The 55,202-nt window shown below is 71.5% G+C and carries 60 protein-coding genes (1 of these 60 running past the window's edge); 27 read left to right on the forward strand and 33 right to left on the reverse strand.

The genetic code is table 11. From position 1 onward, the window contains the following. Positions 1–249 precede the first annotated feature (249 nt). Positions 250–900: an aerial mycelium formation protein gene (locus UW392_RS65640; RefSeq protein WP_320785012.1), complete on the reverse strand. Its 651-nt coding sequence runs from the start codon at positions 898–900 to the stop codon at positions 250–252. A 168-nt stretch (positions 901–1,068) separates the two neighbouring features. On the opposite strand from UW392_RS65640, the gene dtd reads away from it, so the two are divergent. Beyond that, positions 1,069–1,494, forward strand: a complete 426-nt coding sequence (gene dtd, locus UW392_RS65645; RefSeq protein ID WP_320785013.1) for a D-aminoacyl-tRNA deacylase — start codon at positions 1,069–1,071, stop codon at positions 1,492–1,494. A gap of 6 nt (positions 1,495–1,500) precedes the next feature. Here dtd and UW392_RS65650 read toward each other — a convergent pair whose 3' ends face one another. The 7 genes from UW392_RS65650 to UW392_RS65680 all read right to left on the reverse strand — a co-directional run bounded on the left by UW392_RS65650 (position 1,501) and on the right by UW392_RS65680 (position 6,142). Next, positions 1,501–2,466, reverse strand: a complete 966-nt coding sequence (locus UW392_RS65650) for a folate-binding protein (RefSeq protein WP_320785014.1) — start codon at positions 2,464–2,466, stop codon at positions 1,501–1,503. Positions 2,467–2,476: 10 nt separating this feature from the next. After that, complete coding sequence (locus tag UW392_RS65655; protein ID WP_320785015.1) at positions 2,477–2,974, reverse strand: Fur family transcriptional regulator; 498 nt, start codon at positions 2,972–2,974, stop codon at positions 2,477–2,479. A gap of 16 nt (positions 2,975–2,990) precedes the next feature. Beyond that, positions 2,991–3,566 (reverse strand): FABP family protein, encoded by a 576-nt coding sequence (locus UW392_RS65660; RefSeq protein WP_320785016.1) that lies wholly within the window; start codon positions 3,564–3,566, stop codon positions 2,991–2,993. Between the two features lie 29 nt (positions 3,567–3,595). Continuing rightward, the gene (locus tag UW392_RS65665; protein WP_285442785.1) at positions 3,596–3,730 is read right to left on the reverse strand and encodes a hypothetical protein; all 135 of its coding nucleotides are present in this window, start codon (positions 3,728–3,730) and stop codon (positions 3,596–3,598) included. A 62-nt stretch (positions 3,731–3,792) separates the two neighbouring features. Continuing rightward, positions 3,793–4,665, reverse strand: a complete 873-nt coding sequence (locus UW392_RS65670) for a hypothetical protein (protein ID WP_320785017.1) — start codon at positions 4,663–4,665, stop codon at positions 3,793–3,795. Continuing rightward, positions 4,662–5,486, reverse strand: coding sequence for a hypothetical protein (locus UW392_RS65675; RefSeq protein ID WP_320785018.1), 825 nt, complete (start codon positions 5,484–5,486; stop codon positions 4,662–4,664). The genes UW392_RS65670 and UW392_RS65675 overlap by 4 nt, the downstream gene beginning before the upstream one ends. After that, positions 5,483–6,142 carry a hypothetical protein gene (locus tag UW392_RS65680; RefSeq protein ID WP_320785019.1) on the reverse strand — a complete coding sequence of 220 codons (660 nt, stop codon included), beginning with the start codon at positions 6,140–6,142 and terminating at the stop codon, positions 5,483–5,485. The genes UW392_RS65675 and UW392_RS65680 overlap by 4 nt, the downstream gene beginning before the upstream one ends. Before the next feature lie 194 nt (positions 6,143–6,336). Between UW392_RS65680 and UW392_RS65685 the strand changes: the two genes are divergently transcribed. After that, the gene (locus UW392_RS65685; protein WP_320785020.1) at positions 6,337–6,699 is read left to right on the forward strand and encodes a DsrE family protein; all 363 of its coding nucleotides are present in this window, start codon (positions 6,337–6,339) and stop codon (positions 6,697–6,699) included. On the opposite strand, the gene UW392_RS65690 is transcribed toward UW392_RS65685, so the two are convergent. From UW392_RS65690 to UW392_RS65725, 8 genes are all read right to left on the reverse strand, one after another. After that, positions 6,693–7,076 carry a VOC family protein gene (locus UW392_RS65690; protein WP_320785021.1) on the reverse strand — a complete coding sequence of 128 codons (384 nt, stop codon included), beginning with the start codon at positions 7,074–7,076 and terminating at the stop codon, positions 6,693–6,695. The two genes, UW392_RS65685 and UW392_RS65690, sit on opposite strands and share 7 nt — an antisense overlap. Before the next feature lie 108 nt (positions 7,077–7,184). Then, positions 7,185–7,445 carry a DUF3099 domain-containing protein gene (locus UW392_RS65695; RefSeq protein ID WP_320785022.1) on the reverse strand — a complete coding sequence of 87 codons (261 nt, stop codon included), beginning with the start codon at positions 7,443–7,445 and terminating at the stop codon, positions 7,185–7,187. Between the two features lie 110 nt (positions 7,446–7,555). Next, entirely contained in the window at positions 7,556–7,843 is a 288-nt protein-coding gene (locus tag UW392_RS65700; RefSeq protein ID WP_031064143.1) for a DUF1416 domain-containing protein, read from the reverse strand. Between the two features lie 32 nt (positions 7,844–7,875). After that, positions 7,876–8,715, reverse strand: coding sequence for a sulfurtransferase (locus UW392_RS65705; RefSeq protein ID WP_320785023.1), 840 nt, complete (start codon positions 8,713–8,715; stop codon positions 7,876–7,878). A gap of 442 nt (positions 8,716–9,157) precedes the next feature. Next, entirely contained in the window at positions 9,158–9,895 is a 738-nt protein-coding gene (locus tag UW392_RS65710; RefSeq protein ID WP_320785024.1) for a DUF2993 domain-containing protein, read from the reverse strand. Positions 9,896–10,037: 142 nt separating this feature from the next. Next, on the reverse strand, positions 10,038–11,309 hold the full coding sequence (locus tag UW392_RS65715; protein ID WP_320785025.1) for a hypothetical protein: 1,272 nt from the start codon (positions 11,307–11,309) through the stop codon (positions 10,038–10,040). 6 nt (positions 11,310–11,315) lie between these two features. Beyond that, the gene (locus UW392_RS65720; RefSeq protein WP_320785026.1) at positions 11,316–11,570 is read right to left on the reverse strand and encodes a MoaD/ThiS family protein; all 255 of its coding nucleotides are present in this window, start codon (positions 11,568–11,570) and stop codon (positions 11,316–11,318) included. 42 nt (positions 11,571–11,612) lie between these two features. Then, positions 11,613–12,449 (reverse strand): alpha/beta hydrolase, encoded by an 837-nt coding sequence (locus UW392_RS65725; protein WP_320785027.1) that lies wholly within the window; start codon positions 12,447–12,449, stop codon positions 11,613–11,615. A gap of 219 nt (positions 12,450–12,668) precedes the next feature. Between UW392_RS65725 and UW392_RS65730 the strand changes: the two genes are divergently transcribed. The 6 genes from UW392_RS65730 to UW392_RS65755 all read left to right on the forward strand — a co-directional run bounded on the left by UW392_RS65730 (position 12,669) and on the right by UW392_RS65755 (position 18,398). Continuing rightward, on the forward strand, positions 12,669–13,466 hold the full coding sequence (locus UW392_RS65730) for a response regulator transcription factor (protein ID WP_320785028.1): 798 nt from the start codon (positions 12,669–12,671) through the stop codon (positions 13,464–13,466). Positions 13,467–13,648: 182 nt separating this feature from the next. Then, on the forward strand, positions 13,649–14,683 hold the full coding sequence (locus UW392_RS65735; RefSeq protein ID WP_320785029.1) for a LacI family DNA-binding transcriptional regulator: 1,035 nt from the start codon (positions 13,649–13,651) through the stop codon (positions 14,681–14,683). Positions 14,684–14,816: 133 nt separating this feature from the next. Then, positions 14,817–15,914: a S1C family serine protease gene (locus UW392_RS65740; RefSeq protein ID WP_320785030.1), complete on the forward strand. Its 1,098-nt coding sequence runs from the start codon at positions 14,817–14,819 to the stop codon at positions 15,912–15,914. A gap of 28 nt (positions 15,915–15,942) precedes the next feature. Then, a complete protein-coding gene (locus UW392_RS65745; RefSeq protein ID WP_414497864.1) occupies positions 15,943–16,128 on the forward strand; it encodes a hypothetical protein in 186 nt (61 codons plus the stop codon). Positions 16,129–16,209: 81 nt separating this feature from the next. After that, positions 16,210–16,944 (forward strand): response regulator transcription factor, encoded by a 735-nt coding sequence (locus tag UW392_RS65750; protein WP_320785031.1) that lies wholly within the window; start codon positions 16,210–16,212, stop codon positions 16,942–16,944. Next, on the forward strand, positions 16,941–18,398 hold the full coding sequence (locus tag UW392_RS65755; RefSeq protein ID WP_320785032.1) for a HAMP domain-containing sensor histidine kinase: 1,458 nt from the start codon (positions 16,941–16,943) through the stop codon (positions 18,396–18,398). The genes UW392_RS65750 and UW392_RS65755 overlap by 4 nt, the downstream gene beginning before the upstream one ends. Here the strand turns inward: UW392_RS65755 and UW392_RS65760 are convergent. Continuing rightward, the gene (locus UW392_RS65760) at positions 18,389–18,787 is read right to left on the reverse strand and encodes a hypothetical protein (protein WP_320785033.1); all 399 of its coding nucleotides are present in this window, start codon (positions 18,785–18,787) and stop codon (positions 18,389–18,391) included. The two genes, UW392_RS65755 and UW392_RS65760, sit on opposite strands and share 10 nt — an antisense overlap. Next, positions 18,784–19,071: a hypothetical protein gene (locus UW392_RS65765; RefSeq protein ID WP_320785034.1), complete on the reverse strand. Its 288-nt coding sequence runs from the start codon at positions 19,069–19,071 to the stop codon at positions 18,784–18,786. Before UW392_RS65765 ends, UW392_RS65760 begins: the two co-directional genes overlap by 4 nt. Positions 19,072–19,194: 123 nt before the next feature. Here UW392_RS65765 and UW392_RS65770 point away from each other — a divergent pair, with 123 nt between their 5' ends. Beyond that, entirely contained in the window at positions 19,195–19,344 is a 150-nt protein-coding gene (locus tag UW392_RS65770) for a hypothetical protein (protein WP_320785035.1), read from the forward strand. Next, positions 19,337–21,391: a pectinesterase family protein gene (locus tag UW392_RS65775; protein ID WP_320785036.1), complete on the forward strand. Its 2,055-nt coding sequence runs from the start codon at positions 19,337–19,339 to the stop codon at positions 21,389–21,391. Before UW392_RS65770 ends, UW392_RS65775 begins: the two co-directional genes overlap by 8 nt. Here UW392_RS65775 and UW392_RS65780 read toward each other — a convergent pair. The 3 genes from UW392_RS65780 to UW392_RS65790 form a co-directional block, all read right to left on the reverse strand. After that, the gene (locus UW392_RS65780; RefSeq protein ID WP_320785037.1) at positions 21,331–23,058 is read right to left on the reverse strand and encodes an ABC transporter ATP-binding protein; all 1,728 of its coding nucleotides are present in this window, start codon (positions 23,056–23,058) and stop codon (positions 21,331–21,333) included. The two genes, UW392_RS65775 and UW392_RS65780, sit on opposite strands and share 61 nt — an antisense overlap. Before the next feature lie 85 nt (positions 23,059–23,143). Next, a complete protein-coding gene (locus UW392_RS65785) occupies positions 23,144–23,281 on the reverse strand; it encodes a hypothetical protein (RefSeq protein ID WP_320785038.1) in 138 nt (45 codons plus the stop codon). Between the two features lie 181 nt (positions 23,282–23,462). Further along, on the reverse strand, positions 23,463–25,286 hold the full coding sequence (locus tag UW392_RS65790; RefSeq protein WP_320785039.1) for a bifunctional metallophosphatase/5'-nucleotidase: 1,824 nt from the start codon (positions 25,284–25,286) through the stop codon (positions 23,463–23,465). Positions 25,287–25,422: 136 nt separating this feature from the next. On the opposite strand from UW392_RS65790, the gene mshD reads away from it, so the two are divergent. Then, on the forward strand, positions 25,423–26,349 hold the full coding sequence (gene mshD / locus UW392_RS65795) for a mycothiol synthase (protein ID WP_320785040.1): 927 nt from the start codon (positions 25,423–25,425) through the stop codon (positions 26,347–26,349). Positions 26,350–26,428: 79 nt separating this feature from the next. Here mshD and UW392_RS65800 read toward each other — a convergent pair whose 3' ends face one another. From UW392_RS65800 to UW392_RS65820, 5 genes are read right to left on the reverse strand one after another with little or no spacing between them, the layout of a single operon-like run. Then, complete coding sequence (locus UW392_RS65800; protein ID WP_320785041.1) at positions 26,429–27,067, reverse strand: ABC transporter; 639 nt, start codon at positions 27,065–27,067, stop codon at positions 26,429–26,431. Beyond that, positions 27,055–28,575 (reverse strand): ABC transporter permease, encoded by a 1,521-nt coding sequence (locus tag UW392_RS65805; protein ID WP_320785042.1) that lies wholly within the window; start codon positions 28,573–28,575, stop codon positions 27,055–27,057. The genes UW392_RS65800 and UW392_RS65805 overlap by 13 nt, the downstream gene beginning before the upstream one ends. Then, positions 28,572–29,435: an ABC transporter ATP-binding protein gene (locus UW392_RS65810; RefSeq protein WP_320785043.1), complete on the reverse strand. Its 864-nt coding sequence runs from the start codon at positions 29,433–29,435 to the stop codon at positions 28,572–28,574. Before UW392_RS65810 ends, UW392_RS65805 begins: the two co-directional genes overlap by 4 nt. Before the next feature lie 52 nt (positions 29,436–29,487). Then, positions 29,488–30,339 carry a zf-HC2 domain-containing protein gene (locus UW392_RS65815; protein ID WP_320785044.1) on the reverse strand — a complete coding sequence of 284 codons (852 nt, stop codon included), beginning with the start codon at positions 30,337–30,339 and terminating at the stop codon, positions 29,488–29,490. After that, positions 30,336–30,878, reverse strand: a complete 543-nt coding sequence (locus UW392_RS65820; protein WP_320785045.1) for an RNA polymerase sigma factor — start codon at positions 30,876–30,878, stop codon at positions 30,336–30,338. Before UW392_RS65820 ends, UW392_RS65815 begins: the two co-directional genes overlap by 4 nt. Before the next feature lie 245 nt (positions 30,879–31,123). Between UW392_RS65820 and UW392_RS65825 the strand changes: the two genes are divergently transcribed. The 7 genes from UW392_RS65825 (at position 31,124) to pstB (ending at position 39,568) form a co-directional block, all read left to right on the forward strand. Then, positions 31,124–33,493, forward strand: coding sequence for an RNA degradosome polyphosphate kinase (locus tag UW392_RS65825; protein WP_414497867.1), 2,370 nt, complete (start codon positions 31,124–31,126; stop codon positions 33,491–33,493). A 106-nt stretch (positions 33,494–33,599) separates the two neighbouring features. Next, positions 33,600–34,685, forward strand: a complete 1,086-nt coding sequence (locus tag UW392_RS65830; protein ID WP_320785047.1) for a CHAD domain-containing protein — start codon at positions 33,600–33,602, stop codon at positions 34,683–34,685. Positions 34,686–34,720: 35 nt separating this feature from the next. After that, positions 34,721–35,164: an NUDIX hydrolase gene (locus UW392_RS65835; RefSeq protein WP_320785048.1), complete on the forward strand. Its 444-nt coding sequence runs from the start codon at positions 34,721–34,723 to the stop codon at positions 35,162–35,164. Between the two features lie 257 nt (positions 35,165–35,421). Next, on the forward strand, positions 35,422–36,549 hold the full coding sequence (pstS, locus tag UW392_RS65840) for a phosphate ABC transporter substrate-binding protein PstS (protein ID WP_320785049.1): 1,128 nt from the start codon (positions 35,422–35,424) through the stop codon (positions 36,547–36,549). A gap of 109 nt (positions 36,550–36,658) precedes the next feature. Then, on the forward strand, positions 36,659–37,669 hold the full coding sequence (pstC, locus tag UW392_RS65845) for a phosphate ABC transporter permease subunit PstC (RefSeq protein ID WP_320785050.1): 1,011 nt from the start codon (positions 36,659–36,661) through the stop codon (positions 37,667–37,669). Further along, the gene (pstA, locus tag UW392_RS65850; RefSeq protein WP_320785051.1) at positions 37,666–38,718 is read left to right on the forward strand and encodes a phosphate ABC transporter permease PstA; all 1,053 of its coding nucleotides are present in this window, start codon (positions 37,666–37,668) and stop codon (positions 38,716–38,718) included. The genes pstC and pstA overlap by 4 nt, the downstream gene beginning before the upstream one ends. A gap of 73 nt (positions 38,719–38,791) precedes the next feature. Beyond that, positions 38,792–39,568, forward strand: coding sequence for a phosphate ABC transporter ATP-binding protein PstB (gene pstB / locus UW392_RS65855; protein WP_320785052.1), 777 nt, complete (start codon positions 38,792–38,794; stop codon positions 39,566–39,568). 109 nt (positions 39,569–39,677) lie between these two features. Here the strand turns inward: pstB and UW392_RS65860 are convergent, their stop codons facing one another. Both UW392_RS65860 and UW392_RS65865 read right to left on the reverse strand, forming a co-directional pair. Then, positions 39,678–40,676, reverse strand: a complete 999-nt coding sequence (locus tag UW392_RS65860) for an inorganic phosphate transporter (protein WP_320785053.1) — start codon at positions 40,674–40,676, stop codon at positions 39,678–39,680. A gap of 9 nt (positions 40,677–40,685) precedes the next feature. Next, positions 40,686–41,306, reverse strand: a complete 621-nt coding sequence (locus tag UW392_RS65865) for a DUF47 domain-containing protein (RefSeq protein ID WP_189421789.1) — start codon at positions 41,304–41,306, stop codon at positions 40,686–40,688. 264 nt (positions 41,307–41,570) lie between these two features. Here UW392_RS65865 and UW392_RS65870 point away from each other — a divergent pair, with 264 nt between their 5' ends. Beyond that, positions 41,571–41,930, forward strand: a complete 360-nt coding sequence (locus tag UW392_RS65870) for a metal-sensitive transcriptional regulator (protein ID WP_320785054.1) — start codon at positions 41,571–41,573, stop codon at positions 41,928–41,930. Here the strand turns inward: UW392_RS65870 and UW392_RS65875 are convergent. Beyond that, positions 41,857–42,093 carry a hypothetical protein gene (locus UW392_RS65875; protein WP_320785055.1) on the reverse strand — a complete coding sequence of 79 codons (237 nt, stop codon included), beginning with the start codon at positions 42,091–42,093 and terminating at the stop codon, positions 41,857–41,859. The genes UW392_RS65870 and UW392_RS65875 overlap by 74 nt on opposite strands. Before the next feature lie 71 nt (positions 42,094–42,164). After that, the gene (locus UW392_RS65880; RefSeq protein ID WP_320785056.1) at positions 42,165–43,070 is read right to left on the reverse strand and encodes a hypothetical protein; all 906 of its coding nucleotides are present in this window, start codon (positions 43,068–43,070) and stop codon (positions 42,165–42,167) included. A gap of 104 nt (positions 43,071–43,174) precedes the next feature. Here UW392_RS65880 and UW392_RS65885 point away from each other — a divergent pair, with 104 nt between their 5' ends. Then, positions 43,175–43,345, forward strand: coding sequence for a hypothetical protein (locus UW392_RS65885; RefSeq protein WP_320785057.1), 171 nt, complete (start codon positions 43,175–43,177; stop codon positions 43,343–43,345). Between the two features lie 130 nt (positions 43,346–43,475). Beyond that, positions 43,476–45,071: an FAD-binding oxidoreductase gene (locus UW392_RS65890; RefSeq protein WP_320785058.1), complete on the forward strand. Its 1,596-nt coding sequence runs from the start codon at positions 43,476–43,478 to the stop codon at positions 45,069–45,071. A 24-nt stretch (positions 45,072–45,095) separates the two neighbouring features. Here UW392_RS65890 and UW392_RS65895 read toward each other — a convergent pair whose 3' ends face one another. Together UW392_RS65895 and UW392_RS65900 are read right to left on the reverse strand one after the other, a co-directional pair. Next, positions 45,096–45,812 carry a phosphatase PAP2 family protein gene (locus UW392_RS65895; protein ID WP_320785059.1) on the reverse strand — a complete coding sequence of 239 codons (717 nt, stop codon included), beginning with the start codon at positions 45,810–45,812 and terminating at the stop codon, positions 45,096–45,098. Between the two features lie 218 nt (positions 45,813–46,030). Beyond that, entirely contained in the window at positions 46,031–46,987 is a 957-nt protein-coding gene (locus tag UW392_RS65900; RefSeq protein ID WP_320785069.1) for a bifunctional lytic transglycosylase/C40 family peptidase, read from the reverse strand. A gap of 534 nt (positions 46,988–47,521) precedes the next feature. Here UW392_RS65900 and UW392_RS65905 point away from each other — a divergent pair. The 6 genes from UW392_RS65905 to UW392_RS65930 all read left to right on the forward strand — a co-directional run bounded on the left by UW392_RS65905 (position 47,522) and on the right by UW392_RS65930 (position 54,675). Further along, positions 47,522–47,830: a hypothetical protein gene (locus UW392_RS65905; protein WP_020122912.1), complete on the forward strand. Its 309-nt coding sequence runs from the start codon at positions 47,522–47,524 to the stop codon at positions 47,828–47,830. A 229-nt stretch (positions 47,831–48,059) separates the two neighbouring features. Beyond that, entirely contained in the window at positions 48,060–48,869 is an 810-nt protein-coding gene (locus tag UW392_RS65910) for a hypothetical protein (RefSeq protein WP_320785060.1), read from the forward strand. Continuing rightward, positions 48,859–50,199, forward strand: a complete 1,341-nt coding sequence (locus UW392_RS65915) for a hypothetical protein (protein ID WP_320785061.1) — start codon at positions 48,859–48,861, stop codon at positions 50,197–50,199. The genes UW392_RS65910 and UW392_RS65915 overlap by 11 nt, the downstream gene beginning before the upstream one ends. Further along, entirely contained in the window at positions 50,196–51,755 is a 1,560-nt protein-coding gene (locus UW392_RS65920; RefSeq protein WP_320785062.1) for an SCO6880 family protein, read from the forward strand. Before UW392_RS65915 ends, UW392_RS65920 begins: the two co-directional genes overlap by 4 nt. Positions 51,756–51,767: 12 nt before the next feature. Continuing rightward, complete coding sequence (locus UW392_RS65925) at positions 51,768–53,180, forward strand: ATP-binding protein (protein ID WP_320785063.1); 1,413 nt, start codon at positions 51,768–51,770, stop codon at positions 53,178–53,180. Positions 53,181–53,193: 13 nt separating this feature from the next. After that, positions 53,194–54,675 carry a TraM recognition domain-containing protein gene (locus tag UW392_RS65930; protein WP_320785064.1) on the forward strand — a complete coding sequence of 494 codons (1,482 nt, stop codon included), beginning with the start codon at positions 53,194–53,196 and terminating at the stop codon, positions 54,673–54,675. Between the two features lie 14 nt (positions 54,676–54,689). On the opposite strand, the gene UW392_RS65935 is transcribed toward UW392_RS65930, so the two are convergent. Next, a protein-coding gene (locus UW392_RS65935) for a GNAT family N-acetyltransferase (protein ID WP_320785065.1) crosses the window boundary here: on the reverse strand, positions 54,690–55,202 show its 3' portion. Its footprint extends 51 nt past the window's final position; the window shows 513 of its 564 coding nt (coding positions 52–564); its start codon lies beyond the right edge, outside the window; it ends in the stop codon at positions 54,690–54,692.

Raw genomic sequence — 55,202 nt, forward strand, 5'->3', positions numbered from 1 at the left:
AGACGCCCCAGACGCCCCAGACGCCCCAGACGCCCCAGACGCCCCAGACGCCCCAGACGCCCCAGACGCCCCAGACGCCCCAGACGCCCCAGACGCCCCAGACGCCCCAGACGCCCCAGACGCCCCAGACGCCCCAAAGCGTGACTCGTGTGGCTCGAACGACTTGTGTGACTGCGGCGCGGGCATCGGCGGTGGCCTTCCGACGGGGGACCCGCCGGACGGACGGCCCGGGATCACCGGGCCCGCACGTCACGCCAGCAGGTCGTCTACTTGTGCTTCCCCTTCACGGTACCGGCGTGCGATCTCGGCGCTGCAGCCGTCCGCCGTGCGCTGGAGCCGCTGCCGCCTCCGGGACACCTGCTGCTCGTAGCGGATCAGCCGCCCCATCGCCGTGTGCAGCTCCGGATCGGTACGGGCCTGGAGGTCCGACAGCTCGACCTCGCCCAGCATCTCGGCGGCCAGCTGCCGGCACTCCTCGCTCTGCGGCGTGCCCAGCGTCACGTGCCGGGCCGACGAGCGGTGCCGCGCCGGGGCGTCGGCCAGGATCTCGGAGAGCCGCTCGACCACGGAGGTCTCGCCGGTCGCCTTCACGGTGGCGGACCCGCGCCGGGTCAGCTCCGCCCGCAGGATGTCGATCCGCCCCTGCAGCAGCCGCCGTACGTAACTCAGGTCGGCCTCCTCGCGCTGGGCGTCCCTGCGCAGGGTGCGCAGTTCGGGCAGGCTCAGTGCGGTCAGTTCGGGGCCCCGCGCGTGCGCGTTCCCCCCGCGCGGCGGACCCGTGGGGTCCGTGGACAGCTCCGGGCTGTCCGTGCGCTGCACGGGCGTCCGGAGGCGGTCCGCGCCGACCACGTACGTCAACGAGACAGACCTCGACGGCTGCCCGGTACTCGATGTGCTCATGTGTCTCAACCGTCCCCTCGACCGGCTAATGGGAGCATCGTGCCACCCCGGGTGGCCGCTATGTGACCGAGTGCCCCCGATCGGCCCCAGATGGGGGGTTCGGGGACGAAAAGAAACCCGTACGGGGCCGCCCGGCGTCCCCCTCGGGGCGCACGGCATCATGGCCGTATGCGAGCGGTGGTACAGAGGGCGGACGGCGCGAGCGTCGTCGTGGACGGCGAGACGGTCGGCGCGTTCGAGGGCGAGGGGCTGTGCGTCCTGGTCGGCGTCACCCACGACGACACCGAGGAGAAGGCCGACCGGCTGGCCCGCAAGCTCTGGTCGCTGCGGATGCTGGCCGACGAGCGCTCGTGCAGCGACGTCGACGCGCCGCTGCTGGTCATCAGCCAGTTCACCCTCTACGGCGACGCCCGCAAGGGCCGCCGCCCCACCTGGAACGCGGCGGCCCCCGGGGAGGTCGCGGAGCCGCTGGTCGAAGAGGTGGTGGCGCGGCTGCGGGCGCTGGGCGCGACCGTGACGACGGGCCGGTTCGGCGCGCGGATGCGGGTGTCGCTGACGAACGACGGCCCGTTCACGGTGCTCCTGGAGATCTGACACACGTCAGGGCTCTACAACGGTCTCCTGTGCCGCCGCCGTGTCGCCGGCCATCAGCCGGGCGTCCACCGGCACGTTCCGCTTGACCAGGGCGAGGGCGACCGGGCCCAGCTCGTGGTGGCGGGCGGAGGTGGTGACGAAGCCGATCTTCCGGCCGTCGGGGCCGTCGTCCGCGAGCCTGATCTCGGTGCCGGCCGTCGGCAGGTGCACCTCGCTGCCGTCCAGGTGCAGGAAGACCAGCCGGCGCGGGGGCTTGCCCAGGTTCTGCACGCGGGCGACCGTCTCCTGGCCGCGGTAGCAGCCCTTCTGGAGGTGGACGGCGGTGCCGATCCAGCCCAGCTCGTGCGGGATGGTGCGGTGGTCGGTCTCGTGGCCGAGCCGGGGCCGGTGCTGCTCGACCCGGAGCGCCTCGTGGGCGAGGAGACCGGCGGGCGGCCCGGCCTGCCCGGCGAACGCCTCCAGCCCGTCGCGCGGCAGGAAGAGGTCACGGCCGTACGGGGTCTCCCGGACGACGGCGCCCTCGGGGACCTCGGCGATCGAACCGGCGGGCAGGTGGACGACCGCGGTGTCGGCGGTGCGGTCGGCGACCTCGACCCGGTAGAAGAACTTCATCGACTCCAGGTAGGCGATCAGCGCCTCCTGGGTGCCGGGCTCGACGTGGGCCCAGACGGTCGTCCCGTCGTCGACGAGGTACAGGGCGTGCTCGATGTGGCCGTTGGCGGAGAGGACCAGCGCCTCGGTGGCCTGTCCGGCGGGGAGGTCGCTCACGTGCTGGGTGAGCAACAGGTGCAGCCAGCTCAGCCGGTCCTCGCCGGAGACCGCGACGACGCCGCGGTGGGAGAGGTCGACGAAGCCGGTGCCCTCGGCGAGGGCGCGCTGCTCGCGGAACAGATCGCCGTAGTGGGCGGCGACGCCTTCGTCCGCGCCCTCGGCGGGCACGGCGCCGGGCAGGGACAGCAGGGGGCTCTTCATGACGTCCAGCCTACGACTCGGTAGTTGAATCCTTCAGCGACTCGATCGGCGACTCGTTCGGAGAACCGTCCGGAGAACCGTTCGGAGTCTGCTCCCGCGAACACTCCCGGCAGCGGCCGAAGATCGCGAAGTGCTTCATGTCGGTGTCGAACCCGAACTGCTCGCGCAGCTTGGCGGTGAACTCGGCGGCCACCGACAGATCGGCCTCGATGACGTTGGTGCAGTCACGGCAGACGAGGTGGATGTGGTGGTGCCGGTCGGCGAGGTGGTACGTCGGCGCCCCGTGCCCGAGATGGGCGTGGCTGACCAGGCCCAGCTCCTCCAGCAGCTCAAGGGTGCGGTAGACGGTGGAGATGTTGACCCCCGAAGCCGTCTTCCGCACTTCGCCGAGGATGTCGTCGGGGGTCGCGTGCTCCAGGGTGTCCACGGCTTCCAGCACCAGCTGCCGCTGCGGGGTCAGCCGGTAGCCGCGCTGCCTGAGGTCGCTTTTCCAGTCGGTGCTCACCACACCCTTGAGTCTAGGACTACTTGAAGAAAGCGATCCCGTCGTCCGGCATGTCGTCGGGCAGGGCCTTGGCCCAGCGCTCGACGTCCTCCGGGGTGACGACCTTCTTCAGGTGCGCCGACATGTAGGGGCGCAGCTCGACCTCGGGGGTCTGCTTCTCGCCGACCCACATCAGGTCGCTCTTGACGTAGCCGTACAGACGCTTGCCGCCGGTGTAGGCCGGGGAGGCGGCCGTGCGGGCCACCGCGTCCGTCACCAGGTCGATCTGCGGCTTCTGGGCGGCCATCTCGCCGTACCAGATCTCGATGACGCCGTCGTCGCGGGTCATCGTCACCTCGACCTTGCGGTGCGCGTCGATGCGCCAGAAGCCGTGCTCGGACTCCAGGGGCCGGACCTTGTTGCCCTCCTGGTCGAGCACCCAGGTGTGGGAGGTGTACTCCAGGAAGTCCCGGCCGTCGTGGGAGAAGGTGACCTCCTGACCGAAGTTGCACTTCTCCGCGCCGGGGAAGTCGTGCACGCCCGCGCCGGCCCAGTTGCCGAGCAGGAAGGCGAGCGGGACGAGGTCCTTGTGCAGGTCGGACGGGATCTCGATCATGAGCGGAACTTACTTCCTGGCGTGAGGGGTCAGCGCTGGCCCTGGAACAGCTTCTTCACGGTCAGTCCGGCGAAGGCGAGGACGCCGACGCAGACCAGGACCAGCAGGGCTTCGAAGAAGATCTCCACGGGGTGCTCCTTGAGCGGGGGTGCGGTTGTGTGCACGGGGCCGGGGCCCAGCTTACGCGGCCGGGGCCCGGCCCCGTCGGGTGAGGTACGCCCCGGGGTCAGGTGAGCAGCTCGCTCTGGAGCGACACTGTCTGCCGGAACGGGACGGCCGGTGTCCCGCCCGCGCGGGACTGGACGACGAGTGCGAGGACATCGCCGGCGGCCAGGTAGCCGTGCCGGACCTGTTCGGCACCGTACGGCTCGGCCTCGGTGTAGACGGCTCCTGCCAGCTCCGTCTCGATGATCTGCTCGTAGAAATCCTCGTCCGGGACCGATTCCCCGGACCCGCGCAGGGGGTAGCCGGGGCTGTCCAGGACGGCGAAGTCCTCCGCGGTCAGGTCGTCGACGACCGCCGCCGTGTCGAAGTGCAGCAGGTAGATCCGCGTACGTGTGCCGTCGTCGGTGGTCCAGCCGCGGGCGGCGATGTGCCGCAGCCCGTGGTCGATGAGGTTCTGCCCCACCTCGTCGCGGTACTCAGTCGTGTATTCCGCGAGGAGGGTCTCCGTCGGCAACCACCCGTCGGTGCCGCGCAGCGTCTTGTCCTCGCGCGCCCCACGTGGCGCGGGTAGCACGAGTTCACGCAGGTCTACGGCGTGCGTGCCGGCCGGGTTCGATGACTCGAACGGCCCCGGCCGGCCCTCGGGCAGGGCCGGCCTGGTCAGGTCGGGGTAATCCCAGCGCCCGTCCGACTCGGTGGCCAGACCCGGTACGTCCGTCCGCTCCATACGGGTGATGCCGTACGCCGACGCCGTCCCGGCCGCCACGAAGGCCACGGTGACGGCCGTCCAGCGCAGGACGGCGCGCAGGACGCGCCGGTCCTTCGGCGGCGGGGCCGGCGACGGGACGTCCGGCGGCGCGTCCGGCAGGGGCGGGCCACCGGGCGACACGACGGCGGCCGACGCCTCCCGTGCCTCGGGCGTCTCCTCGGTCATACCGCCTCCCCCGGGTCGGTGATGCGGTCGAGTTGTTCGGTGAGCAGCACCGCGACCCGCTCGGTCTCCAACGGAGCGACGCCCTCGGCCGTCGCGGTGACCAGGATCTCGCCGACATGGGCCGAGCAGTACATCAGGTCGAGGCCGAGGTGCCGGTAGAAACCGGTGTCGGAACCCTCGTCGCCGTAATCGGTGCCGTCGGGGAGCAGGAAGCAGCGGGCGTTGTCGTGGCCCTCGATCTCGGGCCCCTCTTCAAGGATGCCGAACGCGTCGAGCGTGCCGGTGCGGGCGTCGGCCATCTCCCGGACGGCGGACCGAGCCGCCCGGGTGAGCACGATCTCGACGGCGATGGCTTCCTGGTAGACGCCGGCCTCACCGGGAACGTAGCTGCGCAGCGCCATGCCCTTGACGCCGCGCAGGCCGATCTCCCGCTCCAGCGCCTTGCGTTCGGAGCGCGGCAGGCCGCGCAGTGACTCCCGTTGCAGGGCGGCGGCGCGCGCGCTGCTCAGGACGGCATCGGACCCGAACTCGCCGATGTCCGGCCCCCGCGTCCAGCCGTACGTGCCGAAGGGCACCAGCGCCTCCGCGAGCCCCTGCCCGGCGCTGGGCTCCGTATCGCTGTCACCCGTCTCGTCGGCTGCCGCGGGCAGCTTCCAGCCTGGCGTCCCGGCGTCGCGATCGGCGTTCCGCACGGTCACGACGGTGTAGCCCGTGCCGACGATCACGGCACCGGCCAGCAGCACGGACGCGGTGACTCCGGCGACACGGCCCCGGCTCCAACGCCGCCCCTTCGCGACCGCTCTGTTCTCCTTCTCGGTCACAGCCGCTCCATCTGCCGTTCCGCCAGCTCCAGCACTGTCTTCCCACTGATCGGTTCGTCGCTGCAGACCCAGATCTCCATGGCGATGTCTCCCCGCCAGGCGTGCGCCTCCGCGCTGTAGGGCCAGTCGCCCGGCACGGGGGACGGGCGGGTGTCCCAGTAGACCCGCCCGTCCCCGGTACCGGGAATCGGCAGACTCTTCACGCCGTCCCCGAAGTGGAGCTGGGAACCACTGCCGAAGTCGGCGGCTGCCACCGACTCCTCCTGCCGGAACTGGACGAGCTGTACCTCCACCGTGCCGTCGTCGGTCTCCCAGCCGGTGACGGCCGCCCGACGGAACTCCTGGTCCGTCAGGTCACCGAAGACCCACCCGGGGTTGTCGGCATTACCGGCGTAAGCGCCCAGGTCCAGCCAGCCGTCCGTGCCGGTCAGCCACTCGGCCTCCGTCGCACCGCTCGGTCTGCGCAGCAGCAGCTTGCGCAGGTCTCCGTCAGTGCCCACCCGGCGGTCCTGGGCGGCCGACAGCGGCTCGGCACCGTCGGCCCCGCTGCGCGTCGGAACGGACCCCGCCAGCGGCGGCGGCTCCGTCGGGGCACGGCCGGCCTGCACGAGGTAGCCGGCGCAGACACCCGCCACCAGTCCCAGCGCGGTCGCCACGCCGACCAGCCGGGCGGTACGACCGCGACGCCGCGCACGTACCGTCTCCCGAACCGGGTCCCGCTCCGGTCTCTCTGTCTCCTCCAAAGGTCCCCCCACGAGAAAGAAAGTGAAGTACGCATTCCGTTATGCGTGCGCACAGGAGACTCACGGCCGACGCCCGGGGTTGCGGACGCGTTGATTACGATTCGGCCATGGCGAAGAAGCTCGTGATCAAGGTGACCGCGGGGGCCGATGCCCCCGAGCGCTGCTCGCAGGCGTTCACGGTGGCGGCGGTGGCCGTGGCCAGCGGCGTGGACGTGTCCCTGTGGCTGACCGGCGAGTCCGCCTGGTTCGCGCTGCCGGGCCGGGCCGCCGAGTTCGAGCTGCCGCACGCGGCCCCGCTGCCCGACCTCCTCGACTCCCTGCTGGCGGGCGGCCGGGTGACCCTGTGCACCCAGTGCGCGGCCCGCCGCGACATCACGGAGAAGGACGTCCTGGACGGCGTACGGATCGCCGGGGCGCAGGTCTTCGTGCAGGAGGCGCTGGCCGACGGCACCCAGGCGCTCGTCTACTGACCCGACCCCTGGGCTCCGTCAGCGCTCCACAGGCAGAACGGGTGGCCCGCCGGGTCGAGCAGCACCCGTACGTCGTCCTGCGGCTGGTGCTCCGCGAGCCGCGCCCCCTCGGCGACCGCGCGGGCCGTCTCCGCCGCCAGGTCGTCGACCTCGATGTCGAGGTGGGCCATCATCCGCTGCCCGTCCGGGCGGGCGGGCCAGACCGGCGGGACGTACTCGGGCTCGGTCTGGAAGGACAGCCCCGTGCCGCCGTCCGGCGGGCGCAGGTGCACCCAGTCCGGCTCGTCCTCGCGTACGACGAAGCCGAGCAGCCGGACGTAGAAGCCGGCGAGTTCCCGGGCGTCGGGGGCGTCGAGCACCGCGGCGGAGAGCCTCATGGGCGACATGGGCGACATGGGCGCCCTTCTACCCCCTGCGCCACAGCCCAACCGCCGCTGCCCGGCCGCCGCTGCCCAACCAGCGGGCGCCGCTGCCCGGCCGGCGGCCTACCGCCTGCGCCGCTTGCCGTCCAGTTCGTCCCACCACTCGTCGGACTTCGTGTCGCCGGAGGGGTCGTCCCACCAGCGGTCGTCGGGGCCCCGGCGGTTGGCGACGATCGCGGCGAACGGCGGGATGACCATGGCGACCACGCACATGGCGACGGCCGCCGGGACCGACCAGATCCGTACGACGCCCCAGGCCAGCACGAACAGCCCTACGCACGTCCCCATCATCGCGAAGTACATGTGCCGCCGCCGTGCGTACATACGTCCAGGGTAGGACGGAACCGGCCGTCCGGACATGCCGGAGGGGCGGTGTCCCGGGTGGGTACCCGGGACACCGCCCCTCCGCCGTCACTGCTCCCGATCGCCTTCGGTCAGACGGCGATCGCGACCTCCGCGAGGCCGCCCTGCCGGGCCACGACCGTGCGGTCGGCCGTGCCGCCCGGGACCAGCGCGCGGACGGTCCAGGTGCCCTCGGCCGCGTAGAAGCGGAACTGGCCCGTCGCGGAGGTCGGGACCTCCGCCGTGAACTCGCCGGTGGAGTCCAGCAGCCGGACGTAGCCCGTCACCGGCTCGCCGTCACGGGTCACCTGACCCTGGATGGTGGTCTCACCGGGCTTGATCGTCGAGGCGTCCGGGCCGCCGGCCTTCGCTCCGCACATGTCGTACTCCTATGAGGGGGTTGGGGGCGGTCCTACTTGGCTGCGCCGAGCTCGATCGGCACGCCGACCAGGGAGCCGTACTCGGTCCAGGAGCCGTCGTAGTTCTTGACGTTCTCGACGCCGAGCAGCTCGTGCAGGACGAACCAGGTCAGGGCCGAGCGCTCACCGATGCGGCAGTAGGCGATGGTGTCCTTGGCCAGGTCGACCTGCTCGTCGGTGTAGAGCTCCTTGAGCTCCTCGTCCGACTTGAAGGTGCCGTCGTCGTTGGCGTTCTTCGACCACGGGATGTTGCGGGCGCTGGGCACGTGGCCCGGACGCTGCGACTGCTCCTGCGGCAGGTGGGCCGGGGCGAGCAGCTTGCCGGAGAACTCGTCGGGCGAGCGGACGTCGACCAGGTTCTCGGCGCCGATCGCCTTGACGACGTCGTCGCGGAAGGCGCGGATCGAGGTGTCCTGCGGCTTGGCCTTGTAGTCGGTCGTGGCGCGCTCGGGCACCTCCTCGACCAGCTCGCGGGCGTCCAGCTCCCACTTCTTGCGGCCGCCGTCGAGGAGCTTGACGTTCTCGTGGCCGTAGAGCTTGAAGTACCAGTAGGCGTAGGACGCGAACCAGTTGTTGTTGCCGCCGTAGAGGATCACCAGGGTGTCGTTGGCGATGCCCTTCGCGGACAGGAGCTTCTCGAAGCCCTCCTGGTCGACGAAGTCACGGCGGACCGGGTCCTGGAGGTCCTTGGTCCAGTCGATCCGGATCGCGTTCTTGATGTGGTTCTTGTCGTACGCGGACGTGTCCTCGTCGACCTCCACGATCGCGATGTCGGGGTTGTCCAGGTTCGCCTGGACCCAGTCGGCGTCTACCAGGACGTCGCTGCGGCTCATGATCTTTCCTCCGGGGCAGTTGCGGCGGGGCGTGCGAGTGCGGTGGGTGCGCGCCACTCGCGCGGGGTGCGGAGTTCGGCGCACGGATGCCCTGGTGCAGGGCGCTGGGGATGCGGAGGGCCGGGCCGCGCGGGGCGGCGCCTTCCGGTCAGACCGGGCGACAGAGCATGGCGGCAACGCGGCACAGGTCCACTGCCCGCCGCTTCGTGAGGTCCGCCTGTCGCTTCATGGTGTCCGATCGTAAGGACGACCCGGCGGGCGTGTCACCGGCATGTCGGATAGTGAGACACGATCGTCCACTATCCGGGATGAGGAGGCCGCCCGGACCGCGTCGGCGCGGTTCCCGGGCGGCCGGATGTCCACTGATGTCCCTCCGGCCGCCGTGACGCGGACGGGGATGTCTCGCCTGTCGGACAACAACCGTCCGGCGGCTCTGTTCGTCCTACCCGGCCAGCCGGACGTCCGAACCCTTGACCGTGATCTCGACGCCGTTCTTCGCGGCCTCGACCTTGTCGAGCCGGATGCCGCCGGGCAGTTCGTCGATCGCCTGCTGGAAGTCGGTGATCTGCCGGATCTGCGCGTCGGAGAGCGACACGTCGCCGAACGACGGCAGGGAGTCGGCGGAGACGCCCACCTTGTTGTCCTTCACCGTCACCGAGCTGAGCACGTGGATCGGCTCGGGCAGCTTCGTACCGAGCACGGTCGCCTCGACGGCGACGTCGATCTTGCCGTTGCCGCCGTCGGAGAGGCCGACGATGCCGGCGGTGACGCCGGGGGTGATCTGCGCCTGATCGGACCCGGCCGCCTTGAGCAGTTCGGCGTAGGAGACGGACGCGGTGCCGGTGGCGGTGGCGGCGGTCGCGCGGCTGTAGTCGCCGGAGAACTCGACGCCCTTCATGTGGGCCTTCAGGTCGTCGATGCGGACCTTCTCCGAGCCCTTGCCGGCGGTCGCCTCGTAGCCGTCCATGGTGACCTCGACGTCGTCCAGCTCACTGGCGACGACCTGGGTGAGGAAGGGGAAGCCGTTGATCGACACGTCCGGGGTGGTGTCGAGGTCCTCCTGGGCCTTCAGCTTGTCCGCCACCTCGCCCTCCGCGAAGTTGACCGCGAGCCGGTCCGCGGCCACGAAGAGGCCGCCCAGGACCACGACGACGATCAACAGTATTCGCAGTGCGCGCATCTACCCCACCCCAGCGGAACTTCAAGGACGAGGGCCCACGGTAACCGGCACCGGAATCCCCCGGGAAATCCGTCGAGGACCTGTGACGAAGGGGGTCGCTCGACAGCGCCGCGAGACATCGGCGGCCTGCGCCGACGGCCGTTCAGCCCAGTGCCCGGCCCAGGACCCACACCGCCGGGGCGGCCGCGCTGAGCGGCAGGGCCACGCCCGCCGTGAAGTGCACGAACCGGGACGGGTAGTCGTAGCTCGCCACCCGGTGCCCGATCAGCGCGCACACCGCCGCGCCCGCGCCGAGCAGCGCGCCCTCGGTGCCGACGTCCGTCAGCGCGCCGGCCGCGATACCGCCGCCGGCCGCGGCGAGCAGCGCGACGACCACGGAGACCGGCGTCGGCAGCGGCAGCGCGCGGGCCACGGCGGCGACCGCGACCGCGATGCCGCCGACCGTCACCGCGTCCGGGTCGGCCGCGAGCCAGCCGCCCGCGACGATCGCCAGCGCCGACGCGACGACGGTGGCGGTCAGGCCGTACATCCGCTCGTCCGGGTCGGCGTGCGAGCGCAGCTGCAGGACGAGGGAGAGGAGGACCCACACGCCGATCGTGCCGAGCATGGCGGCCGGGGAGCGGTCCGAGACCAGCAGCGCCACATCCGCGACCAGCGCGCCGAGGAACCCGAGCGCGATGCCCTGCCGGGCCGGCCACATGCCGTTCAGCCGGAACCAGCCCGCCGCGGTGACGGCCTGCAGCACGACCAGCGGAACGAGGAGGGCGTACGTGCCGAGCGCCGCGGTCCCGGCCAGCAGCAGGCCCAGCAGCGCGGTGAGCGCGGCGGGCTGCATACCGGGTTCGATGATCGGCGACCGTCCCTCGGCACGGGCGCGCTGGGCGTCGGTGACGCGGGTGTTCCCGGCGACGGTGGCGGGACCGTAACCGGCGTCGGGGGCGGCGGGGGCGGAAGCGGCAGCTGGGGTGGGGGCAGGGGTGGGAGCGGCGGGTTCGGGCCGCACCTGCGGTGCCGGCTGCTGCCGGGGCTGCTGCTGGTACGGCTGCTGCTGGGGCTGCTGGTGCTGCTGCCCCTGGTGCTGCTGCCCCTGGTGGTGCGGGTGCTGCTGGTACGGCTGCTGGTACGGCTGCTGGTGCTGGTACTGACGCTGATGCTCAGCGGCCTGGTACTGCTGCGGATACTGCTGCTGCGTGTGCTGCTGCACGTACTGCGGCGGCTGCTGTTGCGGCTGCTGCTGGGGCAGGTACGCCGTCTCCTCGGCGGAGACCGGCGGCTGCACCGACGTCTCCCAGGTCTGGCCCTGCCACTGCTGCGTGTACGGGTCGTGGGCCGGGTCCGGGTTCTGTGACCCGTACCCCGGGTACCCCTGGTACCCCTGGTACCCCTCGTGCCCCTCGTACGGCTGGTTCGTCATCGGTCGTCATCCTCCTGCGAACGGCGGGAGCACCTCGACCGTGCCGCCGTCGCCCAGCCGTACCGTCTCGTGCGCGCGGGTGCCCACAGGGTCGCCGTCGACGAGGAAAGAGCAGCGCAGCAGGACGCGGGCCAGCTCGGCGGAGTGGCGCGCGCGCACGGCGTCGAGCGCCTCGGCGAGCGTGGCCGCCTCGTACGGCTCCTCGGCCGTCCCGGCCGCGGCCTTCGCGGCGGCCCAGTAGCGCACCGTGACCTTTGCCATCTGCTTCCTCTGTCGGTCGGCTGTGGACAGTAGACCGCCAGGCTAGCCCGCCCGGGAGACCGCCCAGTCCCCGATACGGCACAGCAGTTCGGTGTCGGCGGCGTGCTCGGCGTGGCCCATGCCGGGCTCCAGCCAGAGTTCGCCGTGGTCACCGGCGGCCTCGGCCAGCATCCGGGGGTGATCCAGGGGGAAGTAGGCGTCACTGTCGCCGTGCACGACCAGCAGCGGGCGCGGCGCGATCCGGGGCACCGCCTCGGCCGGCGAGAGCGGCACCGGGTCCCAGTCGCGGTGGTGGATACGGGTGCGCAGGCCGTAGCGGCCGACCAGCCGGCCCGCGGGCCGCAGCACGAGCCAGTGCAGGCGCCGCATGGGGGCGGTGCCCCGGTAGTACCAGCGGGCCGGGGAGCTGACCGAGACCACCGCGTCGACGTCCTCGAACAGCGCCGCGTGGCGCAGCACCACCGAGCCGCCCATGGAGAAGCCGACGGTGACCACGCGGTCGTGACCGAGGCGGCGGGCCCAGGAGACGGCCGCTTCGAGGTCGTGCACCTCGCGGTCGCCGACCGTGGAGCGTCCACCGGACGCGCCGTGACCCCGGAAGGAGAAGGTGACCGCGGCACCGTATCGGGTGAAAACGGAGGCGATACGTCGTATGTGCGGACGGTCGGCGTCCCCCGTGAAGCCGTGTGCGATCACGAACGCGAGGCCGGACGGGGGCGGTGCTTGATTTTCGTATACGACCGGTCCCGGGTCGTATACGGAATCGATCCGCACCCCGTCGGACGTGCGCAAATATGCGCGCAATGGCTTTACGGGAGGCGTCTCGGAATGCGGACGAGAGGTGGAACGTGCCACATGACCTGCCGGACCGTCGTTCATGTCGGCTATTCTGCTGGGCAGAGGACTCGGGCAGCGTAGCCCCCGGGTCCTTTTGTGCTTTCAACGAGTTGTATACGAAGCGGGAAACCGCGGATGTACATCTCGGAGCACAGTACGAAGCAGTGCCGCAAACGTCCTCGCAGGGACCGAGGAGGAACCAGACGTTATGGGCGAGCGAACCGTGCACGAACGTATGACGATCCGGGCTGGTGGGAAGCGATGAGTTCTCTGCTGCTCCTGACCAACGCCCTCCAGCCGTCGACGGAGGTGCTCCCCGCTCTCGGCCTGCTGCTGCACAACGTGCGCGTGGCTCCGGCGGAGGGACCCGCCCTCGTGGACACCCCGGGCGCCGACGTGATCCTGATCGACGGCCGCCGTGACCTGCCGCAGGTCCGCAGCCTGTGCCAGCTCCTGCGCTCCACCGGGCCCGGCTGTCCGCTGGTCCTGGTCGTCACCGAGGGCGGCCTCGCGGCCGTCACCGCAGACTGGGGCATCGACGACGTGCTCCTCGACACCGCGGGTCCGGCCGAGGTCGAGGCGCGGCTGCGGCTGGCCATGGGCCGCCAGCAGATCGTCGCCGACGACTCCCCCATGGAGATCCGCAACGGCGACCTGTCGGTCGACGAGGCGACGTACTCCGCCAAGCTCAAGGGCCGGGTCCTGGACCTGACCTTCAAGGAGTTCGAGCTGCTGAAGTACCTCGCGCAGCACCCGGGCCGGGTCTTCACCCGCGCCCAGCTGCTCCAGGAGGTCTGGGGCTACGACTACTTCGGCGGCACCCGCACGGTCGACGTCCACGTACGGCGGCTGCGGGCCAAGCTCGGCCCCGAGCACGAGCAGCTCATCGGCACGGTGCGCAACGTCGGCTACCGGTTCGTGACGCCGGAGAAGCCGGAGAAGCCGGCGCGGGCGACGGAGGAAGCGGACACGACTTCGGCCTCGGCCTCGGCTTCCCCGTCGGCTTCGGCTTCGGCTGCCGCCGGGTCGCCGTCCGCCGAGGCGCACGCGGACGCCTAGCGGATGCCTGGCGGGCGCCCGGCGCATGTCTGGCGGGCGCCGCCCGACGGAAGGCCGACGGAAGTCCGGTGGGCGCCCGGCGGTAGTCCGGTGGGCGCCGCCGCGCGGGCCTGGGCGTGATGCGCCTGACCAAGGTGCGATACGCCCTGCCCGTGGCGGGTCCATCCGCGTAGACTCCGCGCGTGGCCAAGGTGACTCGGGACGACGTGGCGCGGCTGGCGGGTACTTCGACCGCCGTTGTCAGCTATGTCATCAACAACGGACCCCGGCCGGTCGCCCCGGCCACGCGCGAGCGCGTCCTCGCCGCGATCAAAGAGCTGGGGTACCGCCCCGACCGGGTCGCGCAGGCGATGGCCTCGCGCCGCACCGACCTCATAGGTCTGATCGTGCCGGACGCGCGCCAGCCGTTCTTCGCGGAGATGGCGCACGCGGTCGAGTGGGCGGCGTCCGAGCGCGGCAAGATGGTGCTCGTCGGCAACTCCGACTACGTGGGCGAGCGCGAGGTGCACTACCTGCGCGCGTTCCTCGGGATGCGCGTCTCGGGCCTGATCCTCGTCAGCCACGCGCTGAACGACATGGCCGCCGCCGAGATCGACGCGTGGGACGCCCGGGTCGTCCTGTTGCACGAGCGTCCCGAGGCGATCGACGACGTCGCCGTCGTCACCGACGACCTGGGCGGTGCCCAGCTCGCCGTACGCCACCTGCTGGAGCACGGCTACGACTACGTCGCCTGCATGGGCGGCACCGCCGAGACCCCCGCCGTCGGCGACCCCGTCTCCGACCACGTCGAGGGCTGGCGGCGCGCGATGCAGGAGGCCGGGCTCTCCACGGAGGACCGGCTCTTCGAGGCGCCGTACAACCGCTACGACGCCTACCGGGTCGCGCTGGAGATCCTCGCCGGGCCGCGCCGCCCGCCGGCGATCTTCTGCTCCACCGACGACCAGGCGATCGGCGTGCTGCGCGCCGCGCGGGAGCTGCGCCTGGACGTGCCGGGCGAGCTGGCGGTGGCCGGGTTCGACGACATCAAGGAGGCCGGGCTGGCCGACCCGGGGCTGACGACGGTCGCCTCGGACCGTTCGGCGATGGCCCGTGAGGCGGTCGACCTCGTCCTGGACGACGGGCTGCGGGTCGCGGGTTCGCGCCGCGAGCGGCTGAAGGTCTTCCCGTCGCGGCTGGTGGTCCGCCGGTCCTGCGGCTGCGACAAGAGAGACTGCTGACCCCCTCCCCGGGGCTCTCCCGGGGCTGCCCCGGGGCTCCCCCGGGGGGCTTTATATCGGGCATACGCGCTTCTGCCGGGCTTCTCAGGCGACGCTCAGGCAGCTCTCATCGTCGGCGGCGATGCTCGTGGACATGACCGAGAGCCTCCGCCGTAGCGGCGAGTACGAGAACCAGTACGCGAACCCGTACGACAACCCGTACGCGACCTCCTCCGAGAGCGCCCAGCAGCACGCCTCCGCGCAGGAGAACCCGTACGCCTCCTCTCCCGTCAACCCGGAGTGGCCGCCCCCGCCGGCCCAGCCGCCCACCGCGCTCATGGACCCGGCCCCCGCGCCGAAGAAGCGCGCCCGGCGCCCGTTCGCGCTGCTCGCGGCGGTCGCGATCGTCGCGGCGGCCGTCGGCGGCGGTACCGCCTACGGCATCCAGGAGCTGACCGGCAGCGACACCGTCGTCTCCAGTTCCACCAGCGCCAGCGTGGTCCCGTCCAGCCAGAAGGGCACGGTCTCCGGCGTCGCCAAGGCGGTCAGCCCGAGCATCGTCGAGATCAGCGCCACCTCGAACTCCGGCTCCTCCACCGGCTCCGGCGTGATCATCACCAGTGACGGCGAGATCGTCACCAACAACCACGTGATCTCCGGCGCGACCTCCGTCAAGGTCTCCACCAGCGACGGCAAGGAGTACACGGCCGACGTCGTGGGCACCGACGCCTCCAAGGACCTGGCGCTGATCAAGCTGCAGAACGCCTCCGGTCTGACGGTCGCCACCCTCGGCGACTCCGACGGTGTGCAGGTCGGCGACGAGGTCGTGGCGATCGGCTCCCCCGAGGGCCTGACCGGCACGGTGACCAGCGGCATCGTCTCCGCCCTCGACCGCGACGTGACCGTCTCCACCGACGAGGGCCAGCAGCAACAGCAGCAGGGGCAGGGCGGCGGCAGCGGGCAGTGGCCGTTCGAGTTCGGCGGCCAGGAGTTCAACGGCGACACCGGCTCGTCCACGACGACGTACAAGGCCCTCCAGACCGACGCGTCCCTCAACCCGGGCAACTCCGGCGGCGCGCTGATCGACATGAACGGCAACATCATCGGCATCAACTCGGCGATGTACTCGGCCTCCGGCTCCTCCTCGTCGTCCTCCGACGCGGGCAGCGTGGGCCTCGGCTTCGCGATCCCGATCAACACGGTCAAGGCCGACCTGGACACGCTCCGGGCGGGCGGCGCCGACAGCAACTGAGAGCAGACCGCAACCGAGAGGTGGTCCCGTGATCATCGAGCAGGTCCCGCACACCGTCACCGGCACTGGCACCGGGCCGGCCAGCCTCGCGCTCGCCCTGGAGGTGGCGTCCGCGCTGCACCCGCCGGCGCCCCGGGCCCCCGAGCTGGCACCCCGCGCCGTCCGCGCCCGCCGTGCCCCGGCGGCGGGCCGCCGCACCGCCGTACGCGGCTGACCCGGCCGCCCGGCCCGCCCAGACTGCTTAGGCTGAAGAGGTTCAGCTCCCGTCCCCACCGCACCCGAGGAACCGCGAACGATGAGCCCCGCAGACGGCGACCGTGACACCCAGCGCATCCTGATCGTCGACGACGAGCCGGCGGTCCGCGAAGCCCTCCAGCGCAGCCTCGCCTTCGAGGGGTACGACACCGAGGTCGCCGTGGACGGCGCCGACGCCCTGGAGAAGGCGGCGGCCTACCGCCCCGACCTGCTCGTCCTCGACATCCAGATGCCGCGCATGGACGGCCTGACCGCCGCCCGCCGCATCCGGGGCACCGGCGACACGACCCCGATCCTGATGCTGACCGCCCGCGACACGGTCGGCGACCGGGTCACCGGCCTGGACGCCGGGGCCGACGACTACCTGGTCAAGCCCTTCGAACTGGACGAGCTGTTCGCCCGCGTCCGGGCCCTGCTGCGGCGCAGCTCCTACGCGGCAGCGGCGGCGGCCACCACGGAGAACGAGGACATCCTCGCCTTCGCCGACCTCACCATGGACCTGTCGACGCGCGAGGTGACGCGCGGCGGCCGTCCGGTGGAGCTGACCCGCACCGAGTTCACCCTCCTGGAGATGTTCATGGCGCACCCGCGCCAGGTCCTCACCCGGGAGCAGATCCTGAAGGCGGTCTGGGGCTTCGACTTCGAGCCGTCGTCCAACTCCCTCGACGTGTACGTGATGTACCTGCGCCGCAAGACCGAAGCGGGCGGCGAGCCGCGCCTCGTGCACACCGTGCGGGGCGTCGGGTACGTCCTCCGCCAGGGCGGCGCGGAGTGATCAGGCGCTTCCGCGCCCTGCCGCTGCGCTCACGCCTGGCCCTGCTCGTCGCGGCGGCGGTGGCGTTCGCGGTGGCGGCGGTGTCGGTGACGTGCTGGTTCATCGTGCAGGGGAAGCTGTACGACCAGCTCGACGCCGATCTGAGGAAGGCCACGGTTCTCCGGGACCCCAAGCAGGTCGGGCAGATCCAGGAGGCGCTCGCCACCTGTACGCAGACGCCTCGCGAGGGCGGGTTCGGCAACACCTACTCGCAGGTGGTCACGGCGGACGGCACCACCTGCCTGTTCACCAACTCCCTCGGCGAGATCAAGGTGACCGACGCCGACAAGAAGGTGATGGAGCAGTCCGGGACCGGTGACGGCATCCTGCGCAACGGCACCACCGAGGACGGCAAGGCCGTACGGGTGCTCACCGTGCCGCTGTCGCTGACGGACCGGGTGACGCAGGCCCAGGCCGACGCCGCGCTCATCGCCGCCGTACCCCTGGACGGCACCCAGTCGACCCTGAACGACCTGGCGCTGCTGCTTCTCCTGGTCTCCGGGCTCGGTGTGATCGGCGCGGGGGCCGCGGGTCTGGCCGTCGCCCGCGCCGGCCTGCGCCCCGTCGACAAGCTCACCGAGGCCGTGGAGCACGTGGCCCGCACGGAGGATCTGAACGTCCGCATCCCGGTGGACGAGGACAGCGAGGACGAGATCGCGCGCCTCTCGCACTCCTTCAACTCGATGACGTCGGCCCTCGCCAACTCCCGTGAGCTGCAACAGCAACTGATCGCGGACGCCGGCCACGAACTCCGCACCCCGCTCACCTCCCTCCGCACCAACATCGAACTCCTCACCCGAAGCGAGGAGACGGGCCGCCCGATCCCGGAGGCCGACCGCAAGGCGCTGCTGGCCTCGGTGAAGGCCCAGATGACGGAGTTGGCCGCGCTCATCGGTGACCTTCAGGAACTCTCCCGCCCGGACACCGGCCACCACACGGGCCGTACGCAGATCGTGGCCTGGCAGGAGGTCGTGGAGTCGGCGCTGCGGCGGGCGCGGCTGCGCGGCCCGGAGCTGACGATCACGGCGGACGTGAAGCCGTGGTACGTCCGCGCGGAACCGGCGGCTCTCGAACGGGCGGTGGTCAACATCCTGGACAACGCGGTGAAGTTCAGCCCGGAGGCCGGCACGATCGAGGTCCGTCTGACCGACGGTGTCCTCACCGTCCGCGATCACGGCCCCGGGATCGCCGAGTCCGAGCTTCCGCACGTCTTCGACCGCTTCTGGCGCTCGGAGACGGCCCGCTCCCTGCCGGGCTCGGGCCTCGGCCTGTCGATCGTGGCCCGCACGGTGCAGCAGGCGGGCGGCGAGGTGTCGCTGTCCCCGGCCCCCGACGGCACGGGCACGGTGGCGACGATCAGGCTGCCGGGGGCGCCGGTACCGCCGCCGGAGACACCGGACGAGGGTCAGGTGTAGCCGAGCATCGCCGGGGAGTTGATGTCGACGGCGAGGAAGCCGGGCGGGTAGGCGTCCTCCCGGTCGGTCAGGATGATCGACATGCCTCCGGACTCCAGGTGGGGCGTGGCCACGTACAGGGCGTGACAGACGTCCGCGCCGCCCCAGCCGTCGCGGACCATCCCGCCGACGGCGACGGCCGCCACCTGCCCGAGGGCGTCCACCTGGAGGCCGGGCAGCGCCAGGAGCGCGCTTCCCGCCTTCTCGTCGCTCTCCTCGGCCTTCAGCAGGCAGAGAGCGGGCACGTGCACCCCGTCACCGGGAGTGTGAGCGACCTTGTCCGCCAGGCGGTGCAGGGCTTCGTGCCCGTGAGCCAGCGCGAGGGCGGCCCCGGTGTCGAGAATGATCACGCAGCCCGCTCCGCGCGGGCCCGTGCCTTCTCGGCGGCCATCGCGTACACGTTGGCCAGCACGTTCGGCCCGTTGTCCAGTTCCTCGTCGGTGAGCGTGCCGCCCAGTCGTTCCCGCAGCACCTTGCGCGTCGCCGCGACCCGCTCCGCGATCTGCTCGGCCGTCGGCTGCTCGGCGGCCAACTGCTCGACCAGCTGCCCGAGCGTCATGCCGCGCTCCCGGGCAACCTGCGCGAGGTGGTCACGCGCCTTGCGGGACACCTGAATGGTCGTGTTCTGGGCCATGGTGAAACTATAGCGCCGCTACGTCTGCGCTCGATGGCTACAGCTGGCTGAAGAAGCGCGCCTGACCCCGCCGGTCCCTGCGGCCGGCTCTCGCTGCTCGCGGACGACATCGAGGACGCGCAGATGACGTCGGGCGAGGACGTGCCGGCCGGGGCGCGGGCCGTGCTCGGAGATCCCAAGGCGGGCGGCAACCTCAAGGCCGGTCAGGTGCGACTTGTACATGTCATGTACGCACCCGCACCTGACCGGAAGCAGGAAGCAGCCGATGCGTGAGCCCCACAGCACGTACCGCAGCAGATACCGCAGCAAGTACCGCAAGGCATGCGGGAGGGCCCTGACCGGGCTTCTGCCCCTCGCCCTGGCCGCCGCCGTCCTCTCCTACGGCAGCGGCGCGGAGCGGGCCGAGGCCGCTCCCCTCGCCTGGGCCACCGACACCGCCGACGGGTTCGCCTCCGTCAACTCGCTCGGGCAGAACGGGACGTACGGCGGGCGGGACGGTGCCACCGTCACCGTGCGGACCCAGGCCGACCTGGAGAAGTACGCCACGGCGGCGGAGCCGTACGTCATCGTCGTCGCCGGGGCGATCAGCATGTCCCCCGTCGGCAAGGAGATCAAGGTCGCCTCCGACAAGACCATCGTCGGGTCGGGGACGTCCGGGCAGATCGTCGGCGGCGGGTTCTTCCTCGGCACCGGCGTGCACAACGTCATCATCCGGAACCTGACCGTCAGGGACACCTACCAGGGCGTCTGGAACGACAAGGACCACGACTACGACGGCATCCAGATGGACGGCGCCCACCACGTCTGGATCGACCACAACGACTTCCGGAACATGGCCGACGGGCTGATCGACGTACGGAAGGACTCGACCGCCGTCACCGTCTCCTGGAACGAGCTGAGCAACAACAACAAGGCGTTCGGCATCGGCTGGACCGAGAACGTCGTCACCGACATCACGCTCCACCACAACTGGATCCGCGAGACCGAGCAGCGCAACCCCTCCGCCGACAACTGCGCCCACGCCCACCTCTACAACAACTACCTGGAGGACACGGCGGGCACCACCGTCAACTCCTCCTACGGCAACTACTCGCGCGGCTCCACCGCCATGGTGTTGGAGAACAGCTACTTCCAGGGATTCGAGAACCCCGTCATCAAGGACTCCACCGCCTCGCTGGTACAGAGGGGCAACGTCTTCTCCGGCACCTCCGGGCGGAACGAGTCCGGCGGCACCGCCTTCGATCCGAAGGCGTACTACCCGTACTCGCTCGACGCCGCCGCCAACGTGCCGGCGGTGGTGAAGGCGGGTGCCGGGCCGCGTTCGACCATCGGCACCACGGCCGCTGCCCACGACGCCGCCGCGACCACCCTCACCGTCGCCAAGGACGGCACCGGCCAGTACACGACCGTCCAGGCCGCCGTGAACGCCGTACCCGCCAACAGTTCCGCCCGAACTGTCATCGCCGTGGCGCCGGGTACCTACCGGGAACTGGTCAAGGTGCCGTCCAACAAGCCGCACGTCACCATCCAGGGCACCGGTCCCAGCCGCACGAGCACCGTCATCGTCTACAACAACGCCGCCGGTACGCAGAAACCCGACGGGTCGGGGACGTACGGGACCAGCGGCAGCGCCACCGTCGCCGTCGAGGCCGACGACTTCCAGGCCCGGAACCTGTCGATCACCAACGACTTCGACGAGGGCGCCAACCAGTCCCTCTCCGGACACCAGGCCGTCGCCCTGCGCACCGCCGCCGACAAGGTCTTCCTCGACGGGGTCATCGTCACCGGCGACCAGGACACCCTGCTCCTCGACACCGCCGGCAAGGACAAGCTCGGCCGGGTCTACATGACCAACTCCTACGTCCTCGGCAACGTCGACTTCATCTTCGGCCGCGCCACCGCCGTCGTCGACAAGTCCGTCATCACCCTGCGCAAGCGCTGGGACGGCTCCTCCGCCGGTTACCTCACCGCCCCCAGCACGGCCGCCGACCGCAAGGGCATCCTCATCGCCAACTCCACCGTCAACGGGGACGTCAGCAGCGGCAGTTTCTATCTCGGGCGGCCCTGGCACGCGGGCGGTGACGCCACCCTCGACCCGCAGACCACCGTCCGCAACACCAGCCTCAGCGCCGCGATCAAGTCCACCCCGTGGACCGACATGAGCGGCTTCTCCTGGAAGGACGACCGGTTCGCCGAGTACAGGAACAGCGGGGCGGGCGCCGGTTCCGCGAGCGGTGACCGGCCGTTCCTCACCGACGCTCAGGCCGCGGACCAGGAGGTCGCGGACTGGCTCGGGGACTGGGTGCCCACGGCCTCCTGATCCACGGCGGCCAGCCGTCCCCCCTCCACCACCAGCACCCGGTCCGCGTACGCCGCCAGCGTCATGTCGTGTGTGATCAGCAGCGTCGTACGGCCGGCCGCCAGCCGCCGCAGCGGCTCCACCACCCGGTGGGCCGCGGCGGCGTCGAGGCCGGCCGTCGGTTCGTCCAGGACCAGCACCGGCGACGCGCGGAGCATCGCGCGGGCGATGGTCAGCCGCTTGAGCTGGCCGCCCGAGAGGGCCGCCGTACCGGGGGCGATGTGGGTGTCGTAGCCGTCGGGGAGGGCCGTGATGAAGGAGTGCGCCGCCGCCGACCGGGCCGCCGCCACCACCTCCGCCTCGCTCGCGTCCGGGCGGCCCGCCGCGATGTTCTCCCGGATCGTGCCGTCGATGATCAGGGTCTCCTGCGGGAGCAGCGTGACCCGCGTGCGCAGGAACTCCAGCGGTACGTCCGTCAGCTCCACGCCGTCCAGGCGGACCGTGCCCGCCGTCGGGTCGTAGAAGCGGGTGAGGAGCTTGGCCAGCGTCGACTTGCCGGCGCCGCTCGGGCCGGTGACGAGGACGAGTTCGCCGGGGGCGACCGTGAGGGAGAGATCCCTGAGCGAGGGGCGGTCCGCCTCCGGGTAGCGGAAGGTCACGGCGTCGAAGTCGACCCGCCCCCGCACCGGCCAGGGCGCGACCGGGTCGGCCGGGTCGGTCACCGCCGGGCGGGCGTCGAGGAGTTCACCGAGACGGCGGGCGCCCGCGGTCGCCGCGGTGAGGGTCAGGCCGAGCTGGCCGAGGTTGCGGACCGGCGGGTACAGGTAGCCGACGAACGCCGCGAAGGCGAGGAGCTGCCCGAGGGTCAGGCGCCCGGCGGAGATCTCCCACACGCCCAGGCCGATCACCGCCAGCACGCACACCGTCTCGACGACCTCGACGAACTGCTCGTACAGCTCGCTCAGCCGCGCCCCGCGGACCGAGGCCCGCATCCAGGCGCAGGCCTCCCGGTCGAGACGCCTCTCCTCCGCCTCGCGCCGGTTGTACGCCTGGGTCAGCACGATCGCGCCGAGGGACTCCTCGACCACGGAGGTGATCGCGCCGTCGGCGGTCCGCTCGTCCGTGGACGCCTGCGCCACACGGCCGGAGAAGCGGCGGGCGGCGAGGAGGAAGAGGGGGGCGAGGACGAAGGTGACCAGGGCCAGGTCCCAGCGGAGGTAGAGCGCGGCGGCGGCGTAGAAGAGCGCCGAGAAGGCCGCCGAGACCGTTCCGACCACGCCCGAGACGACCATCTGCTCGATCGCCTCGACGTCCCCGGTGAGGCGTTCCACCAGGTCACCGCGGCGGTGGCGCTGGAAGAAGTGCGGGGGGAGGGTCTGGACGTGCCGGAAGACGCCGGCCCGCAGCCGCAGCACGAATCTCTCGGCGGTCCAGGTGGCGAGCGAGTTGCCGAGGTAGCCGACGACCGCGCCGAGCACGGCGACGCCCAGCCAGGCGCCGGCCGGTCCCCAGAACGCGGCGAGCGAACCCGACTTCAGGGCGTGGTCGGTCAGCTCCGCGAAGAGCAGGATGGACGCGGTCTCCGCGAGCGCGGCGACCACGACGCACGCCACGATCATCGCCAGCCAGCCGCGGTCGCCGCGGGTCAGCGGCCAGAACCGGCGGAACGCCGCGCGGACGTCTTTCATCGGCAACTCCCTGCTGAGCCTGGTGTGGACGCACCGAGGCGGAGCCCCCCGGACGACTCCGGTGGACTCCGCCTCGTGTGTGGTGTCAGCCCTTGTGCTGCGAGACCGGGCGGCGCTTGGCGGCGGCCTTCTTCGGCGCGGGCTTGTGCGCGGCCTTCTTCGCCGGGGCGGCGGCCTTGCGGGCGTTGTTCTTCTTGACCGGGGCGACCTTGTGGAAGCTCATGTCGTTTCCCTTCGTTCGTTTGCTTTGGTGTCGTTCGCTGCCGACACCGAAAACATTACGGGAAGCGTGGAGAACAACGAACCAATTCCGCTTAGACCTCGATTAATTGGGACTGAGACCAAAATTCAGACAGCAGGGGAACTAAAGCGAACTGACACAGAATTTACGGCAGCAAAATCGACTACCGTACGACCGTGATCCGGTCCGCCGCCGGCGGCGCGAGCGGCGCGGACGCCGACGAGTTCGCCGTCAGGTACTGCTCAAGGGCGGTCAGGTCGTCGGCGCCGACGACGTCGTTCACGCCCTCGCCGAGGGTCGTGAAGCCGTCGCCGCCGCCCGCGAGGAAGCTGTTGGTCGCGACGCGGTAGGTGGCCGCCGGGTCGATCGTGGCACCGTTCAGCCGGATCGAGTCAGTCACGACCCGGTCCGCACCCGACTCCGTCAGATCCAGCGTGTACGTCAGCCCGTCCGAGACCTGGAGGATCTTCGGCGCCGCCTCGTTGGAGCCGCTCACCTGCTCCTTCAGCACCTGCACGAGCTGCTCGCCGGTGAAGTCCTGGAGGTTGACCGTGTTGGCGAAGGGCTGGACCGTGAAGCCCTCCGCGTACGTCACCACCCCGTCGCCCTCGGCCCCGCTCGCCGCGTAGGTCAGGGGCGCGCGGATGCCGCCGGGGTTCATCAGCGCGAGGTCGGTCTCCGCGTCCAGCTCACGGCCGTAGGCGAGCTGCGCGTCGGCGATCAGGTCGCCCATCGGGGACTCGGTGCCGGTGGAGACGATGTCACCGGAGATGTGGCCGATGGCACGGTTGCCGATGGGAGCGGCGAGCGTGTTCCACCTGCCGATCAGCGCGGTCATGTCGGGCGCCTTGGTGACGTCCCGGGTGACCACGTGGTTCGCCGACTTCACCGCCGTACGGGCGATGTCGCCGGTACGACGGTCGTAGGTCAGGGTCGTGTCCGTGTACAGGCGGCCGAACGACGCCGCCGAGGTGACCGTGCGGGGGTTGCCCGCCGGGTCGTCGATCGTGCAGGCGTACGCGTTGTGGGTGTGGCCGGTGACCAGCGCGTCCACCTGCGGCGTGACGTTCTTCGCGATGTCGACGATCGGCCCGGAGATGCCGTCGCCCGCGCCCGGCGCGTCACAGTCGTAGTTGTACGAGGACGAGGCCGGGTAACCGCCCTCGTGCACCAGCGCGACGATCGACTTCACGCCCTGCTTCCGCAGCACCTCGGCGTACTTGTCGATGGTCTCGACCTCGTCCTTGAAGGCGAGGCCCTTCACGCCCTCCTCGGAGACGATGTCCGGGGTGCCCTCCAGGGTCACGCCGATGAAACCGATCTTGACGTCCTTCTTCTTCCACACCCAGTACGGCGCCAGCACCGGCTTGCCGGTCTTCTCGTCCAGGACGTTGGCGGCGAGGTAGGGGAAGTCGGCGCCCTTGAACCTCTTGTCCGTGTAGCAGCCGTCGGTGGGGTGGCAGCCGCCGTTCTGGAGGCGGGCCAGCTCGGTGGCGCCCTCGTCGAACTCGTGGTTGCCGACGCTGGTGACGTCGAGGTCGAGTTTGTTCAGCGCCTCGATCGTCGGCTCGTCGTGGAAGAGCCCGGAGATCAGCGGGGACGCGCCGACCATGTCGCCGCCGGCCGCGGTGACGGAGTACGCGTTGCCCTTGCGGGCCTGGCGCAGATGGGTGGCGAGGTACTCGATGCCGCCCGCGTCGACGGTCTTCGTCGTGCCGTCCGCCTGCTCCTCGGTCACCCGGCCGCTGGAGCCCGTGGGCGGCTCCAGATTGCCGTGCAGGTCGTTGAAGGAGAGCAGCTGGACGTCCTGGTACCGGTTCTGCTGCTCACCGGGGTTGTGGTGTCCCTTCCCGGCCTCGCCCGCGCTGGCCGGCATCGTGGCCGCGGCCAGCGCGCCCACGGTGACGGCTCCGGCGGCCACGGCGAGCAGCCGGGTCGTACGGCGTCTGCGGCGCGGATCGTGCGGCGGGTGTGCGGTGGCTGGCATGTGCCCCCCTGTGGTGGGTCGTTACAAGTGGGGCGCAGCCTAGGGTCAACGCGCGTAGCGCGACAGAGGTTCACGGTTACATCTGGGTGTACGAGGTGCCGCTCCCCGGCCGCCTCGCCCCTTTACCCTCGTACGCATGACCAGCGACGACACCGCGCGGCCCGGCCGCCCCCGCTCGATCGAGACGTACGACGCCCTCACCCCCGAGCAGACCGACGCCGTCCTCGGCCTGCTCGACGAGGCCGCCCGGACCGACGGACAGCAGGCCGTGTCCGAACAGGGCCGGCTCCATCTGCGCGGCGACGCCCGCGACGGCGTCTCCCATCTGCTGCTCACGGTCGACGGTGAACTGCTCGGCTACGCCCAGCTGGAGGGCACCGACCCGGTCGAGCCGCCGGCCGCCGAACTGGTCGTCCACCCCTCCCACCGCGGCCGGGGCCACGGCCGGGCGCTGGCGTCGGCGCTGCTCAGCGCCTCCGGCAAGCGGCTGAGGGCGTGGGCCCACGGCGGTCACGCCGCCGCACGGCACCTCGCGCAGGTCCTCGGCCTGACTCTCTTCCGCGAACTGCGGCAGATGCGGCGCCCGCTGACCGATCTCGACCTGCCGGAGCCGGCGCTGCCCAAGGGCGTGACCGTACGTCCCTTCGTGCCCGGTCAGGACGATACGGCGTGGCTCACCGTGAACGCAGCGGCCTTCGCCCACCACCCCGAGCAGGGGTCACTGACCCAGCGCGACCTGGACGACCGCAAGGCCGAGCCGTGGTTCGACCCGGCCGGGTTCTTCCTGGCGGAGCGGGAGGGGGAGGTCGTCGGCTTCCACTGGACGAAGGTGCACGGCGCCGAGCGGCTCGGCGAGGTCTACGTCGTGGGGGTGAGCCCCACCGCGCAGGGCGGGGGCCTCGGGAAGGCCCTCACGGCGGTGGGGCTGCGGCACCTCGCGGCGGAGGGACTGCCCACGGCGATGCTCTATGTCGACGCCGACAACGAGGCGGCGGTCGCCGTCTACGAGCGGCTGGGGTTCGTCACGTACGAGACGGACCTGATGTACCGGACGGAGACGTGACGGGTTGCGCGAACGCGGTCGGCCGCGGGTGTGCGGTGGCCGGTCGCGCGGTTCCCCGCGCCCCTGGCGGGGCGCTCACCTAGCGGCGCCGGATACGTGAGGTCTCCCTCGCGCACCATGCCCAGCCCGCCGCCGCCGTCGCCAGTACCACCGCCCAGCGGTCGTGGGACGTGGGCCAGCGGGGGTCGGTGGGCTGGACGAACAGGTCCCAGTCGTGCGGGAGGAGCAGGGGGGCCGCCACGGCCGCCAGCAGCAGCCCGGTCGCCACGCCCCGGCCCGGGGTGGTGTGGTGCGTCGTCCGCAGCACGGCCGCCGCACCGGCGACCGCCAGCAGGGCGACCGCCCCTGCCTCCAGAGTGACGTCGGCGGCCGGCGGACGCACGTCCGCCGGTACGACGAGCAGCACCGCCGTCCACCACAGCACCACGAGCGGGGCGACGGTCACCGCGCGCAGCACCTGCCGCAGCGGGCGCGGCACCGGCACGGCGGCCGTCGTGTGCCGGGCCGGGTCGTCCAGGAGGAACGCCAGGCCCAGCCCGCCGGCCAGCGCCGCGCCCCGCAGCCCCAGCAGCACCGCCCCGGCGGCGGGCTCCCGGTCGGCCCACCCGGGCAGCCCGGCGAGCAGCAGTCCCGTACCGCCGGCCGCGGCCAGCGCCCGCCACGGCACCGTCCGTGCCACCGGCCGCGCCAGCGTCCGTACGTCCCTCAGCCCTCGCACTCGTCCGCCTCCACCGGTCCCGGGATCTCCAGCAGTTCGGCGGCGCGTGCCGTCGTCACCCCTGGTGTGGTCAGTTCGTCCCAGTGCGCGCGCACCTTCTCCGCGACGCCGTCCCGGTCGTCCTTCTCCAGCAGCCGGCGTACGACCTCGGTGTGGGCTCCCGCCATCTCCATCGGCTCGGTCGGCGACAGGACGACCGCCGCGCCCTCGACGCTGTCGTCGAGACGGACCCGGCTCAGGGCGCTCACCGGATCGTCCTGCCAGGCCAGGGCGAGCCACATGACGGTCACCATCCGCCCGTCGCAGACCGCGCTGCCCTCCTCCTCACTGCCGGCGACCAGCACGGAGGCCACGGCCGCGGAGAACTCCGGCACCCGGTTGCCGCCCCAGTCGGTGCCGACGGTCACCTGGTTGCGGCGGGTCACCGGATCGATCGCGGTGTCACTGTCCAAGCCGTAGGTGAGGTCGATCCGCTGCCGCACGAGGAGCGGCCGGCTGTGCGCGGAGCCGCCGGCGAGCGACCGGACCTCGTCGACCACCTCGGCCCAGTCCTCGGTCCGCGGTAGCCACTCGTCGAAGGCGCAGTACCGCGAGCCGTTCCGCTCCACGCACCGCTGCTCCGTCTCCGGGGTGAGCGAGACCCGCTTCCGGGCGGCGATCAGCTCCGCGGACTCGCCCCCGGTCTGGCCGTACGCCCCGGTCAGGCCCATCGCCAGGGTCACGGCGACCCCGGCCTTGACGGCCGCGCTCCGGCCCCCCGAGACCAGTACGGCCAGGAACGCCAGGAAGAGGGCGAGGCCCGTCAGGTACAGGGCGTGCCAGGCGGCCGGGCGTCCCAGCAGGTCGGAGGGGAGGGACTGGTAGGTGGCCCCGGGCACGACCGGGCTCAGCCAGGTCGCGTCCTCGCCGCCCGTCGGGAACGGGCCGGCCACGAAGGTGAGCAGGTAGAGGGCGCCCGCCAACGGCCCCGCCCAGACCGAGCGGACCAGCCGGGCCAGCAGGACGCCGGCCGCTCCGAGCAGCAGCACGGTCAGCGGCCCCACGGCCAGCTCCGCCGGTGAACCGCTGCCGATCGCCCCCGGCTTGAGCGCCTCCCACGTGAACTGCCAGGCCACGAAGAGCACGGTGAGCAGGACGACGGGGACGAGGGACAGCAGGTGCGCCGCCGTGCGCCGCCCGGCGGACACGACCAAGGCCCCGAACCACGCCTCGGTGCCGTACCGACGGGACCGCAGCGCGGCGGCATTGGCGCCGAGCAGCACGGCGAACCCGATGAGCAGCGGCCCGTTCTGGGTGGCGCGGTCGGCGTTCTGGAGCGCCGGGAACCCGTCCCAGGAATCCGGTGTCCGCCACACGACCAGAGCGGCGTACAGGACGAAGCAGACGAGCACGACCTTGCTCAGCAGCAGTCGCCGCGCCTCGAACCGGGCCAGCGCGAACACGGCCCGCGCGCCGCCGGTCTCCGCCTCCCGCACGGCCGCCGGGGTCTCCTCGATCACCGCGCTCATGCCGCCGCCACCTCCGCGCCCGCACCGTCGAGGACGAGCAGATAGCCGTCCTCCAGGGTGGGTTCGAGCAGTTCGGCCCCGTCGGGCGGATCACCGACGTTGCGGAACTCCCCGGTCCCCGTCCGCCACCCGGCCATCGCGCCCTCGTCCCGCCGCTCGCTGCTCCACACCCGTCCGTTCGCCCGCGCGGTCAGCTCGGCCGGGGTCCCGTCGAACCGGATGCGCCCCTCGGCCATGACCAGCACCCGCCGGCACAGCATCGCCACGTCCTCCGTCTGGTGGGTGGAGAGCAGCACGGTGCGCCCCTGTCCGGCCTCGGCGATCAGCTCCCGGAACCGCATCCGCTGCTCGGGGTCGAGCCCGACGGTCGGCTCGTCCAGGACGAGGAACCCGGGGTCGCCGACGAGCGCGGCGGCCAGCGCGACACGCTGCCGCATCCCCCCGGACAGCTTCTTGATCCGCCGCCCGCGCACCTCGCCGAGCCCTACGTCGTCGAGGACGCGCCGCACCTCCCGGTGCCGTTCGCCCCGGTCGGTCAGCTCCTTGAGGATCGCGACGTAGTCGACGAAGGCGAAGGCGGTGAAGTCCGGGTGGAAGCCGGGCGTCTGCGGCAGGTACCCGAGCCGCCGCCGCACCTCCTGCCGGCCGCGCGTGGTCCCCGGATCGTGCCCGAGGACGGTGCAGGTCCCACCGTCGGCGGGCACGGCCGTGGCGAGCACCCGCAGCAGCGTGGTCTTGCCCGCCCCGTTCGGCCCGATCAGCCCGGTGACCCCGGGGGACAGCCGCAGCCCGACGTCGTCGAGGGCCCGGGTCCGCCCGTAGCTGAGCGACAGCCCGGAGGCGGAAACAGTGATGGACACGGAGTTCTCCCCTGTCGATGTCAAGAAAAAGGTTCGTCGGCGGACGCGGGCGTCAGGCCCCGGGCCGCCGCGCACGGTCGAAGCGGTCCCGGGCGCCCCACAGCAGCAGGCCGGCCGCCACGGCCACGCCCCCGCACACGCCCTGCCCGGCCGCCGTGAACGGAGCGAGCGGCCCGGCGGCGGACTCCCGCGCCGCCTCCGCCACGACCAGCACCGCGATCCAGCCCCCGCCGACCACGGAGGGCGCCGCCACCGGCCCCAGCCGCGGCGTCAGCGCCAGCCCGCCCGCGGTCAGGGCGAGCGCGGGCAGCAGCCAGGCCAGCGCCCGCAGCCCGTACCCGGGCAGCGCCAGCGTGGCGAGCCCGTTCAGCCCGATCCCGACGCCCAGCACGGCGACCGTACGGATCATCAGCAGCCGGAACCCGTGCATCGGCGCCACGACGGCCATCTCGTACGCGGGATCGAGCGCGGGCCCGTACGAGAGGGCCACCCCGGCCAGCGGCAGCAGCGGAGCGAGAGCCAGGAAGAGCGTCGGCGACTCCCCCGCCGACCTCAGCCCGGCGACTACGGACATCACCAGCACCACGGCCACGGCCCCCACCCAGGAGCGCCGCAGCACGGGCGTGGCCGCCAGCAGCCGCGCGGTGTGATCGGCGACGCCCACCCGCACCAGGAGCCGCTCCCACACCCCCGCCCGGGGCGCGTCCAGCTCGGCGTCGAGCCGCTCCCACCCGGCGTCCAGCGCGGCCCGGTCGGCGATCTCCGCCAGCACGCCCCGACACCGCGCGCAAGCGGCCGTGTGCGCGTCGGCGGACCACACGGCGGGCGCCACGAGCACCCCCGCCGCGTAGTCGCGCAGCTGCTCCTTAGACAGATGCCACCCGTCAGCAGTGCTGTGGCTCATGCCAGGGCCTCCCGCAGTTGTCTCCGGGCCCGCATGGCCCGCGTCTTGACCGTCCCCGGCGGTATCCCGAGCAGCACGGCGGCCTCGCGGGTGGTCAGCCCATCCACGACCGTCGCCTGGAGCACCGCGCGCAGCTCCGGGGAGAGCCGCACCAGCGCCCCGGCGAGATCCCCGTGCTCGACGCCGGCGAGCACCCGCTCCTCCGCCGACGCCTCCTCCCGGTGCCGCAGCCGCGCCAGCGCCTGCCGCATCCGCCCCCGCGCGCCGTCGCCCCGCAGTACGTCGATCAGCCGCCGCGACCCGATCCGCCACAGCCACCCGGCGACGTCGCCGTCCTCCCGGTACCGCGCGCTGCCGCGCCACACCGCGAGGAAGGTCTCCTGCACCACGTCGTCGACGACGCCCGGATCGGCGCACCGCCCCCGCAGCCGGGCCGTCAGCCACGGCGCGTACCGCCGGTACAGCTCCTCGAAGGCGTGCCGGTCACCGTCGCGGGCGACGGCCCGCAGCAGCTCCCCGTCGCTTCTCGTTCCGCTCACACCCCCTCATCGCACGACCCCCGCCGACCGGTTCACGCCCCGCCGACCGGTTCACACCCCGGGGACCGGTTCACGCCCCAGGGACCGCTTCACACGGTGGCAGCCCGGTTTTCCCCGGCGCACGCGCGGGCGCACTTACGCACGCCCGAGCGCTCGGGCCACGGTCCTCTCCAAGCCGCCCCCCGCTATCCCGCACGTCATGTCCCCGTAACCGTCGATTCAGACGAGCTTGCGACGCTCACCGAATGAAGCCCGCCGTGCCAGAGCCTTCGCGACCCCCGGAGGGATACGCGCTCCCGCCCGTCCTCTCCGACGCGCCCCTCCGGCACGTCGCGCGGAAGAATGGGTCCATGAGCCAGCCCAGCAGTCAGGCAGAGGTCCAGCACACGCAGCCCTCCGTGGGCTCCATCGCCGCACACCGCCCGCACACCATCGCCGCCGCGGTCTCCGACCTGGAGCCCGACCTCGACTCCGACCTCGACGAGTACGAGGACCTACAGGACACCGCCCAGAGCGGTGACGGAACCGGCACGGGCCCACGCTCCCTGCTCCCCCAGGGCCGCTTCCTCGACCGCGAACGCAGCTGGCTCGCGTTCAACGAACGCGTCCTCGAACTCGCCGAGGACCCGAACACCCCCCTCCTGGAGCGGGCCAACTTCCTCGCGATCTTCGCCAGCAACCTGGACGAGTTCTTCATGGTCCGCGTGGCGGGTCTGAAGCGCCGCATCACCACCGGCGTCGCCACCCGCTCCGCCTCCGGCCTCCAGCCCCGCGAGGTCCTGGAGATGATCTGGGCGCGCTCGCGCGAGCTCATGGCCCGGCACGCCGCCTGCTTCCACGAGGACGTCGCCCCGGCCCTCGCCGACGAGGGCATCCACCTGGTCCGCTGGGCGGAGCTGACCGAGAAGGAACAGGCCCGCCTGTTCACCCTCTTCCGCCACCAGATCTTCCCGGTCCTGACCCCCCTCGCGGTCGACCCGGCCCACCCCTTCCCCTACATCTCGGGCCTCTCCCTGAACCTCGCGGTCGTCGTCCGCAACCCGGTCACCGGCCACCGCCACTTCGCCCGCGTGAAGGTCCCCCCGCTGCTCTCCCGCTTCCTGGAGGCGTCCCCCGGCCGCTACGTCCCCATCGAGGACGTCATCGCCGCCCACCTGGAAGAGCTGTTCCCGGGCATGGAGGTGCTGGAGAGCCACGCCTTCCGCGTCACCCGCAACGAGGACCTCGAAGTGGAGGAGGACGACGCGGAGAACCTCCTCAAGGCCCTCGAGAAAGAACTGATGCGCCGCCGCTTCGGCCCCCCGGTCCGCCTGGAGGTCGAGGAGTCCATCGACCGCGAGGTACTGGACCTCCTCGTCCGCGAACTCAAGATCACGGAAGCGGAGGTCTACCCCCTCCCCGGGCCCCTGGACCTCACCGGCCTCTTCCGCATCCACAGCCTGGACCGGCCGGAGCTGAAGTACCCGAAGTTCGTCGCCGGCACCCACCGCGACCTCGCCGAGGTCGAGTCCGCGTCCGCCCCCGACATCTTCGCCGCCCTGCGCAACCGCGACGTCCTCCTCCACCACCCGTACGACTCCTTCTCCACCTCCGTGCAGGCGTTCCTGGAGCAGGCCGCGGAGGACCCGGACGTCCTGGCGATCAAGCAGACGCTGTACCGCACCTCGGGCGACTCCCCCATAGTCAACGCGCTCATCGACGCGGCCGAGGCCGGCAAGCAGGTCCTCGTCCTGGTCGAGATCAAGGCCCGCTTCGACGAGCACGCCAACATCAAGTGGGCCCGCAAACTCGAAGAGGCGGGCTGCCACGTCGTCTACGGCCTGGTGGGCCTCAAGACCCACTGCAAGCTCTCCCTCGTGGTGCGCCAGGAGGGCGAGACCCTGCGCCGCTACAGCCACGTCGGCACCGGCAACTACCACCCGAAGACGGCCCGGCTCTACGAGGACCTCGGCCTGCTCACCGCGGACCCGCAGGTCGGCGCGGACCTGTCCGACCTGTTCAACCGGCTCTCCGGGTACTCCCGCCGGGAGACGTACCGGCGGCTCCTCGTCGCACCCAAGTCGCTCCGCGACGGCCTGGTCTCCCGTATCCACAAGGAGATCCAGCACCACCGCGCCGGCCGCCCCGCCTCGATCCGCATCAAGGTCAACTCGATGGTCGACGAGGCGGTCGTCGACGCGTGCTACCGGGCCTCGCAGGCCGGCGTCCCGGTCGACGTGTGGGTGCGCGGCATCTGCGCGCTGCGCCCCGGCGTGGACGGCCTGTCGGAGAACATCCGGGTCCGCTCGGTCCTCGGCCGCTTCCTGGAGCACTCCCGGATCTTCGCCTTCGGAGGCGGCGGCGAGTCCGAGATCTGGTTCGGCAGCGCCGACATGATGCACCGCAACCTCGACCGCCGCATCGAGGCCCTGGTCCGGGTCACCGACCCGGCCCACCGGGCGTCCCTGAACCGCCTGCTGGAGACGGGCATGTCGGACACGACCGCCTCCTGGCACCTGGGCCCGGACGGCGAGTGGACCCGGCACGCGACCGACGCGGACGGTCACCCCCTGCGCAACGTCCAGGAGATGCTCATAGACGCCCGGAGGCGCCGGCGTGGCACAGCGACACCTTGACCCGACGCACAGCCCGGCCCCACCGGGCCCACCACCCCCACGGGACCGCCTTACGACCACCCCCGCCCCCCACCCGGCGATGCGCACCCCGACGCCGGACACCCCCATGAGCGCGGACATCCCCGTAGCCGCGGACAGTCCAGTAGCCGCGGCCACCCCCGTGACCGCGGACGCCCTCGCCGCCTATCTCCGCGCCCAGGCCACGGAGTTCCTCCGGGCCCTGCGCCAGCACGGTGAGAACGGCGCGGCGCACGGCACCGACGGCTCCGTGGACGCGGCCCGCGCCCTGCGCCGCGCGGCCCGCCGCGTCAGCGGCAGCCTGCACACCTTCCAGTCGCTGCTCGACGTCGACTGGGCGGAGGCGATCCGCCCGGAGCTGGCCTGGGTGTCGGGCACGCTGGCGCTTGAGCACGCCTACGCGTCCCGCCTCGAACGCCTGCTGCAAGCACTGCACCGGCTGTCGGGCTCGTCGGCGCCGCCCCTGGCGCCGGCGGACACCGGCGGCACGGCGGCGGACCCCACGCCCCCGGCGCGGAGCGTGCCGGCGCAGGCGGCCCGCCCCGAACGAGGCGCCCTCACCGTCGGCGCGGCCAAGGCGGGCGCCCTGCTGGACCGCCAGCTGACCCTGGCCCGCACTCGGGCGCACTCCACGGCCCTGCAAGCCCTCGGCAGCAGCCGCTTCCACGCGGTCGCCGACAAGGTCGCGGTGCTGGCCAGCGACGTCCCGCTGACCGGCGGCGCGGCCACCGCGGACCTCCGCCCGCTGGCGACGGCGGCCGAGGGCCGGCTGACCGACGCGGTGGCGGCCCTGCCGCTGATCACCGCGGGCAGCCCGTACAACGCGGAGGCGCTGGTCCACGGCCTGTCCCCGGACCCGGCGCCGCACCCGCAGGACACGCCGTGGCACCAGGTCCGGCTGCTGCTGCGCCTGCACCGCTACGCCCGTGAGGTCGTCGCCCGCGGCGACGCCCCTGTCGGTGTCCGGCTGCTCGCCGCGGGCGAGTCCCTGGACCGGCACCGCGACGCCTCGGAGGCCGCGGCCGCCGCGGCCCAGGCGGCCCGCACGCCGCGGATCGCCCCGGCGACGGCGTACGCGCTGGGCGTGCTCCACGCCGACCAGCGGCATGAGGTGGAGGCGGCGAGGTACGCGTTCCAGCACTGCTGGCGCAAGGAGACGGCGGGCACGCCGTAGCGGGCCGCCCCACCGGGGCGAGGCGAGGAGACGAAGTGAGCACCTCCGGAGAAGGAGCGAGCGCCTCCGACGACACCACGGTCCTGGCAGCCGGCTGCGTCCTGTGGCGCCGCTCCCCGGCGACCGGCGGGCCGGAGATATGCCTCGTCCACCGGCCGAAGTACGACGACTGGTCCCACCCCAAGGGCAAGCTGAAGCGCGGCGAGGACGCGCTGACCGGTGCGCTGCGCGAGGTCGCCGAGGAGACCGGGCACGCCGCGGCGCCCGGGGTGGAGCTGCCCACCGACCACTACCTGGCGAACGGCCGGCCCAAGCAGGTGCGCTACTGGGCCGCCGAGGCCGTCTCCGGTGCCTTCGCCCCGAACGACGAGGTCGACCGCGTCGTCTGGCTGTCGCCGGACGCCGCCCGGACCCGCCTCACTCGACCGAGGGACGCCGACCTGATCGACGCCCTGCTGGCCACGGAGCCCCTGGCATAGTCGGGACGGCCGCCGGAATCACCCCGTGTCCTCGACGTAAGCGTTCCGTGACCTCACCGCACCGTCCCCAGGGGTTCACCCCTCGTTCATGTACGGCCATCGGCGGCTTCACCTGATCTGCCTAATTTCGGCCTTACCCGATACGGGTCGCCCTTCGAAAAGCCATCCGAAGGCGTCCGTGCCGCTCCGTCTTCAACGCTCAGCCCTCGCACGCCGCCGGATTTCAGGACGGCGGCTCCTGGAAGGAACTCCCTCAAGTGAAGCTTCAGCGCAAGAACCGGCGGGCCCTCGCTCTCGGTGCTCTCGCCGTCTCCGGCGCCCTGGCCCTCACGGCGTGCGGCTCCGACGACACCGGCAGCGAGAACGCCGGCAGCGACTCCTCGGCCTCCGCCACCTCGTCGATCGAGTGCGACGACGCCTCGGGCCAGCTCCAGGCGTCCGGCTCCTCCGCCCAGAAGAACGCGATCGACGCCTGGGTGAAGCAGTTCGCCGCGGCGTGCAAGGGCGTCCAGATCAACTACAACCCGACGGGTTCGGGCGCCGGCATCACCGCGTTCACCCAGGGCCAGACCGCGTTCGCCGGTTCGGACTCCGCGCTGAAGCCGGAGGAGATCACCGCCTCCAAGAAGGTCTGCAGCAGCGGCCAGGGCATCGACCTGCCGATGGTCGGCGGCCCGATCGCCGTGGGCTTCAACGTCCCCGGTGTCGACTCCCTCGTGCTGGACGCGGCGACCCTCGCCCAGATCTTCGACAGCAAGATCACCAACTGGAACGACGAGGCGATCGCCAAGCTCAACCCCGACGCCAAGCTTCCCGACCTGAAGATCCAGGCGTTCCACCGCTCGGACGAGTCCGGCACGACGGACAACTTCACCAAGTACCTCAAGGCCGCCGCGCCCGACGACTGGTCCTACGAGCCCGGCAAGTCCTGGGAGGCCAAGGGCGGCCAGTCCGCCTCCGGCTCCTCCGGCCTCGCCCAGCAGGTGACGCAGACCTCCGGCGCCATCTCCTACTTCGAGCTGTCCTACGCCAAGGGCGGCATCAAGACCGTCGACATCAAGACCGAGGCCGCCGAGCCGGTCAAGGCCACCGTCGAGAACGCCACCGCGGCCATCGGCGCCGCGAAGGTCGTCGGCACCGGCAAGGACATGGCGCTGGAGCTGGACTACACCCCCTCCGCCGACGGCGCGTACCCGATCACCCTGGTGACGTACGAGATCGTCTGCGACAAGGGCAACAAGGCCGAGTCGCTGCCCGCCACCAAGGCGTTCCTCAACTACATCGCCTCCGAGGACGGTCAGGGCCTGCTGGCCGACGCCGGCTACGCCCCGATGCCCGACGAGATCATCACCAAGGTCCGCGAGACCATCTCGGGCCTGAGCTGACCCGAGTGCGGTCCGGGCCCCCGCAGTACGGGGTCCGGGCCGCACCGTCCGGTGCACCGCCGCCAGGAGCCGCCCGACAGACGGCCGGCTCCGCAGACCGGAGAACCCGATGGACATATCTACGCAGAACACCACCTCACCCCCCTCCTCCCAGCCCCAGCCGACCGGCACCGAGGCCAAGCAGGCCGCCCGCGGTGCCAACCGCCCCGGTGACCGTGTCTTCCTCGGTCTCTCGCGCGGCTCGGGCATCTTCGTCCTGGTCCTCATGGCCGCCATCGCGGCGTTCCTGACCTATCGGGCCGCCATCGCGATCAGCAAGGACGAAGCCAACTTCTTCACCACCTTCGAGTGGAACCCCACCGCCGTACCACCGCAGTTCGGCATCGCGGTCCTGGCCTTCGGCACCATCGTGTCGTCCCTCATCGCCATGGCCATCGCCGTCCCGGTCGCGGTGGGCATCGCGCTGTTCATCACCCACTACGCCCCGCGCAAGCTCGGCGGCACGATCGCCTACGTGATCGACCTCCTCGCCGCCGTGCCGTCCATCGTCTACGGCCTGTGGGGCGCCCTCGTCCTCGTACCGCACCTGAACGGCCTCTACGGCTGGCTCGACGACTACCTCGGCTGGACCGGCATCCTGGAGTGGAACGGCGGCGCGCCGCGCTCGCTGCTCACCGTCGGCATCCTGCTGGCCATCATGATCCTGCCGATCATCACCAACGTGAGCCGTGAAGTCTTCCGGCAGGTCCCGCGCATGCACGAGGAGGCCGCCCTGGCCCTCGGCGCCACGCGCTGGGAGGTCATCCGCATGTCGGTGCTGCCCTTCGCCCGCTCCGGCGTCATCTCGGCCTCGATGCTCGGTCTCGGCCGCGCCCTCGGCGAGACGATGGCCGTGGCCATGGTGCTCTCGCCGACCTTCGACATCACCGCCAGCCTGCTCGACCCGGGCGGCGGCACCTTCGCGCAGAACATCGCCAGCAAGTTCAACGAGGCGACCGAGATGGGCCGCGACGCGCTGATCGCCTCCGGTCTCGTCCTCTTCGTCATCACGCTGCTGGTCAACGGCGGGGCCCGCATGATCATCGCCCGCCGCAAGGAGTACTCGGGGGCCAACGCATGAGCAACGCGACTCTCACCGACAAGCGCCCGCCCAGCTCCCTGCGCGGCGCGACCCTGCCCAAGTGGTTCGCCTGGGCGGTCGCCGCGGGCGCGATCGTCCTCGGCCTCGGCATCAGCACCGCCGCCGGCCTGGACAGCTCCATCCAGTGGGCGCTGATCGCCGCGCTGCTCTTCGTCGCCGGGACCTACGGCATCTCCGCCAAGGTCGAGGGCGGCCGCCAGGCCAAGGACCGGGTCGCGACCAGCCTCGTCTGGGTCGCCTTCCTCCTGGCGGTCATCCCGCTCGCCTCCCTGGTGTGGACGACCGTCAAGCGGGGCATCGAGGTCCTCGACGGCTACTTCCTCACCCACTCGATGGGCGTCGTCGGCGACGCCGAGCCCGGCGGCGGCATCTACCACGCCATCCTCGGCACGCTGGAGCAGGTCGGCCTGGCCGCCCTGATCTCCGTGCCGATCGGTGTGCTGACCGCGATCTACCTGGTCGAGTACGGCCGCGGCCGGCTGGCCCGCTCCGTCACCTTCTTCGTCGACGTCATGACGGGCATCCCGTCGATCGTCGCCGGCCTGTTCGTCCTCAGCCTGTGGGTGCTGATCCTGGGCATGGGCCCCTCCGGGTTCGCCGGCTCGATGGCCCTGGTCATCCTGATGATCCCGGTCGTCGTCCGCTCCACCGAGGAGATGCTCAAGCTCGTACCGAACGAGCTGCGCGAGGCGTCCCTGGCGCTGGGCGTGCCCAAGTGGCGCACGATCCTGAAGGTGGTCCTGCCGACCTCCATCGGCGGCATCATCACCGGCGTCATGCTGGCCGTCGCCCGCATCACCGGTGAGACGGCGCCCGTGCTGCTGCTGGTCTGGGGATCGGACTGGATCAACGCGAACCCGTTCAAGGACGCGCAGGAATCGCTGCCGATGTACATCTACCTGCAGTACAGCGCGGGCTCCGAGCCGTCGGTCAACCGTGCCTGGGCGGCAGCCCTGACGCTCATCGCGTTCATCATGATCCTCAATCTGGCGGCCCGCGGCATCGCCCGCTGGAAGGCCCCGCGTTGACGATCTGCGGCTCCGCCGCACGGCCGGTCGCCAAGGCCCACGCCCACCAGACTCGAAAGAAGCAGTGATTCACATGGCCAAGCGCATCGACGTCAGCGGCCTCAACGCCTACTACGGCTCCTTCCTGGCCATCGAGGACATCTCGATGACCGTCGAGCCCCGCTCCGTGACGGCCTTCATCGGCCCGTCGGGCTGCGGCAAGTCCACCTTCCTGCGGACGCTCAACCGGATGCACGAGGTCACCCCCGGCGGCCGGGTCGACGGCAAGGTGATGCTGGACGACGAGAACCTGTACGGGCCCTCCATCGACCCGGTGGCCGTGCGCCGCGAGGTCGGCATGGTCTTCCAGCGCCCGAACCCGTTCCCCACGATGTCCGTCTACGACAACGTGGCGGCCGGCCTGAAGCTGAACGGCCGGTTCAAGAAGTCCGAGATGGACGACATCGTCGAGAAGTCGCTGAAGGGCGCGAACCTCTGGAACGAGGTGAAGGACCGCCTGAACAAGCCGGGCTCCGGCCTCTCCGGCGGCCAGCAGCAGCGGCTGTGCATCGCCCGCGCGATCGCGGTCGAGCCGAACGTGCTCCTCATGGACGAGCCCTGCTCGGCCCTCGACCCGATCTCGACGCTCGCCATCGAGGACCTGATCGGTGAGCTGAAGGAGCGGTTCACGATCGTCATCGTCACCCACAACATGCAGCAGGCGGCCCGCGTCTCGGACCGCACGGCGTTCTTCAACCTCGCGGCGGTCGGCCAGCCCGGCAAGCTCATCGAGATCGACGAGACGGAGCGGATCTTCTCCAACCCGTCCGTGCAGGCGACGGAGGACTACATCTCCGGCCGCTTCGGATAAACCGTCCAGGACCCCTCGTGGTGCTGCATGGCGGTGCCACCACGAGGAAGGGCCCGCCCCTGGCTCCCGGGGGCGGGCCCATACTCTTCTCGCCGGTCGGCTCAGCGCCTCACAGCGCCACCAGCTTCACGATCCAGAACGACAGCGCGGCCACCACCGCCGCGGCCGGCATCGTGATGAACCACCCCATCACGATGTTCTTGGCCACGCCCCACCGCACGGCGTTCACCCGCTTCGTCGCCCCCACACCCATGATCGACGAGGTGATGACGTGCGTCGTGGAGATCGGCGCGTGGAAGAGGAACGACGTGGCGAACATGATCGACGCACCGGTCGTCTCCGCCGCGAACCCCTGCGGCGGGTCCAGCTCGATGATCTTCCGCCCCAGCGTCCGCATGATCCGCCAGCCACCGGCGTAGGTGCCCAGCGACAGCATCAGCGCACAGACGATCTTCACCCAGACCGGGATCGGGTCGCCGTAGTCCTCGACGTCGGCGATGACCAGGGCCATGACCACGATGCCCATCGTCTTCTGCGCGTCCTGGAGACCGTGGCCGAGCGCCATGCCCGCCGCCGAGACGGTCTGCGCGATCCGGAAGCCGCGCTTGGCCTTGTGCGGGTTGGACCGGCGGAAGAGCCAGAGGATCGCGGTCATCACCAGGTAGCCGACGACCAGGCCGACCACCGGCGAGATGAACATGGGCAGCACGATCTTGTCGACCACGCCGTGCCAGTACACCTTCGTCCCGCCGGCCAGCGCCGCGCCGACCATGCCGCCGAACAGCGCGTGGGAGGAGGACGAGGGCAGCCCGAAGTACCAGGTGACGAGGTTCCAGACGATCGCGCCGACCAGCGCGGCGAAGAGGATGCCCATGCCCGTCGAGCCCTCGGGCGTCTCGATCAGGCCCTCGCTGACGGTCTTGGCGACCCCGGAGCCGAGGAACGCGCCGGCGAGGTTCATCACGGCGGCCATCGCGAGCGCCGCGCGCGGCGTCAGCGCGCGCGTCGACACCGAGGTGGCGATCGCGTTGGCCGAATCGTGGAAGCCGTTGGTGTACGTGAAGAAGAGCGCGACCGCGACGGTCACGATCAGAGCGAAGGTGTCCATGGCGTGGGCTCAGGACTCCTTGACCGCGATGGTCTCCACCGTGTTGGCCACGTGTTCGAACGCGTCGGCGGCCTCTTCCAGCACATCCACGATCTGCTTCAGCTTCAGCACCTCGATGGCGTCGTACTTGCCGTTGAAGAGGTGGGCGAGCAGCTTGCGGTGGATCTGGTCGGCCTGGTTCTCCAGCCGGTTGACCTCGATCCAGTACTCGGTGAGGTTGTCCATGGTCCGCAGGTTCGGCATGGCCTCCGCGGTCAGCTCCGCGGCCCGCGCCAGCACCTCGATCTGCTGCTCGACGCCCTTCGGCAGCTCCTCCACGTTGTAGAGGACGACGAGGTCGACGGCCTCCTCCATGAAGTCCATGATGTCGTCGAGGGAGGACGCGAGGGTGTAGATGTCCTCGCGGTCGAAGGGCGTGATGAACGAGGAGTTCAGCTGGTGGAAGATCGCGTGCGTGGCATCGTCGCCCGCGTGTTCCGCGGCCCGCATACGCTCTGCGATCTCGGCTCGGGCGGATGCGTCCGCCCCGAGCAGTTCCATCAGGAGTTTCGAGCCCGTGACGATGTTGTCCGCGGACGCGGCGAACATGTCGTAGAAGCTCGTCTCCCTGGGGGTCAGACGAAAGCGCACGTGGGGTCCTCGGTATGCATCGGTTTCGGTCAGGCTGATGCTAGGCGCATCATCCGGCCACGGCTAACGGGCCGTCCCCCAGTGTCGCCCATCAGGCACAGTGATGAGCAGGGGGGCGGACCGGGGCCTGTTTCCGGACGCCGCGTACCGCACGAGCCACAGGCTCCTTACCCAGCGAAATTCGTTACCATATACCCACCTGGGGTATGTGACGGAGATCTGTCTCACGCTCCGTCCCTCGATCCCGTCTCACAGGAGGACGCGATGACGACCACCGAGGCCGGCGCCGGAGCGCCCTCCGCCACCGCGGGCACGGACGTGGTGACGGACCACGACCGCGGGATACACGGGTACCACCACCAGAAGGACGAGCACCTCAAACGGCTCCGCCGGATCGAGGGCCAGATCCGCGGCCTGCAGCGGATGGTCGACGAGGACGTCTACTGCATCGACATACTCACCCAGGTCTCCGCCTCCACCAAGGCCCTCCAGTCCTTCGCGCTGCAACTCCTGGAGGAGCACCTGCGCCACTGCGTCGCGGACGCGGCCCTCAAGGGCGGGACCGAGATCGACGCGAAGGTCGAGGAGGCCACGAAGGCGATCGGCCGGCTGCTGCGGACCTGACGCGTTCACGCTCCTCCGCCACCCGCAGCACCTCGTCGATGCTCTCCAGACTGAGCCGCTCCCGGGCGGCCGACGCCGCGATGATCAGCTCACCGCACAGCTCGATCTCGGCGAGGGCCTCGTGGTCCTGAACCGTCGTACCGCCGACCGGAGCCACGCGCATCACCTCGTCCCTGCCGTCACCGACTTCCTAGAGTAGGGAGCGCTCAACACCCCGCGCATGGCACGGACGGGCTAGTTCTTGGCGCCGACCCCCGCCCCGGCCCCCGCCCCGGTCTCCGCCCCGGCGTCCTCCGCGATCTCACCCGCGTAGATGTCGTCCTCGTCCGGCAGCCGTACGGTGACGGGGACCCCGAAGTCGTAGAGCAGCGTCGTCGAGGCCACCGCGACCGTGTGCCGGCCGCCCTGCGGACCCCCGTTGGCGAAGTCGAAGCGGTGGCGGACCTTGCGGACGCGGCCCTCGTCGTCGAGATAGGCGTCGAACGGCACGTCGGCGCTGGCGAACCCCTCGGCCGCCGCGCGCAGCGCCGTCCGCACGGCCCGCCCGGCGAACTCGGCGGCGCGGAGCAGGTCGGCGGTCCCCCGGTAGTGGTGCACCGGCGTCCCGGCCAGCTCGGTCCGGCCGACGTACTCCGCCTCGCGGGTGCCGCGCAGCACCTCCGCGGCGGCGAGGGGGTCCGTGGCACCGCCGGTCACGAGGTTCCCGTCGGACAGGCTCTCCGTCTCGACACGGACCCATTTGTCGGCCGGGACGCCGGCGCCGCGGTTCTTCATGAAGAGCGCGCCGGGCGTGAGCAGTTCGGTGATCGGCCTGCGGTCGGTGCTGCCGGCCGGGTCCTGCGGCAGCATCACCTTCAGCCGGCCGATCCGCTCGGCGAAGTCGTAGACGCCCTTGCCGCGGATGGTGACCCGGGTCCCGCCGCTGGCCATCTGCATCGAGGTCCGGGTCTTGGCGCTGCCGGCGGCGGTCAGCCGGTCGGCCGCCTCGCGCAGCGCCCGGACCGGGTCGCCGAGGCGGGCCCCGCCGACGACGGCGTCACTGTCCGAACAGCCGCCGGCACCCAGTCCGACACAGGCGACGACGCCCGCCGCGGCCCCGGCCGCGCCCACGCGCCGGTACCGCCCCTGCCTCCTGGTCATCGTCCGTCTACCCCCAGCCGTCACGCGGTTCCGGGCCGCCCGTCGACCGGGCTCAGAGCCTGTGTCTCTAACGACTTGCGGGCGACGCCGGTAACGTTGTGGCCGTGGCACAGCAGGACGGTCTCGAAGCCCCCCAGGACCTCCCGGAGCACCGGACGACGACGGTCGAGCAGGGTCCCTTCTGTTCGGCCCGCTGCTCCTGCGGCTGGCGCGGACCGGCCCGCAGGGCGAGAAGCCTGGCCCGCACGGACGCCCGCGAGCACTCCGGGACGTGACCGCCCGTCGGCGGACACCCCTCGGACAACTGTCGCCTTCCTGAACAAACTCCCGCCGCCCCGCCGGCCGTTGGAACCCGCGCGTCCGTCCCCTCGTCTCGTTCCACGGACCCCACGGGAGCGAGGACACATGGACCGGCGCACTTTCCTCGGCGGCACCGCGGCCGCCGGCGTCACGGTGACGGCGCTGACGGCGCTGACGGCGACCGCCTGCGACACCGGCTCCACATCCGGAGCGGGCGGCTCGAAGGGCGGCGGCACCGCCACCGCGACCGCGTCCTCCTCCGGCCGGACCGCCACCCCGCCCACGTCCGCCGACTGGAAAGCCCTCGGCGACTCCCTCGACGGCACCCTCGTCCTGCCCGACGACACCGACTGGCAGACGGCGTCGCAGCTCTACAACACCCGCTTCGACGACCTGGCGCCGGACGCCGTCGCCTACGTCGCGCACCCGGAGGACATAGGCACCGTCCTGTCCTACGCCCGCGCCCACGGCGTACGCCCCGCCATACGCAACGGCGGCCACTCCTACGCCGGCTGGTCCTCCGGTGACGGCCGCCTGATCGTCGACGTGTCGAAGCTCGACGCTGTCCGCGCCTCCGGCGGCGCGGCGGTCGTCGGCGCGGGCGCCAAGCTCATCGACGTCTACCGGACGCTGGCCGCCAAGGGTGTCACCGTCCCCGCCGGTTCCTGCCCGACCGTCGGCATCTCGGGCCTCACCCTCGGCGGCGGCCACGGCGTCGTCTCCCGCGCCTACGGCCTGACCTGCGACAGCCTGACCGGCGCGAGCATCGTCACGGCCGACGGCAGACAGCTCACCGCCGACGCCGACGAGAACCCGGACCTGTTCTGGGCGCTGCGCGGCGCGGGCAACGGCAACTTCGGCGTCGTCACCGAGCTGCGCTTCCGCACCCACACGGCCCCGCAGGCCGTCACCGGCTATCTGACCTGGCCCTGGGCGCAGGCCGCCGAGGTGTTCCTGGCCTGGCAGGAGTGGGGCCCGGACCAGCCCGACGAGATCTGGTCGTCCCTGCACCTGGACCGCAAGGCGGGCGGCGCCCCCACCGTCTCCGTCTCCGCCTTCTCCCTCGGCGGCTACGGAGAGCTGCAGAACGCCGTCGACCGCCTCGCCGACCGGGCCGGTGGCCCCGCGAGCGGCGTCTCGCTCAACCGGCACGGCTACGAGGAGTCGATGGAGGCCTACGCCGGCTGCTCCTCGTACGCGGGCGCCGAGTGCCGGCTGCCCGGCTCGACCCCGGGGCGTTCGGCCGAGGGGGAGCTGCTGCGCGAGACGTACGCCGCCGCCTCGGACTTCTACGACCGCTCGCTCTCCGAGGCCGGTGTCCGCACCCTGCTGGCCCAGCTGGACAAGCTGGGCGAGGTGGCGGACGGCGACGGCAGCATCGCGTTCACCGCTCTCGGCGGCGCGGTCAACCGGGTCGACCCGACCGCGACGGCGTTCGTGCACCGCCGCTCCCGCATGCTCGCCCAGTACCTGGTCTCCTGGCCGTCCGGCGGCAGCGAGGGCCACATCCCGCGGAACTGGCTCTCCGCCGCCCACGAGGCGATGCGCCCTTACGCGTCGGGCGCCGCCTACCAGAACTACGCGGACCCCGAGCTGAAGAACTGGCGCTCGGCCTACTACGGGGACGCGGCGGCCCGCCTGGCGAAGGTGAAGAAGCGGTACGACCCGGAACGGCTGTTCAGCTACGCCCAGGGAGTGTGACCACCGTCGGGAGGCCCAGGAGGGCTACGCGGCCAGGTCCCGTTCCCCGGCCTCGGCGGGCTCGCGCTCCGTGCGCGCGCCGGGGATCACGGCGTCCCCGTCCGCGCCTTTGCGGCTCCCCCGCGCGCTGATCAGCCACCCGACGCGCGGGGACCGCTCGATCGCGCGGGCCAGCGGGGTCAGCAGGGCCATCGCGACCGGCGACAGGAGCAGGGCCACCGCGGTGCCGAGCGCGAAGCCGCCGACGACGTCGGTCGGGTAGTGCACGCCCATGTAGACCCGGATGGCTCCGCCGAACAGCGCCAGCACGATCGCGACGAGGCCGAACTTGCGGCGGGCGACGAAGAGCGCGACGGCCATCGCCATGACGAGCGTCGCGTGGTCGCTCACGAAGGAGAAGTCGTTCTTGCCGTCGACGAGGACCTCCAGGCCCTCGTGGTCCTTGAACGGCCGGGGCCGCTCCACGAACCCGCGGATCGGCACGTTGACCAGGACGGCGATGCCGGCCGCGAGCGGGGCCCAGGCCAGCGCCGCCACCGCCGGGGCCGCGTCCTCGCCGCCCCGCCGCCGCACGCCCCACCAGCACCAGAGCACGAGGCCGAGGATGGCCAGGAGCAGCCCGTACTCACCGGTGAACTCCATGACCCGGTCGAACCAGTGCGGTGCGGCCTTGGCCAGCCCGTTGATGTCGTAGAGCAGGTCGACGTCGGGGTTCGACCCGGATTCGGCGAGTCCAGCCATGGTGCTGCGGCCCCTTCGTCATGTTCTTCGGCGCGCGCCGCGCGCCCTCCTGCCACCCCCGTGGTTGTAGATCCGCTTGGCGCCGCTCGGCTCGCACACCTACGCCAACAGGAACGCACGGTCCCCGTTCTTCCGTTCCACACTCCACCGAATGATCACGCAGACGTTATCGAAGAGAGACTCATCGCCGCAGCTCAGGGGAGGGGTTCACGCTCGGTTCAGACGTCCGTGGGGAGCGCTTTCGCGCCATCCTCGGTCACCCGGGTGGCCCCGAAGTAGTCGGGGGTGTCGATCGGGTCGAACCGGATGACGGCACCAGGACGGGGCGCGTTGATCATGTACCCGCCGCCGACATAAATACCCACATGCCGGATGGCACGGGAATTGGTCAGGTCGTCCGAGAAGAACACCAGATCGCCCGGGAGCAGCTCGTCCCTGGCGGGGTGCGGCCCCGCGTTGTACTGGTCGTTGGCGACACGCGGCAGGGTGATCCCCACCTCCTCGTACGCGGCCTTGGTCAGACCCGAGCAGTCGAAGCGTCCGCCCTGGTCAGCGGTGCCGTTGCCGCCCCAGAGATAGAGCGTGCCGAGCTTCTTCTGCGCGTACGCGATGGCGCCGGCGGCCTGCTCCGAGGGATCGACCCGCGTCTCGGGCGCCGCGAAGCTCTCCGCGAGCGTCGTAATCGTCTTCACGTAGTTCCGCGTCTCCGCGTACGGCGGGACGCCCCCGTACTTGATCACCGCGTAGGAGCCCGCGTTGTACGAGGCCAGCATGTTTTCGGTCAAGTTCCCCGGAACGTCGTCCACGTACTTCGCGAGGGTGCAGTCGTAGGACGCGGCCGAGGGAATCGCGTCGTTCGGGTCCCATACGTCCCGGGTGCCGTTGCCGTCCCCGTCGATCCCGTGGGTCGCCCAGGTGCCGGGGATGAACTGGGCTATGCCCTGCGCCGCGGCCGGGCTCTGCGCCTTCGGGTTGAAGCCGCTCTCCTGGTAGAGCTGGGCCGCGAGCAGCGCGGGGTTGATGGCGTCGCAGAGGTTGCCCCACTTCTGCACCAGTCCGGCGTACTCGGCGGGCACCGACCCCTTGGCGAGTCGCTTCGTACCGCCGCCGACGCCGTTGGCGAGGTTCCCGGCGACCAGGTACACCCCGACGACGAGCAGCATGACGAAGCCCATGCCGAGACCGACCGCGGCACCGCCGATCACCCACACTTTTCGCACGGCTCAACCTTCCCCCGCCCGAACCCCGTTCAGACGCTCTTCCGACAGTCTGGCGTTATTTCACCCCGGACCGGCCGCTCATGACGCACCGGCAGTCCATCAGCGGCACCACGGGCCCTCAAACAGCAGAGGTAGCCTTCGCCCACAGAACGAGTGATTCCGCTCACCCGTCCGCCCGACCGTCCGACCACCCATCGGACCTGACGGACCATAGAAGAGCACAACGACGGAGCCACACGACAGGTTTCGCATCAGCCTGATTGCCCGGCGTGACCTGCCGTGATACACAGAGTGACCATACGGTCCCGTGCATACCGGCCACGCCCCCCGAGCGCGACCGGCGTGAACCGGTGGCAAGGTTTTCGTACGAAACCCGCCAATCAATGACGCCGAGCGGACATCCGACGGCGACTTTGTCGGCGACAATGAGGCTTGACCTCTGCACGCCCGCAGAGGATGCGGAACTACCCACCAGGGGCGGTGACTTACATGCTCTTTGCGGCCGACAAGGGAGACATCAACACCATCATCGGCGGGATCGCTCCGGACTGGGGCCCCTTCGGGGCACTGGGGACCGAGGCGAAGACGCTGATCCAGGTCGTGATGGCGGTCGCCATCCTGCTCTGTCTCGGCATCGCGATCTGGGGTGCCGCCAAGCAGCGCATCGGCGCCACGGCGCTGCGCGACACCTTCAGCGCCGAGCAGGGCAAGGGCCTCATCATCGCCGGGCTGACCGGCGTCTTCATCATCGGATCGCTCGGCACGCTCTTCACCATCGTCTACGGCATGGCCGTGTAGCCGGCCGCCGGCCACCGCCCGCAGGTCCCGCGGGCACGCACGCCGGGCTTCCCGCGTCCCCTTCCCGTTCTCCCGAATCCCACCCGCCCGTCGTGCCCCCCGGCTGAGGTTGCGTCACCCTGATGTCCAGTCACCACACCGCGCCCACGCGGGAAGAAGCGCGGCTACCGTCGTACCGGTACGGCACGGGGCACAAGGTTTCGCACGACGTCGAGGGGGCGTACGCGGTATGAGTCTCGGAGACGAGCACCAGGCCTCCGGTGGGTACGGCGGTACGGGCCACACCCGTACCCGGCTGCCCGAGGGCGACAGCGACCCCTACGGCGCTCCCCGCAGAGGCGGCCGGTCGTCCTCCCGGAGCCTGGTCACGGTGGTCGGCGTGGTCGTCGTCCTGATCGCGGCGATCGCCTTCGCGAACCGTGGACGGGACGATTCCTCCGACACCGCGGAATCGGCCGGCAAGCCCCGCGCCTCGGCGACGGCCCCGACCGGAAACCAACCTGTCCAGGCCGGTTTCGCCCACGACGAGCAGGGTGCCCAGAGCGCCGCGGCCAACTACGCGGTGGCCCTCGGCTCGACCGGGATGTTCACCGAGGACACCCGGCACGACCTCGTCGACGCCCTCTACACCCCCGACGCGGCGGCCCGGCTGAAAGGCCCCATGGACTCCGCCTACTCGGCCGACTTCCTCGGCAGGCTCGGCCTCGACGCCGACGGCCGCGCGCCCGAGGGCAGCACCTTCGTCTCCCGCGTGACCCCCCTCGGCGCCACCGTCGAGAAGTACTCCGCCACCGACGCCCAGGTCTCCGTCTGGTCCATGGGCCTCATCGGCATGGCGGGGGAGAAGTCCACCGACCCCGTCACCTCGACGTGGCGGACCTGGACCTTCGACCTGCGCTGGACCGACGGCGACTGGAAGATCGTCAAGGACACGCAGAAGGACGGGCCCGCCCCGGTCCCCGGCGACGAGAGAGCCGCCACGTCCGACGAGATCAGCAAGGCCATCGAAGAGTACGGAGGGTTCACGTATGCCCGGTAGCCCGCGACGTGCGCTCAAGCTGGCCGGCCTGGCCGCCGCCGTCCAGATCACCCTCGTGACTCTGGCGACGCGCGCCGTCGCCGCGCCCACGCCGACCCCCACCGACGGCGCCTCGACGTCCCCGTCGCCGAGCGCCACCGAGTGCGACCTCATCGTCGGCGAGGCGAAGGACTACTGCGAGCAGGGCAGCGGAGCCGGCGACAGCGGCCCCTCCATCGACACCAGCTCCACCGCCGACCCCCTCTCCTCCCTCGCCAAGGGCTGCGCCGACGCCGCCGCCTGGACCGTCGACAAGCTCAGCGAGGCGGTGAAGGAGACCGCGAACGTCGACTTCACCAACCCCAAGTTCCTCCAGCAGTACGCCGTCGTCTTCGCGGCGTCGACCATCCTCACCCTGGTCCTGTGGCTGCTGGCGGTGGCCAAGCGCGCCGTGCGCGGCGTCCCCCTCACCACCGCCCTGTCCGAGGCCGTCGGCTTCCTCTGGCTGACCGTCCTCGCCTCGGCCTTCACACCGCTGATCCTCTACACCGTCGTCTCGGCGACCGACGGCGTCTCGGAGATCCTCGCCAAGGCCACCGGCGACCAGACCGACACGTTCTTCGGCACCTTCTCCGGCGCCCTGGAGAAGGGCGAGGACATCGGCGGCGGCCCGATCATGCTGATCGTCGTCTCCCTGGTCTCCATCCTCGCCGCCGGCGTCCTCTGGCTGGAACTGGTCATCCGCGCCGCCCTGCTCTACGTAGGCGCCCTGCTCGGCACCGTCGTGTACGCCGGACTCGTCGACAAGAACCTGTGGGGCCACGTCCGCCGCTGGGCCGGGATCATGATCGCGGTGATCCTCGTCAAACCGGTCATCGTGATCGTCCTCGGCCTCGCCGGAGCGCTCTCCGCCGACGACGGCCCGGACGCCTTCTCCGCCGTCGTCTCCGGCCTCTCCATCATCCTGCTGGCGATCTTCGCCTCGGCGATGATCTACCGCTTCGTCCCCGGCTTCGGCGACGAGATCGCCGGCTCCCGCAACAACCGCCTGATGCAGGGCGCCGAGGGCAAGGCCGCGGCCGTCATCAGCTCCCCCGCGACCCTCGTCGCCCAGGGCATCAAGACCCACAGCACCCGCAGCAACGGCCAAGGCGGCGGCCAGAGCACACCCCGGCCCGCCAACCCCGCCTCCGGCGGCGTCTCCGCGCACAGCTCGCGCGCCTCGAACGGCGGCGGCGGATCTGTCCCCTCCGCCGCACCCGCACCGCGCTCCGGCAGCCCGGTGAACACCCCCCACGCCAGCAACAACCGCAACAGCAGTAACAACCGCACTGGAGGTGAAGGGCGTTGACGACCGAGTCCCACGTGTCCCATCCGGTCACGCCCCGCCGTACCTATCTGATCGGCCGCGCCCGGCCCAACGCGATCATCGGCCGCAACCGGGAGACCGGTGAGATCGCGCTGATCGTCGTGGGCGCGGGCCTCGGCATGATGTGCGGCCTCATCGTCCCCCACCTCGCGCTGCGCATCGTGCTGCTGGCCGGCCTCCCCATGCTCGCGCTGGCCGCCGTCTACGTGCCGTACAAGCACCGCACCTTCTACAAGTGGTTCGAGATCAACCGCAGCTACAAGCGCACCGTCAAGCGGGGCACCGCCTACCGCTCCGGCGCCGTCGAGGCCGGCACCCGCTCCGACGGCCGCGAGGTGGAGATCGGCCCGCCGCCCGGCATCGGCCGCATCACCTGGCTGGCCGCGCCGTTCGGCCCCGACGAGATCGCCGTACTGCTGCACGCCGACCGCAAGACCGTCACCGCCGCCATCGAGATCGAGGGCCCCGGCGTCGGCCTGCGCGACTCCGAGGACCAGGAAGCCCTCGTCGACCGCTTCGGCACCCTGCTCAAGCACGTGGCCAACGGCGACGGCTTCGTCACCCGCATCCAGATGCTGGCCCGCACCCTCCCGGCCGACCCGGACGCGCACGCCAAGGACGTCGCCGTCCGCGGCGACACCACGTCCCTGCCCTGGCTCCAGCACTCCTACGACCAGTTGCAGTCGATGGTCTCCACCAGCAGCGAGCAGCACCGCGCCTACCTCGTCGCCTGCATGCACTACACCCGGGAACTCGCCGCCGAGGCCCACGCCATGGCCCGCGCCTCCCGGCCCCACGGCGGCCGCAAGCTCGACCGCGACGCCGGCCTCGCCGTCGTCATGGCCCGCGAGCTGACCGACATCTGCTCCCGCCTCCAGGAGGCCGACATCCGCGTCCGCCAGCCCCTCGGCCAGGGCCGGCTCGCCTCCCTCGTGCACTCCATGTACGACCCGGACCACCCCATCGACCACATCCAGGCGATGACCAAGCGCAACGCCTGGCCGGCCGAGCTGGACGCCATGGAGCCCACGTACCTCCAGGCCAAGACCCGGGAGTCCACCACCCGCGCCCCCTGGTGCCACGCCACGGCCTGGGTGAAGGAGTGGCCGATGACCCCCGTCGGCGTCAACTTCCTCGCGCCCCTCCTCGTCCACACCCCCGACGTCATCCGCACGGTCGCCGTCACGATGGACCTCGAACCCACCGAGGTCGCCATCGAACGCATGCTGACCGAGAAGACCAACGACGTCGCCGAGCAGTCCCGCGCCGCCAAGATGAACCGCACCGTCGACCCCCGCGACATGGCCGCCCACAACCGCCTGGACCAGCGCGGCGAGGACCTCGCGAGCGGCGCGGCCGGCGTCAACCTGGTCGGCTACATCACCGTCTCGGCCCGCAACCCCGAGGCCCTCGCCCGCGACAAGCGGACCATAAGGGCCTCGGCCGGAAAGTCGTACCTGAAACTGGAGTGGTGCGACCGCGAGCACCATCGCGCCTTCGTGAACACGCTTCCGTTCGCCACCGGCATCCGAAGGTAGGGGCTGAGCCTGATGCGGGATCCGCTGACCGTCCTCACCGAAGCCTTCACGTCCTTCCTCTTCGGGAAGGTCGAGACGACCCGCCTGCCGGTCCGCACCTCCACCGGTCAGGCCCAAGCGGTCTACCTGCCCACCGCCGCGCCCGGACTCGGCGACTCCGGCGTGATCATCGGCCGCGAGGTCTACTCCGGCAAGGGCTACATCTACGACCCGTTCCAGCTCTACGGCCAGCAGCTCCCGGCCCCCCACTGGCTCGTCCTCGGCGAGTCCGGCAACGGCAAGTCGGCCCTGGAGAAGACGTACGTCCTGCGCCAGCTCCGCTTCAAGGACCGCCAGGTCGTCGTCCTGGACGCCCAGGGCGAGGACGGCGCCGGCGAGTGGAACCTCATCGCCCAGGAGCTGGGCATAACACCCATCCGCCTGGACCCGATGGCCGCCCTCGACCAGGGCATCCGCCTCAACCCCCTCGACCCCGCGATCACCACCACGGGCCAGCTCGCGCTGCTCCGCACGATCATCGAGGTCGCCATGGGCCACGGCCTGGACGAACGCTCCGGCTTCGCCCTGAAGGTCGCGCACGCCTACGTCAACGAGACGATCGTCGAGCGCCAGCCCGTCCTCACCGACATCGTCGAACAGCTCCGCCACCCCGAACCCGAGTCGGCGGAGGCGATGAACGTCGCCATAGAGGACGTACGGGCCTGGGGCCTGGACGTCGCCCTCGTACTGGACCGCCTCGTCGACGGCGACCTGCGCGGCATGTTCGACGGCCCGACCACGGTCGGCATCGACCTCGACGCCCCCCTCATCGTCTTCGACCTCTCCCACATCGACCGCAACTCCATCGCCATGCCGATCCTCATGGCGATCGTCGGCGTGTGGCTGGAACACACCTGGATCCGCCCCGACCGCAAGAAGCGCATCTTCCTCGTCGAAGAGGCGTGGCACATCATCAACAGCCCGTTCGTCGCCCAGCTCTTCCAGCGCCTGCTGAAGTTCGGCCGACGCCTCGGCCTGTCCTTCGTCGCGGTCGTCCACCACCTCTCCGACGTGGTCGACGGGGCGGCGGCGAAGGAGGCGGCGGCGATCCTCAAGATGGCCTCGACGAGAACCATCTACGCCCAGAAGGCCGACGAGGCCCGCGCCACCGGCCGCGTCCTGGGCCTCCCCCGCTGGGCCGTGGAGATCATCCCGACCCTCACCCCCGGCATCGCCGTCTGGGACGTCAACGGCAACGTACAGGTCGTCAAACACCTGGTCACCGAGACCGAACGCCCCCTGGTCTTCACCGACCGCGCGATGACCGAGTCCTCCGTCGACCACGCCGACGACGCGCTGCGCGCCGCCGAACGGGAGGCCGAGGAACGGGCCGCGGCCTTCATGGAACAGCACATCGGCGAGTCGTCGGAATCGACGGTGGCATAGAGGAGACGGACCGATGAGACCGGACGACCGGCGATCCGGCGGCCAGAGCGGCGGCATCCCCGACGGCCTGCTGCTCGGCCTGCTCGGCTTCCTGCTCGGCGTGACCGCACTGGTGTGGACGGCGACCGGCCTGGCCGGCCTCTTCGCCCACGGCTCCTGGCCCCGCTCCATCTCCGTCGCCCGCACCCCCATGGCCATGCGCCACCTCGCCGCAGAGCCGCACGACATCACCGGCGCCTGGCCCGACACCCCGGCCGCCGACCTCTCCGGCTACGGCCTGTTCTGGGGCCTGTTCATCGGCCAGCTGATGATCCTGATCGTCCTGGCGGTCTTCGTCCTGGGCACCCTGGCCCGCTGGCGGGCGGTACGCCGCAGGAGGCGGGAGACACCGCCGGTACTGGAGAAGCAGGCACCGCAGCAGGCACCGCAGAAGGCACCGGGGAGAGAGGCACCGGAGGAAGAGGCACAGCCGCTGCCGACGGTGCCGCAACAGGCGCAGCCGAGGGCAGAGGACCCGCCCGCCTCTTCGACGAACGGTGAGCGGGTGGATGGGTGGGAAACGCACCGTGCCGAAGGCGCGGTGCGCTACGGCCCACGGGACGCCCGTCACTCGACCGCGGCCGGAGCGATCCGCGACGCGGCCGGCCCCGCCCTGGTCGTCACCTCGAACCCGGCCCTCTGGCAGGAGACGAAGGACCCCCGCGCCAAGCTGGGCCCCACCCACCTCTACGACCCCGCCCACCTCTGCGACACCCCGTCCCGCCTCCACTGGTCCCCCACGGCCGGCTGCGAGGACAAGGACACGGCCGCCGTCCGCGCCACCGCCCTCCTCGCCCCCGTACGCCCCACCGCACGGCTCGACCAGGCGGTCACCGACACCGCGACCACCCTGCTCCGCAGCTATCTGCACGCCGCCGCCGTGGACGGCCGCACCGTCCGGCACGTGCACCGCTGGACGCAGGGCCTCCAGGTCCAGGACGCCGTACGCATCCTCCGTACCGCCGCGAAAGCCGCCCCCGGCGCCGCGGGAGAGCTGGAGGCCGCGCTCACCGCACACCCCGAACGCCGCGACATGGCCCACGGACTGACCACCCGGGCCCTCTCCGCCCTCTCCGTGGTCAACATCCGGGAATCATGCACTCCGCACCGAAGTGACACCCTCGCCTTGGATTCCTTCATCCACGAAGGGGGAACCCTTTACGTGGTAGGGGAATCCATCGAGGACCCCAGGACGGACCCCGGCGCGATGCCGCTTCTGACGGCCCTCGTCTCCAGCGTGGTCGAGCACGGCCGGCGCATGGCCGAACGGTCATCCTCCGGTCGGCTCGACCCACCACTGACGCTCGTCCTTGACGACGTCGCCGCGGTGGCTCCGCTTCCCCGTCTGCCGGAGCTGATCGCCACCGGAGCGGACCGGGGCCTGCCGGTCCTGGCTCTGCTCCGGTCCCGCGAGCAGGCCCGCGCCCGCTGGCCGCACGACGAACTGCCGGTCTGACGCTCATCCGGCCCTCAGCGCCCTTCGAGCACGTACTCCAGCTCGTTCTGACCCGGCGCCGAGGCCAGCGGGATCTTCCGCCCGGTCGCCACGAAACCGAGCTTGCGGTACAGCCCCCGCGCCCGCGCGTTGTCCTCGTGCACGATGAGGCGCACCCGTTCGACGCCACGCCCCCAGGCCCAGTCGAGGCCGGCCGCGAACAGCGCCTTGGTCAGCCCGCTCCCCCGCCACTCGGGCCGCACGTACACCCCGACGACGTGGCCCTGTCGCAGCTCCACGGGGTACCCCGCCCAGTCCGTGGTCCCCGGCTCCTCCAGCAGCACGGTCACCGTCCCGAGCCAGGCCCCGCCCGGCCCTTCGGCGACGACCTGCCGCACCGTCGCGGACGACTCGGCGCCCCCGGCGGCCCGCTTCTGCCAGAACCCGTCGGGCCGCTCCACGGCCTCCTCGTACCGGTCGAGGAACGCCAGGTGCGCCACCGGGTCCTTGAGCATCCGCAGCGCGAGCTCCCGCACCGCGGGCCACTC

It is taken from the genome of Streptomyces sp. CRN 30 (genome assembly GCF_034105845.1).

What these genes read in the sequence shown, in the direction of transcription:
- UW392_RS65640 (WP_320785012.1), bottom strand. Translation starts at nt 900, where the DNA reads ATGAGCACATCGAGTACCGGGCAGCCGTCGAGGTCTGTCTCGTTGACG.
- dtd (WP_320785013.1), top strand. Translation starts at nt 1,069, where the DNA reads ATGCGAGCGGTGGTACAGAGGGCGGACGGCGCGAGCGTCGTCGTGGAC.
- UW392_RS65650 (WP_320785014.1), bottom strand. Translation starts at nt 2,466, where the DNA reads ATGAAGAGCCCCCTGCTGTCCCTGCCCGGCGCCGTGCCCGCCGAGGGC.
- UW392_RS65660 (WP_320785016.1), bottom strand. Translation starts at nt 3,566, where the DNA reads ATGATCGAGATCCCGTCCGACCTGCACAAGGACCTCGTCCCGCTCGCC.
- UW392_RS65670 (WP_320785017.1), bottom strand. Translation starts at nt 4,665, where the DNA reads ATGACCGAGGAGACGCCCGAGGCACGGGAGGCGTCGGCCGCCGTCGTG.
- UW392_RS65685 (WP_320785020.1), top strand. Translation starts at nt 6,337, where the DNA reads ATGGCGAAGAAGCTCGTGATCAAGGTGACCGCGGGGGCCGATGCCCCC.
- UW392_RS65690 (WP_320785021.1), bottom strand. Translation starts at nt 7,076, where the DNA reads ATGAGGCTCTCCGCCGCGGTGCTCGACGCCCCCGACGCCCGGGAACTC.
- UW392_RS65695 (WP_320785022.1), bottom strand. Translation starts at nt 7,445, where the DNA reads ATGTACGCACGGCGGCGGCACATGTACTTCGCGATGATGGGGACGTGC.
- UW392_RS65700 (WP_031064143.1), bottom strand. Translation starts at nt 7,843, where the DNA reads ATGTGCGGAGCGAAGGCCGGCGGCCCGGACGCCTCGACGATCAAGCCC.
- UW392_RS65705 (WP_320785023.1), bottom strand. Translation starts at nt 8,715, where the DNA reads ATGAGCCGCAGCGACGTCCTGGTAGACGCCGACTGGGTCCAGGCGAAC.
- UW392_RS65710 (WP_320785024.1), bottom strand. Translation starts at nt 9,895, where the DNA reads ATGCGCGCACTGCGAATACTGTTGATCGTCGTCGTGGTCCTGGGCGGC.
- UW392_RS65715 (WP_320785025.1), bottom strand. Translation starts at nt 11,309, where the DNA reads ATGACGAACCAGCCGTACGAGGGGCACGAGGGGTACCAGGGGTACCAG.
- UW392_RS65720 (WP_320785026.1), bottom strand. Translation starts at nt 11,570, where the DNA reads ATGGCAAAGGTCACGGTGCGCTACTGGGCCGCCGCGAAGGCCGCGGCC.
- UW392_RS65725 (WP_320785027.1), bottom strand. Translation starts at nt 12,449, where the DNA reads ATGAACGACGGTCCGGCAGGTCATGTGGCACGTTCCACCTCTCGTCCG.
- UW392_RS65730 (WP_320785028.1), top strand. Translation starts at nt 12,669, where the DNA reads ATGAGTTCTCTGCTGCTCCTGACCAACGCCCTCCAGCCGTCGACGGAG.
- UW392_RS65740 (WP_320785030.1), top strand. Translation starts at nt 14,817, where the DNA reads ATGACCGAGAGCCTCCGCCGTAGCGGCGAGTACGAGAACCAGTACGCG.
- UW392_RS65750 (WP_320785031.1), top strand. Translation starts at nt 16,210, where the DNA reads ATGAGCCCCGCAGACGGCGACCGTGACACCCAGCGCATCCTGATCGTC.
- UW392_RS65765 (WP_320785034.1), bottom strand. Translation starts at nt 19,071, where the DNA reads ATGGCCCAGAACACGACCATTCAGGTGTCCCGCAAGGCGCGTGACCAC.
- UW392_RS65770 (WP_320785035.1), top strand. Translation starts at nt 19,195, where the DNA reads ATGACGTCGGGCGAGGACGTGCCGGCCGGGGCGCGGGCCGTGCTCGGA.
- UW392_RS65775 (WP_320785036.1), top strand. Translation starts at nt 19,337, where the DNA reads ATGCGTGAGCCCCACAGCACGTACCGCAGCAGATACCGCAGCAAGTAC.
- UW392_RS65780 (WP_320785037.1), bottom strand. Translation starts at nt 23,058, where the DNA reads ATGAAAGACGTCCGCGCGGCGTTCCGCCGGTTCTGGCCGCTGACCCGC.
- UW392_RS65785 (WP_320785038.1), bottom strand. Translation starts at nt 23,281, where the DNA reads ATGAGCTTCCACAAGGTCGCCCCGGTCAAGAAGAACAACGCCCGCAAG.
- UW392_RS65790 (WP_320785039.1), bottom strand. Translation starts at nt 25,286, where the DNA reads ATGCCAGCCACCGCACACCCGCCGCACGATCCGCGCCGCAGACGCCGT.
- mshD (WP_320785040.1), top strand. Translation starts at nt 25,423, where the DNA reads ATGACCAGCGACGACACCGCGCGGCCCGGCCGCCCCCGCTCGATCGAG.
- UW392_RS65805 (WP_320785042.1), bottom strand. Translation starts at nt 28,575, where the DNA reads ATGAGCGCGGTGATCGAGGAGACCCCGGCGGCCGTGCGGGAGGCGGAG.
- UW392_RS65815 (WP_320785044.1), bottom strand. Translation starts at nt 30,339, where the DNA reads ATGAGCCACAGCACTGCTGACGGGTGGCATCTGTCTAAGGAGCAGCTG.
- UW392_RS65825 (WP_414497867.1), top strand. Translation starts at nt 31,124, where the DNA reads ATGAAGCCCGCCGTGCCAGAGCCTTCGCGACCCCCGGAGGGATACGCG.
- UW392_RS65830 (WP_320785047.1), top strand. Translation starts at nt 33,600, where the DNA reads ATGAGCGCGGACATCCCCGTAGCCGCGGACAGTCCAGTAGCCGCGGCC.
- pstC (WP_320785050.1), top strand. Translation starts at nt 36,659, where the DNA reads ATGGACATATCTACGCAGAACACCACCTCACCCCCCTCCTCCCAGCCC.
- pstA (WP_320785051.1), top strand. Translation starts at nt 37,666, where the DNA reads ATGAGCAACGCGACTCTCACCGACAAGCGCCCGCCCAGCTCCCTGCGC.
- pstB (WP_320785052.1), top strand. Translation starts at nt 38,792, where the DNA reads ATGGCCAAGCGCATCGACGTCAGCGGCCTCAACGCCTACTACGGCTCC.
- UW392_RS65860 (WP_320785053.1), bottom strand. Translation starts at nt 40,676, where the DNA reads ATGGACACCTTCGCTCTGATCGTGACCGTCGCGGTCGCGCTCTTCTTC.
- UW392_RS65870 (WP_320785054.1), top strand. Translation starts at nt 41,571, where the DNA reads ATGACGACCACCGAGGCCGGCGCCGGAGCGCCCTCCGCCACCGCGGGC.
- UW392_RS65875 (WP_320785055.1), bottom strand. Translation starts at nt 42,093, where the DNA reads ATGCGCGTGGCTCCGGTCGGCGGTACGACGGTTCAGGACCACGAGGCC.
- UW392_RS65880 (WP_320785056.1), bottom strand. Translation starts at nt 43,070, where the DNA reads ATGACCAGGAGGCAGGGGCGGTACCGGCGCGTGGGCGCGGCCGGGGCC.
- UW392_RS65890 (WP_320785058.1), top strand. Translation starts at nt 43,476, where the DNA reads ATGGACCGGCGCACTTTCCTCGGCGGCACCGCGGCCGCCGGCGTCACG.
- UW392_RS65895 (WP_320785059.1), bottom strand. Translation starts at nt 45,812, where the DNA reads ATGGCTGGACTCGCCGAATCCGGGTCGAACCCCGACGTCGACCTGCTC.
- UW392_RS65900 (WP_320785069.1), bottom strand. Translation starts at nt 46,987, where the DNA reads ATGGGCTTCGTCATGCTGCTCGTCGTCGGGGTGTACCTGGTCGCCGGG.
- UW392_RS65905 (WP_020122912.1), top strand. Translation starts at nt 47,522, where the DNA reads ATGCTCTTTGCGGCCGACAAGGGAGACATCAACACCATCATCGGCGGG.
- UW392_RS65910 (WP_320785060.1), top strand. Translation starts at nt 48,060, where the DNA reads ATGAGTCTCGGAGACGAGCACCAGGCCTCCGGTGGGTACGGCGGTACG.
- UW392_RS65915 (WP_320785061.1), top strand. Translation starts at nt 48,859, where the DNA reads ATGCCCGGTAGCCCGCGACGTGCGCTCAAGCTGGCCGGCCTGGCCGCC.
- UW392_RS65925 (WP_320785063.1), top strand. Translation starts at nt 51,768, where the DNA reads ATGCGGGATCCGCTGACCGTCCTCACCGAAGCCTTCACGTCCTTCCTC.
- UW392_RS65930 (WP_320785064.1), top strand. Translation starts at nt 53,194, where the DNA reads ATGAGACCGGACGACCGGCGATCCGGCGGCCAGAGCGGCGGCATCCCC.